Annotated in this window: 50 protein-coding genes and 2 tRNA genes (1 of these 52 cut by a window edge); 22 read left to right on the plus strand and 30 right to left on the minus strand. The window is 35.0% G+C overall.

Annotated features, from left to right (window positions below):
• Nucleotides 1-96 precede the first annotated feature (96 nt).
• On the minus strand, nucleotides 97-573 hold the full coding sequence (gene rnhA, locus J3495_RS04630) for a ribonuclease HI (RefSeq protein ID WP_210665402.1): 477 nt from the start codon (nucleotides 571-573) through the stop codon (nucleotides 97-99).
• Nucleotides 574-661: 88 nt separating this feature from the next.
• The gene (gene purN / locus J3495_RS04635; protein ID WP_210665403.1) at nucleotides 662-1,225 is read right to left on the minus strand and encodes a phosphoribosylglycinamide formyltransferase; all 564 of its coding nucleotides are present in this window, start codon (nucleotides 1,223-1,225) and stop codon (nucleotides 662-664) included.
• 175 nt (nucleotides 1,226-1,400) lie between these two features.
• On the opposite strand from purN, the gene J3495_RS04640 reads away from it, so the two are divergent.
• The 6 genes from J3495_RS04640 (at nucleotide 1,401) to J3495_RS04665 (ending at nucleotide 7,369) form a co-directional block, all read left to right on the plus strand.
• Nucleotides 1,401-1,637: an acyl carrier protein gene (locus J3495_RS04640; protein ID WP_007137004.1), complete on the plus strand. Its 237-nt coding sequence runs from the start codon at nucleotides 1,401-1,403 to the stop codon at nucleotides 1,635-1,637.
• 241 nt (nucleotides 1,638-1,878) lie between these two features.
• Nucleotides 1,879-3,132 (plus strand): beta-ketoacyl-ACP synthase II, encoded by a 1,254-nt coding sequence (gene fabF, locus J3495_RS04645; RefSeq protein ID WP_210665404.1) that lies wholly within the window; start codon nucleotides 1,879-1,881, stop codon nucleotides 3,130-3,132.
• Nucleotides 3,133-3,140: 8 nt separating this feature from the next.
• Entirely contained in the window at nucleotides 3,141-3,881 is a 741-nt protein-coding gene (gene rnc, locus J3495_RS04650) for a ribonuclease III (protein WP_210665405.1), read from the plus strand.
• A 125-nt stretch (nucleotides 3,882-4,006) separates the two neighbouring features.
• The gene (locus tag J3495_RS04655; protein ID WP_210665406.1) at nucleotides 4,007-4,495 is read left to right on the plus strand and encodes an IPExxxVDY family protein; all 489 of its coding nucleotides are present in this window, start codon (nucleotides 4,007-4,009) and stop codon (nucleotides 4,493-4,495) included.
• A 5-nt stretch (nucleotides 4,496-4,500) separates the two neighbouring features.
• Entirely contained in the window at nucleotides 4,501-5,931 is a 1,431-nt protein-coding gene (pyk, locus tag J3495_RS04660) for a pyruvate kinase (protein ID WP_210665407.1), read from the plus strand.
• Between the two features lie 241 nt (nucleotides 5,932-6,172).
• Entirely contained in the window at nucleotides 6,173-7,369 is a 1,197-nt protein-coding gene (locus J3495_RS04665) for a C1 family peptidase (RefSeq protein ID WP_210665408.1), read from the plus strand.
• 264 nt (nucleotides 7,370-7,633) lie between these two features.
• On the opposite strand, the gene J3495_RS04670 is transcribed toward J3495_RS04665, so the two are convergent.
• The 3 genes from J3495_RS04670 to rseP form a co-directional block, all read right to left on the minus strand.
• Nucleotides 7,634-7,707, minus strand: a tRNA-Asn gene (locus J3495_RS04670).
• A gap of 38 nt (nucleotides 7,708-7,745) precedes the next feature.
• Nucleotides 7,746-7,819, minus strand: a tRNA-Asn gene (locus J3495_RS04675).
• A gap of 83 nt (nucleotides 7,820-7,902) precedes the next feature.
• Complete coding sequence (rseP, locus tag J3495_RS04680; protein ID WP_210665409.1) at nucleotides 7,903-9,246, minus strand: RIP metalloprotease RseP; 1,344 nt, start codon at nucleotides 9,244-9,246, stop codon at nucleotides 7,903-7,905.
• Between the two features lie 202 nt (nucleotides 9,247-9,448).
• On the opposite strand from rseP, the gene J3495_RS04685 reads away from it, so the two are divergent.
• The 7 genes from J3495_RS04685 (at nucleotide 9,449) to hflX (ending at nucleotide 19,840) form a co-directional block, all read left to right on the plus strand.
• Nucleotides 9,449-10,519: an NADH:flavin oxidoreductase/NADH oxidase gene (locus J3495_RS04685; RefSeq protein ID WP_210665410.1), complete on the plus strand. Its 1,071-nt coding sequence runs from the start codon at nucleotides 9,449-9,451 to the stop codon at nucleotides 10,517-10,519.
• Between the two features lie 192 nt (nucleotides 10,520-10,711).
• Nucleotides 10,712-11,752, plus strand: a complete 1,041-nt coding sequence (locus tag J3495_RS04690) for a Gfo/Idh/MocA family protein (RefSeq protein ID WP_210665411.1) — start codon at nucleotides 10,712-10,714, stop codon at nucleotides 11,750-11,752.
• A 51-nt stretch (nucleotides 11,753-11,803) separates the two neighbouring features.
• On the plus strand, nucleotides 11,804-13,063 hold the full coding sequence (locus tag J3495_RS04695) for an MFS transporter (protein ID WP_210665412.1): 1,260 nt from the start codon (nucleotides 11,804-11,806) through the stop codon (nucleotides 13,061-13,063).
• Between the two features lie 219 nt (nucleotides 13,064-13,282).
• The gene (locus J3495_RS04700) at nucleotides 13,283-16,120 is read left to right on the plus strand and encodes a carboxypeptidase-like regulatory domain-containing protein (RefSeq protein WP_210665413.1); all 2,838 of its coding nucleotides are present in this window, start codon (nucleotides 13,283-13,285) and stop codon (nucleotides 16,118-16,120) included.
• Between the two features lie 21 nt (nucleotides 16,121-16,141).
• Nucleotides 16,142-17,491 (plus strand): DUF5689 domain-containing protein, encoded by a 1,350-nt coding sequence (locus J3495_RS04705; RefSeq protein ID WP_210665415.1) that lies wholly within the window; start codon nucleotides 16,142-16,144, stop codon nucleotides 17,489-17,491.
• A gap of 108 nt (nucleotides 17,492-17,599) precedes the next feature.
• Nucleotides 17,600-18,463, plus strand: coding sequence for a hypothetical protein (locus tag J3495_RS04710; protein WP_210665416.1), 864 nt, complete (start codon nucleotides 17,600-17,602; stop codon nucleotides 18,461-18,463).
• 147 nt (nucleotides 18,464-18,610) lie between these two features.
• Nucleotides 18,611-19,840: a GTPase HflX gene (hflX, locus tag J3495_RS04715; protein ID WP_210665417.1), complete on the plus strand. Its 1,230-nt coding sequence runs from the start codon at nucleotides 18,611-18,613 to the stop codon at nucleotides 19,838-19,840.
• A gap of 55 nt (nucleotides 19,841-19,895) precedes the next feature.
• On the opposite strand, the gene J3495_RS04720 is transcribed toward hflX, so the two are convergent.
• The 6 genes from J3495_RS04720 to J3495_RS04745 form a co-directional block, all read right to left on the minus strand.
• Nucleotides 19,896-20,846, minus strand: a complete 951-nt coding sequence (locus J3495_RS04720) for a DUF3078 domain-containing protein (protein ID WP_210665419.1) — start codon at nucleotides 20,844-20,846, stop codon at nucleotides 19,896-19,898.
• Between the two features lie 79 nt (nucleotides 20,847-20,925).
• A complete protein-coding gene (locus J3495_RS04725; protein WP_210665420.1) occupies nucleotides 20,926-21,435 on the minus strand; it encodes a DUF2480 family protein in 510 nt (169 codons plus the stop codon).
• A gap of 83 nt (nucleotides 21,436-21,518) precedes the next feature.
• On the minus strand, nucleotides 21,519-21,842 hold the full coding sequence (locus J3495_RS04730; protein WP_035688342.1) for an SUF system Fe-S cluster assembly protein: 324 nt from the start codon (nucleotides 21,840-21,842) through the stop codon (nucleotides 21,519-21,521).
• A gap of 4 nt (nucleotides 21,843-21,846) precedes the next feature.
• Nucleotides 21,847-22,272, minus strand: a complete 426-nt coding sequence (locus J3495_RS04735; RefSeq protein WP_210665478.1) for a SufE family protein — start codon at nucleotides 22,270-22,272, stop codon at nucleotides 21,847-21,849.
• Nucleotides 22,273-22,277: 5 nt separating this feature from the next.
• Nucleotides 22,278-22,703 (minus strand): hypothetical protein, encoded by a 426-nt coding sequence (locus J3495_RS04740; protein ID WP_210665421.1) that lies wholly within the window; start codon nucleotides 22,701-22,703, stop codon nucleotides 22,278-22,280.
• An 11-nt stretch (nucleotides 22,704-22,714) separates the two neighbouring features.
• The gene (locus J3495_RS04745) at nucleotides 22,715-23,929 is read right to left on the minus strand and encodes an aminotransferase class V-fold PLP-dependent enzyme (protein WP_210665422.1); all 1,215 of its coding nucleotides are present in this window, start codon (nucleotides 23,927-23,929) and stop codon (nucleotides 22,715-22,717) included.
• Between the two features lie 221 nt (nucleotides 23,930-24,150).
• Between J3495_RS04745 and J3495_RS04750 the strand changes: the two genes are divergently transcribed.
• Nucleotides 24,151-25,500 carry a serine hydrolase domain-containing protein gene (locus J3495_RS04750; RefSeq protein ID WP_210665423.1) on the plus strand — a complete coding sequence of 450 codons (1,350 nt, stop codon included), beginning with the start codon at nucleotides 24,151-24,153 and terminating at the stop codon, nucleotides 25,498-25,500.
• Between the two features lie 289 nt (nucleotides 25,501-25,789).
• Here the strand turns inward: J3495_RS04750 and sufD are convergent, their stop codons facing one another.
• The 7 genes from sufD to J3495_RS04785 form a co-directional block, all read right to left on the minus strand.
• A complete protein-coding gene (gene sufD / locus J3495_RS04755; protein WP_210665424.1) occupies nucleotides 25,790-27,106 on the minus strand; it encodes a Fe-S cluster assembly protein SufD in 1,317 nt (438 codons plus the stop codon).
• 116 nt (nucleotides 27,107-27,222) lie between these two features.
• Nucleotides 27,223-27,591, minus strand: a complete 369-nt coding sequence (locus J3495_RS04760) for a four helix bundle protein (protein WP_210665425.1) — start codon at nucleotides 27,589-27,591, stop codon at nucleotides 27,223-27,225.
• A gap of 41 nt (nucleotides 27,592-27,632) precedes the next feature.
• Complete coding sequence (gene sufC, locus J3495_RS04765) at nucleotides 27,633-28,379, minus strand: Fe-S cluster assembly ATPase SufC (protein WP_210665426.1); 747 nt, start codon at nucleotides 28,377-28,379, stop codon at nucleotides 27,633-27,635.
• 13 nt (nucleotides 28,380-28,392) lie between these two features.
• Nucleotides 28,393-28,881: a flavodoxin family protein gene (locus J3495_RS04770; protein ID WP_210665427.1), complete on the minus strand. Its 489-nt coding sequence runs from the start codon at nucleotides 28,879-28,881 to the stop codon at nucleotides 28,393-28,395.
• 36 nt (nucleotides 28,882-28,917) lie between these two features.
• Nucleotides 28,918-29,121, minus strand: a complete 204-nt coding sequence (locus J3495_RS04775) for a DUF2683 family protein (RefSeq protein ID WP_210665428.1) — start codon at nucleotides 29,119-29,121, stop codon at nucleotides 28,918-28,920.
• A 75-nt stretch (nucleotides 29,122-29,196) separates the two neighbouring features.
• Nucleotides 29,197-30,645: a Fe-S cluster assembly protein SufB gene (gene sufB / locus J3495_RS04780; protein WP_210665429.1), complete on the minus strand. Its 1,449-nt coding sequence runs from the start codon at nucleotides 30,643-30,645 to the stop codon at nucleotides 29,197-29,199.
• A gap of 92 nt (nucleotides 30,646-30,737) precedes the next feature.
• Entirely contained in the window at nucleotides 30,738-31,067 is a 330-nt protein-coding gene (locus J3495_RS04785) for a HesB/IscA family protein (RefSeq protein WP_210665430.1), read from the minus strand.
• Between the two features lie 419 nt (nucleotides 31,068-31,486).
• Between J3495_RS04785 and J3495_RS04790 the strand changes: the two genes are divergently transcribed.
• The 3 genes from J3495_RS04790 to J3495_RS04800 all read left to right on the plus strand — a co-directional run bounded on the left by J3495_RS04790 (nucleotide 31,487) and on the right by J3495_RS04800 (nucleotide 36,014).
• Nucleotides 31,487-32,344, plus strand: a complete 858-nt coding sequence (locus J3495_RS04790) for an MBL fold metallo-hydrolase (protein ID WP_210665431.1) — start codon at nucleotides 31,487-31,489, stop codon at nucleotides 32,342-32,344.
• Nucleotides 32,345-32,473: 129 nt separating this feature from the next.
• A complete protein-coding gene (locus J3495_RS04795; protein ID WP_210665432.1) occupies nucleotides 32,474-34,105 on the plus strand; it encodes a S8 family peptidase in 1,632 nt (543 codons plus the stop codon).
• A 31-nt stretch (nucleotides 34,106-34,136) separates the two neighbouring features.
• Nucleotides 34,137-36,014, plus strand: a complete 1,878-nt coding sequence (locus J3495_RS04800) for a M1 family metallopeptidase (protein WP_210665433.1) — start codon at nucleotides 34,137-34,139, stop codon at nucleotides 36,012-36,014.
• A 72-nt stretch (nucleotides 36,015-36,086) separates the two neighbouring features.
• On the opposite strand, the gene J3495_RS04805 is transcribed toward J3495_RS04800, so the two are convergent.
• Nucleotides 36,087-37,025 carry an L-threonine 3-dehydrogenase gene (locus tag J3495_RS04805; RefSeq protein ID WP_210665434.1) on the minus strand — a complete coding sequence of 313 codons (939 nt, stop codon included), beginning with the start codon at nucleotides 37,023-37,025 and terminating at the stop codon, nucleotides 36,087-36,089.
• A 315-nt stretch (nucleotides 37,026-37,340) separates the two neighbouring features.
• Between J3495_RS04805 and J3495_RS04810 the strand changes: the two genes are divergently transcribed.
• Complete coding sequence (locus J3495_RS04810; RefSeq protein WP_210665435.1) at nucleotides 37,341-37,946, plus strand: hypothetical protein; 606 nt, start codon at nucleotides 37,341-37,343, stop codon at nucleotides 37,944-37,946.
• On the plus strand, nucleotides 37,939-41,304 hold the full coding sequence (gene mfd, locus J3495_RS04815) for a transcription-repair coupling factor (protein WP_210665436.1): 3,366 nt from the start codon (nucleotides 37,939-37,941) through the stop codon (nucleotides 41,302-41,304). Before J3495_RS04810 ends, mfd begins: the two co-directional genes overlap by 8 nt.
• A gap of 169 nt (nucleotides 41,305-41,473) precedes the next feature.
• Here the strand turns inward: mfd and J3495_RS04820 are convergent, their stop codons facing one another.
• The 10 genes from J3495_RS04820 to J3495_RS04865 all read right to left on the minus strand — a co-directional run bounded on the left by J3495_RS04820 (nucleotide 41,474) and on the right by J3495_RS04865 (nucleotide 52,909).
• Nucleotides 41,474-42,091 carry a hypothetical protein gene (locus J3495_RS04820; protein WP_210665437.1) on the minus strand — a complete coding sequence of 206 codons (618 nt, stop codon included), beginning with the start codon at nucleotides 42,089-42,091 and terminating at the stop codon, nucleotides 41,474-41,476.
• Nucleotides 42,092-42,256: 165 nt separating this feature from the next.
• Nucleotides 42,257-42,820 (minus strand): hypothetical protein, encoded by a 564-nt coding sequence (locus J3495_RS04825; protein ID WP_210665438.1) that lies wholly within the window; start codon nucleotides 42,818-42,820, stop codon nucleotides 42,257-42,259.
• Between the two features lie 213 nt (nucleotides 42,821-43,033).
• Entirely contained in the window at nucleotides 43,034-43,630 is a 597-nt protein-coding gene (locus J3495_RS04830) for a hypothetical protein (protein ID WP_210665439.1), read from the minus strand.
• 475 nt (nucleotides 43,631-44,105) lie between these two features.
• On the minus strand, nucleotides 44,106-45,392 hold the full coding sequence (locus tag J3495_RS04835) for a DUF6602 domain-containing protein (protein WP_210665440.1): 1,287 nt from the start codon (nucleotides 45,390-45,392) through the stop codon (nucleotides 44,106-44,108).
• Nucleotides 45,393-45,581: 189 nt separating this feature from the next.
• Nucleotides 45,582-46,070 (minus strand): hypothetical protein, encoded by a 489-nt coding sequence (locus J3495_RS04840; protein WP_210665441.1) that lies wholly within the window; start codon nucleotides 46,068-46,070, stop codon nucleotides 45,582-45,584.
• Between the two features lie 192 nt (nucleotides 46,071-46,262).
• The gene (locus J3495_RS04845) at nucleotides 46,263-47,156 is read right to left on the minus strand and encodes a PD-(D/E)XK nuclease domain-containing protein (RefSeq protein ID WP_210665442.1); all 894 of its coding nucleotides are present in this window, start codon (nucleotides 47,154-47,156) and stop codon (nucleotides 46,263-46,265) included.
• 934 nt (nucleotides 47,157-48,090) lie between these two features.
• Entirely contained in the window at nucleotides 48,091-50,271 is a 2,181-nt protein-coding gene (locus J3495_RS04850) for a glycoside hydrolase family 97 protein (RefSeq protein ID WP_236025392.1), read from the minus strand.
• Between the two features lie 570 nt (nucleotides 50,272-50,841).
• Nucleotides 50,842-51,498: an aspartate kinase gene (locus tag J3495_RS04855; protein ID WP_089477609.1), complete on the minus strand. Its 657-nt coding sequence runs from the start codon at nucleotides 51,496-51,498 to the stop codon at nucleotides 50,842-50,844.
• Between the two features lie 118 nt (nucleotides 51,499-51,616).
• The gene (locus J3495_RS04860; RefSeq protein WP_210665443.1) at nucleotides 51,617-51,976 is read right to left on the minus strand and encodes a YraN family protein; all 360 of its coding nucleotides are present in this window, start codon (nucleotides 51,974-51,976) and stop codon (nucleotides 51,617-51,619) included.
• 33 nt (nucleotides 51,977-52,009) lie between these two features.
• A complete protein-coding gene (locus J3495_RS04865; RefSeq protein WP_210665480.1) occupies nucleotides 52,010-52,909 on the minus strand; it encodes a S66 peptidase family protein in 900 nt (299 codons plus the stop codon).
• 229 nt (nucleotides 52,910-53,138) lie between these two features.
• Between J3495_RS04865 and J3495_RS04870 the strand changes: the two genes are divergently transcribed.
• Nucleotides 53,139-54,236, plus strand: a complete 1,098-nt coding sequence (locus J3495_RS04870; RefSeq protein WP_210665444.1) for an endonuclease/exonuclease/phosphatase family protein — start codon at nucleotides 53,139-53,141, stop codon at nucleotides 54,234-54,236.
• Between the two features lie 89 nt (nucleotides 54,237-54,325).
• Nucleotides 54,326-54,865: a 3-hydroxyanthranilate 3,4-dioxygenase gene (locus J3495_RS04875; protein ID WP_210665445.1), complete on the plus strand. Its 540-nt coding sequence runs from the start codon at nucleotides 54,326-54,328 to the stop codon at nucleotides 54,863-54,865.
• A 144-nt stretch (nucleotides 54,866-55,009) separates the two neighbouring features.
• Here the strand turns inward: J3495_RS04875 and J3495_RS04880 are convergent, their stop codons facing one another.
• Complete coding sequence (locus J3495_RS04880; RefSeq protein WP_210665446.1) at nucleotides 55,010-55,969, minus strand: MBL fold metallo-hydrolase; 960 nt, start codon at nucleotides 55,967-55,969, stop codon at nucleotides 55,010-55,012.
• Nucleotides 55,970-56,149: 180 nt separating this feature from the next.
• Here J3495_RS04880 and amaB point away from each other — a divergent pair, with 180 nt between their 5' ends.
• Nucleotides 56,150-57,671 carry the 5' portion of an L-piperidine-6-carboxylate dehydrogenase gene (amaB, locus tag J3495_RS04885; protein ID WP_210665447.1) on the plus strand. 32 nt of this gene lie beyond the right edge of the window, so only the first 1,522 of its 1,554 coding nucleotides appear in the window; its start codon is at nucleotides 56,150-56,152; its stop codon lies off the right edge, out of view.

The following is a 57,671-nucleotide window of genomic DNA, read 5'->3' on the forward strand; positions in this document are numbered from 1 at the left end:
TCAAATTAAAATCAGGTAGAAATAGCCAAAAATGTGTTTAAATAGTTTCCGGAAAATGCAATCCCTAAAAATTTAGGAAACCGGCATTGTTGTATTTTATGATTTAGAGCCAATAGTTTCGTAATAAACATCAACAGAAAGCTTTGGTTGCAAAGATGCCATCACTGCCAATTCGTCGCAACGCTCGTTTTGAGGGTGATTATTGTGTCCTTTAATCCATTTAAAATCAACCTGATGTTTGCGATAAACAATCAAAAAACGTTTCCATAGATCGGGATTTTTTTTGCCTGTAAAACCTTTTTTCTCCCAGCCAAAGACCCATTTTTTCAGCACAGAATCGACAACATACTTAGAATCAGAGATGACTAAAACCTTCATATTTAGATTTTTTAGCTTTTCTAAACCCACAATTACCGCCAATAATTCCATTCTATTATTAGTCGTCAGGCGAAAACCTTCATAGAATTCTTTTTTGTGAGGTGTTCCTACCAATTCGATCACGACCCCATAACCGCCGTTTCCGGGGTTTCCTTTTGCGGCACCATCCGTGTATATATGTATTTCGTGATTCATTTTAATTTTTTTTCACATATAAGTGATGTAAGTCCTTTGAATTATTACAACGTAAATATTATTCTTATATGATTTAATTTTTTGCGTCTTATTCTTCTAAAAGTCTTGAAATAATTTCTGGAAAATATTTTTGTTCAAGTTCGTGAATCTTTTCGGCTACTGTTTCTGCAGTATCCGTACTTTCTAAAGCGACACTTTTCTGAAAAATAATAGCACCTTCGTCATAATGTTCGTTTACAAAATGAATAGAAATTCCGGTTTCTTTCTCTTTGTTGTCTACTACTGCCCTGTGTATGTGCATGCCATACATTCCTTTGCCGCCATAATTGGGTAAAAGGGCAGGATGAATATTAATGATTTTGTTGGGATATTTTTCGATAATGTTGTCAGGAAACTTCAATAAAAAGCCAGCTAAGACAATCAAATCCGGGGCGATTTTTTGTATTTTTTGTAATACGTTTCGGTCTAAAAGTTCGTTTTTTGAGAAGATTTCTGTTGGAACTTGATGATTTTTTGCTCTTTCTATGACTTTTGCAGCAGCATTATTGGTAAATACCGAAACCACTTTTGCAATTTTATTTTTTTTAAAGTATTGGATGATATTTTCTGCATTAGTACCTGAACCTGAGGCGAAAACAACAATTTTTTTCATAATCGAATATAATTTTATAATGCAAAAAACGGAATAATAATCGAAAATAAATAGTATTAAAAGGGCTTTCTTGAAATTAATTTTATAAATTAGTATCACATTTATTAACTAAATAGTTGTTTTAAAATAAAGTTTTTTATTTTTGCCAACAAATTAAATTCTAAAATTAAAGATTATGTCAGACATTGCATCAAGAGTAAAAGCGATTATCGTAGACAAATTAGGTGTTGACGAAAACGAAGTTGTAACAGAAGCAAGCTTCACTAATGATTTAGGAGCTGACTCATTAGACACTGTTGAGCTTATTATGGAATTCGAAAAAGAATTTGATATTCAAATTCCGGACGATCAAGCAGAAAACATTGCTACTGTTGGTCAAGCTATTTCTTATATCGAGGAAGCTAAAAAATAATAATACTGCACCCGAAATTTAAAAAAAGATAATTTTTGAAATTCCGAACTCCAATTTTGGAATTTGTTTTTTGAAATTTGTAGTTTTTTAAAATTCGGGTGTTATTATTTTTTTAAAATTTAAATTTCGATTGGTTTACAATCAAAAAGATATATTTATATTGTAATGCCCATGGCTCTTAAGTAACAGAACAGTTAAGAAAGCGTGGGTTTTATTTGTTTAAAGATAGAAAACATATATTATGGCATTAAGGCGAGTTGTTGTAACAGGATTAGGTGCTCTTACTCCTATCGGGAATAATATCCAAGAGTATTGGAATGCACTCGTGAATGGCGTTAGCGGAGCTGCCCCTATCACGTATTATGATACAGAAAAACATAAGACAAAGTTTGCCTGCGAAGTAAAAAACTTCAATATTGAAGATTACATGGATCGTAAAGAATCCAGAAGATTAGACAAATTTGCTCAATATGCTGTGGCTGCAAGTGACGAGGCTATAAAAGATGCAGGACTTACAAACGACAATGTTGATAAACAAAGAGTAGGTGTTATCTGGGGTGCAGGAATTGGCGGACTGGAAACCTTTCAGGAAGAAGTTATGTACTATGCCAAAGGTGACGGAACTCCAAAATTCAATCCTTTCTTTATTCCTAAAATGATTGCCGATATTGCGCCAGCACACATTTCGATGCGTAATGGTTATATGGGACCAAATTATACTACAGTTTCTGCGTGTGCTTCTTCGGCAAATGCCTTAATTGATGCCTTTAATTATATTCGCTTAGGCATGTGCGATGTTATTATTTCTGGAGGTTCAGAGGCTGCTATTACTATTGCTGGTATGGGAGGTTTTAACTCTATGCATGCCTTGTCTACAAGAAACGAAAGTCCAGAAACGGCTTCAAGACCTTTTGATGCAACCCGTGATGGTTTTGTTTTAGGCGAAGGAGCAGGAGCTTTGGTTCTTGAAGATTACGAACACGCAAAAGGTAGAGGAGCAAAAATTTATTGCGAAGTTGGCGGAGGCGGAATGTCATCTGATGCGTACCATTTAACAGCGCCGCACCCCGAAGGTATTGGTGTGATTGCTGTAATGAAAAATACTTTAAGAGACGCTGGAATGAATCCGGAAGATATTGATCACATTAACACACACGGTACTTCTACGCCATTGGGAGATGTTGCCGAACTAAAAGCAATTAGTGCTGTTTTTGGAGATCATGCAAAAAATATCAATATCAATTCTACAAAATCCATGACAGGACATTTACTTGGTGCTGCCGGAGCTATTGAAGCAATTGCTTCAATTTTGGCGATGCAACATGGTATAATTCCTCCAACGATTAATCATACAGTTGTAGATGAAAATATTGATCCATTATTGAATCTTACCTTAAACAAACCACAAAAAAGAGAAGTAAATGTTGCTATGAGTAACACCTTTGGTTTTGGTGGACACAATGCATGTGTATTGTTTAAAAAATTGGCTGATTAATGATGCGTATGAGTATTTTCAAAAAAATATTTACAAAATCCCGTTCTCTAGAAGACGGGATTTTTTTTGATACTATTCAGAAAATACTTGGTTTTGAGCCAATTTCTATCCATTTTTATAAGAAAGCATTTACTCATAGATCTTCAAATAAATTAGACGAAACGGGTCATCCAATTAACTATGAGCGTTTAGAGTTTTTAGGAGATGCTATGCTGAGTGCTGTAATTGCGGCGCATTTATTCAACAAGGCACCCAACGGAGACGAAGGTTACTTAACAAAAATGCGTTCAAAAATTGTGAGTCGTGAGCATTTAAATGAGTTGGGTAAAGATTTAAATTTAGTTCGATTTGTAGAAAGTAAAGTGCCTCTTCAACATTTCGGAGAAAACATTCACGGTAATATCTTCGAGTCGCTTATTGGTGCAATTTATCTGGATCGTGGTTATACTTTTTGCGAAAAATTTATTCAAAAAAGAGTCATTACTCCTTATGTAGATATTGCCAGATTAGAAGGAAAGGTGATCAGCTATAAAAGTTTGGTTATCGAATGGTGTCAGAAAGAAAAGAGAATATTTCATTACGATATTTTTGAAGACAATGGCATCGACGGGCAACGTTTGTTTGGTGTTAAATTAAGTATAGACGACAAAGTAATTGCAAGAGCAAGAGCAACTTCAAAAAAGAAAGCAGAAGAAAAAGCATCTCAAAGAGCTTATTTTGCATTTCAGGAAAAAATAGATAAGAAATAACTACAAAAATACGGTAAGTTTCTTAATGCTATAACGTTTTCGTTTATAAATTAACAAAAACAAGCAATGCTTCACTATTGATGATTCGATAGAAATAGTATATTTACAACTTGATTTTTCATGACATGGCTATTCATAGATTGGATTTAGACGAATTTGACGAAATTGATTACTATTTAATGGCAATTCATACTTCATTAGAAGATTATCGATTGGCTTATTTTGTCAATCAAAAACTTCCGATAAACTTAAGTAAGAGCAAAAACGAGATTCATGCTCAAACGAAGGAAGGCGAAGCAAATTTTTCGAGATTTTATTACTATGATTCCGAGAAAGCTATTTCATGGAATTTAATTCAGAATAAAAATGAAATCATTTCCGTGAGTATAAATGATTTCCAGAATTTGTTTTCAAATGAAACAAGTGAGGTTTCAACAACAATTCATTTACTTCCTGAATTCAAAAAAGTAGATTTTTTCTTGAAAATTGAAAATAGCGATGAGGCTATTGATTTTTCAGAAATCCAGCAAAAGCTAAATACAATTGAGAGTATTGCGGCTATTTATGCTGTGGATACAAACAAAATAAAATCAAAAAACAATTTAATTTTTTAAAAAAAATGCTAACAAACAAAAAGACTAAAATTGTAGCTACACTTGGGCCCGCATGTAGTACGAGAGAGATTATCAAGGATATGATCGAGGCGGGGGTTAATGTGTTTAGGATCAATTTTTCGCATGCAGATTACGAAGGAGTAAAAGAAAAAATCGAGATCATCAGAGGTTTAAATGAAGAGTTTGGATATACCACAGCAATCTTAGGAGATTTGCAGGGGCCAAAACTTAGAGTTGGAGTAATGGAAGAAGGAACTGTGGTGAATGATGGCGATTTGATCACTTTTACAACAGCCGAAGATATTTTAGGAACGGCTCAGAAAGTGTTCATGAAATACCAAAATTTTCCAAATGATGTAAATCCGGGAGAGCGTATTTTGCTTGATGATGGAAAACTGATTTTCGAAATTATTTCTACAGACAAAAAAACAGAAGTAGTTGCCAAAGTGATTCAGGGTGGAGAATTAAAATCTAAAAAAGGAGTTAACCTTCCGAATACTAAGATTTCTTTACCAGCTTTGACAGAAAAAGATATTGCCGATGCCATTTTTGCTATCGAACAAAAAGTAGACTGGATTGCGCTTTCGTTTGTAAAAACACCGCGAGATTTGCAAGATTTACAGGAATTGATCGATAAACATTCTGAATATAAAATTCCGATTGTAGCTAAAATTGAAATGCCGGAAGCACTTGAAAATATTGATAAAATTATCGCTTATTGCGATGGATTGATGGTAGCACGTGGTGATTTAGGAGTAGAACTTCCTGCTCACGAAGTGCCATTGGTACAAAAAGACTTGATTCGTAGAGCTAAAACAGCCAGAATTCCGGTAATTGTGGCAACACAAATGATGGAAACGATGATCACGAGTTTAACACCAACACGTGCAGAAGTAAATGACGTTGCCAACTCGGTAATGGACGGAGCAGATGCTGTGATGTTGTCTGGAGAAACGGCTACAGGAAATTATCCCGTACAGGTTATTCAAAAAATGACTCAAATTTGTGAGGCGGTAGAAGATTCTCCGCTTATCCAGGTGCCGCAAAATACGCCACAGATTAAAACAAAACGTTTTATTACTAAAACAGTTTGTCATCAGGCGGCTTTATTGGCAAATGAAATCAAAGCAAAAGCAATTTGTACCTTGACGAATAGTGGTTATACTGCTTTTCAAATTTCGGCTTGGAGACCATCTGCACATATTTTAGTGTTTACTTCAAACAAAAGAATCTTAACACAATTGAATTTATTGTGGGGAGTAAAATCATATTTCTACGATAAAGACGAAAGTACAGATGATACGGTTACCGATGTAAACGAGATCGCAAGACAAAAAGGATTTGTTGAAAAAGGAGATTACCTGATCAACCTTGCAGCAATGCCAATCAAAGACAAAGGAATGGTAAACACCATGAGAGTATCTGAAATAGAATAGTTTTTCTTTAAATAAGAAGGCAACTCAAAAACCATCAAATTTATTTTTGATGGTTTTTCTTTATAAAATAGTTTTGCTTGAAAGCATTGTAAAGCCACAAACATTTGTTTTTCAACTGTATAAAATATCGCAACAAAAATTTTAACGATTAAATAACTAAGAGATAGTATGTTATTTAATTGATTTGTAACAAAAATTGTTCAAAAGCTACTAATTAACTAACTATTTAAATCATTTTATTATGTATAAAATTACGATAAAATCAGTTTTCGTTGCATCTGCTTTTTTGGTAGGTGTGAGCGGCTGTTTTGCGCAAGACATTTTAGTCAATTCGCTAAAGCTAAATGCGAGTGATAAGAGTAAAGAAAGCTTCAAGTTTACAGAACAAATCAACTTAGGGACCACTTCGGTAAAGGTACAGGGTTCTTCTGGAACGTGCTGGAGTTATGCTTCCAATTCATTTTTAGAGTCAGAAATGATTCGTTTAGGAAAACAACCTGTCGAGTTGTCTCAGATTTACTCTGCCAGAAACGTGTATGTTGAAAAAGGTATCAATTACGTGCGTATGCATGGCGCAGTTACTTTGGGTGATGGAGGAGCGTTGCATGACGTAATTAATATGTACAAAAAATACGGAACTGTTCCGAGAGAAGTCTACACCGGCTTGAACTACGGAACGGACAAAAATAAATTTGGCGAAATGGCAGCGCTTATCGAAGGTGTTTTGACCGCTGTTGTAAAAAACCCAAATGGAGAATTGACGCCAAACTGGCAAAAAGCATATGCAGCTGTTATCGATTCTTATTTAGGAAAAGTGCCAGAAAACTTTACTTACAAAGGAAAAAATTACACACCACAATCTTTTGCTAAAGAAGTAGTCGGAATTAATCCTGACGAGTATATCGAAATGTCTTCGTTTACAACAGCGCCTTACTACCAAAAAACAACGATGATGGTACCTGACAATTGGTCGTTTGATCAGGTGTACAATGTAAAAGTAAATGATATGACAGATGTTATTGACAATGCTTTGAAAAAAGGATATACTGTAGCGTGGGCGACAGACGTGAGCGAAAAAAGCTTTAGCTGGAAAAATGGTGTGGCTTATGTTCCAACAAAAAAATTCGACGACATGTCGGCTGAAGAAAAAGCAGACATGTTTAACGGGCCAAAACCAGAACCTGAAATCACGCCGGAAATGCGTCAGGCCGCGTTTGATAACTATACCACCACAGACGATCACGGAATGCATATTATTGGCTTGGCCAAAGACCAAACTGGAAGAGAATATTACATCGTAAAAAATTCTTGGGGAGAAACAAACGACTACAAAGGCTTCTTGTTTGTGACCAAAAATTTCGTAAAGTACAAAACTACTGCTTTAATGGTAAACAAGGGCGGAATCCCTTCTGAAATCGCTAAGAAGTTAGGGGTTTAAGAGGTTTGTTCTTTTTTAGATTATAGAAAAGCGCTGCAAGTAAGATTGTGAGCGCTTTTTTTTAAGAGTCAGTTTTTAATATTTCCTCAGAACAATATGTGTTGATACCATAACTTAGAGTGTTACCTTTTTTTATAAAAATAACTTGAAAAGTTATCAAATGACAAAATTTGCATTTCTTAATAAATTATCTTGAAGTCCTGATTTTATTGTAGTCTTTAAAAGAGAAAAGACCTTACATTGCTGTAAAGTCTTTTTGTAAAGCTCCCTCTCTTGGGCTCGAACCAAGGACCCTCTGATTAACAGTCAGATGCTCTAACCAACTGAGCTAAGAAGGAATCACCTTAAAGGTAAATATGTTTGCTAAAAAAAGTTGCTCCCCCTCTTGGGCTCGAACCAAGGACCCTCTGATTAACAGTCAGATGCTCTAACCAACTGAGCTAAGGAGGAAGTTGTTGCTCTTTTTAGCGAGTGCAAATATAGTTGATTTTTTAATTTCCCAAAAATATTTTGACTCTTTTTATTAAATATTTTTACTTGCCTACAATTGCCTTGTAAATATCGTTTCCGTTAGCAAATAAAAGCAACGATATAAGTAATACGAAACCAACCATTTGAGCGTTTTCTAAGAACTTATCGCTTGGTTTTCTGCCACTAATTATTTCGTATAATAAAAACATCACATGACCTCCATCAAGGGCAGGAATTGGCAATAAATTCATTACACCCAACATAATTGACAATAAAGCAGTGATATTCCAGAAAGTTTCCCAGCTCCACGTATTCGGGAAAATGTTAAAAATAGCCGCAAAACCACCTACTTGTTTGTACGCTTTTGTTTCTGGATTAAAAATCATTTTCAACTGTTTTCCGTAACCTATTAATTGATCTTTCCCTTTTGTAAGTCCAACCGGAATAGACTCCGCAAAACTATATTCTTTTGTACTTATTTTATAGTATCCTAATTTCTCTAAAGACTCCAAACCTAAACCACCAGCAACAACATCTAAGGTTCCTTTATTAGAAACTTTAACCGTCAATGGTGTTTCTTTTAAATCACGCAATATAACAGCAGGAATCGTTTTTCCTTTATTAGAATTTAAAATTGCTTTTGCCTGATCAAAATAAGTTACTTTTTCGCCATTAAGAGAAAGAATTAGATCTTTAGGTTTTAAATTTTGATTAGCAGATTCTGCTGTAACTTTTCCAATCGCAAAAGGAACACGAATATTGACAAGAAGTCCTTTCTCGTGTTTTGATAATTGATCCACAAAATCATTCGGAATTTTAATGGCCTGTTGTTGACCGTTTCTTTCCACCAAAACTTCTTTAGACATAATGATTTTCATGTTCAAATCATTGTCAAAATTTTCAACTTTTTGTCCGTCAATCGAGATTAATTTGTCTCCGGTTTTAAAACCAGTTTTCAACATCACAGGATTTTCAATCCAAACACCATCCTTCATGTCTGCATTGGCCACATACGTATCACCATAAACAAATGCCATTCCAATATAAATAATAAAAGCTAGGATAAAGTTTACCGTAACACCACCCAACATAATAATCAAACGTTGCCAAGCTGGTTTCGAGCGAAATTCCCACGGTTGTGGAGGCAAAGCCATTTGTTCTTTGTCCATGCTTTCGTCAATCATGCCCGAAATCTTTACATAACCACCCAAAGGCAGCCATCCGATTCCGTATTCTGTTTCGCCGATTTTCTTTTTTAGCAGCGAATATTTCACATCAAAAAATAAATAAAATTTTTCGACTCTGGTTTTAAATAATTTAGCAGGAATAAAATGTCCTAATTCATGCAGAATAATAAGTAATGATAAACTCAATAAAAATTGAGCAAGTTTGATAACTATATCCATTTTGTATTTTTAATTCGTAATTTAACGCACAAAAGTAACGTTTCTATTTTAATTTGATAGTGCAAGATAATACATAAGGTTTTAAATGTTTGTTAATTAATAAACATTTAGATTTCTACTTTTACGAAGAAGCTGTAACTTTACTTTTCTCAAACGCAATCCCTTTCAGTTGGTAGCGTAAAACCATTAAAAGTTACATAATATGGCTTCATTATTATTTTCTCCACTTTCGATAAAAAAAATTACTTTAAAAAACAGAATCGCTATTTCGCCCATGTGTCAATATTCTGCCCTTGACGGATTTGCCAACAATTGGCACTTAGTTCATTTAGGAAGTCGTGCCAGCGGAGGCGCTGGTTTAATTATTCAGGAAGCTACGGCCGTTTCTCCCGAAGCTAGAATTTCTCCTGCCGATCTTGGAATCTGGAAAGATGAACACATTGAGAAACTAAAAACCATCAACGAGTTTATCGTTTCTCAAAATGCTATTCCCGGAATTCAGTTGGCACATGCTGGCCGAAAAGCAAGTGTTTCAGTTCCTTGGGAAGGCAATAAAAAATTAGGTTTCGCTCAAGGCGGATGGCAAACCGTTGCTCCAAGTGCAATTCCGTATCATGATGACGAACCTTTTCTTCCTGAGGCATTGGATAAAAGCGGAATCCAAAAAGTGATTGCCGATTTTAAAGCAGCTACAAAAAGAGCTGTTACAGCTGGTTATCAGGTCATGGAAATTCACGGCGCACACGGTTATTTGTTGCACCAGTTTTTATCTCCTTTAACGAATAAGAGAACCGATGAATACGGTGGAAGTTTCGAAAACCGAATTCGTTTTACTTTAGAAATTCTAGCAGCCGTTCAAACCGAATGGCCTGCAGATTTACCTTTAATGGTTCGAATTTCGGCTACCGATTGGGCAGAAGGAGGTTGGAATCCGGAAGAATCAGTACAACTTTCGAAGATTTTAAAAGAAAAAGGCGTGGATTTAATTGACGTTTCATCAGGAGGATTGGTTTCGCATCAGCAAATTGATTTAGGCCCCAACTATCAGGTTCCGTTTGCTGAGAAAGTAAAAAAAGAAGCTAATATTTTAACGGGCGCAGTTGGTTTAATTACAGAAGCAAAACAAGCCGAAGCTATTTTAGAAAATGGTCAGGCCGATCTGGTTTTGTTTGCCAGAGAGTCGTTAAGAAATCCGAATTTGCCTTTGGATTTTGCCAAAGAATTAAACGATGATATTCAGTGGCCAAAACAATATGAACGAGCTAAAAATTAAATAGCCACAGATTGCACAGATTAAAATGATTTTTTGTTCACCACAAGTTTCACTAATCCATACGAATTTTAATTTAATTTTAAAATTTTGAACGCAATATAATTAGTGAAAATTAGTGAAATTCGTGGCAAACTTTCATTTTTAAAATCATTTCAATCTGTGCAATCTGTGGCAAACCTAAACCCAATACAAATGCAAAAAATAAAAACAGCATTATTATCATACGGAATGTCTGGAAAAGTTTTTCATGCTCCTTTTTTGGCAATTCATCCCGGTTTCGAATTATTAGGTTCTTGGGAAAGAAGTAAAAAACTCATTCAGGCCGATTATCCAAATGTAAAAAGTTATCCTTCCATAGAAGATTTATTGGCCGATGATGTCGATTTAGTCATCGTAAACACGCCTGTTGATACCCATTTTGAGTATGCCAAAAAAGTGCTTTTGGCCGGAAAACATGCTGTTGTAGAGAAAGCCTTTACTACAACCGTTGCACAGGCAGAAGAATTGGCTTCGATTGCCAAAGAAAAAGGATTAAAATTGGTTGTTTTTCAAAACAGACGTTGGGATAGTGATTTTAAAACCGTTCAAAAAATACTTAAAGAAGGAGTTTTAGGAGATTTGGTAGAGGCCGAGTTTCATTTTGACAGATATACTCCTTTGTTAAGTCCAAAAGTACATAAAGAAACCGTGAATGATGGTGCTGGAATCTTAAAAGATTTAGGTCCGCATTTGATCGATCAAGCCCTTTGTCTCTTTGGTTCTCCAAAAGCTGTTTTTGCCGACATTCGTATTACGAGAGAGCATTCTTTGGTAGACGACTGGATCGATCTTTCTTTAATTTACGACGATTTTAGAGTGCGATTGAAAGCTGGTTTTTTTGTTCGCGAAGCCAACCCTGCTTATACACTTCACGGCAAAAAAGGTTCGTTTTTAAAGCCTCGTGGCGATGTGCAGGAAGACGATTTGAAATTGAGTAAAATTCCAAATTTGGATACTTGGGGAGCAGAATCAGAAAGTTTGCAGGGATTGTTGCACACCGAAATTGACGGAAAAATAGTCAAAGAAAAAACACCAACACTTCAGGGTAATTATTATGACTTTTTTGATGGGGTGTATTATGCGATAATAAATAATACAGTTGAGCCAGTCACGGCACAAGACGGTGTAAAAGTAATGAAGATTATTGAGGCCGCCATCGCAAGCCATGCACAGCAGAAAGTCATCAATTTATAAACAATAACGTTATATATTACTGCAAAATACAGGGTTTGATCGTGTCACAAAATGCTTTTTAGTATTTTTGATGTGTCAAACCTAAAATTTATTCCTGTGATCGACTTCAATCCATTATCATTATTCCAGACCAAAGGAAAAATTAAAAAAGTTTATAGAGAAGCTAAGGCATCGTATTTAAAGCGAATTCGTATTGCCGTAGGGATGTTTTATTTTGGTATGGGATTAAGTTTCGCAACTTGGGCAAGCAGAATTCCAGATATCAAAACGGCTTTACACTTAACCGAAGGCGATCTGGGCTCTATACTTTTTGCTCTGCCGGTAGGACAACTGATCATTATGCCTTTTTCGGGAAAAATGGTCACAAAATTTGGCAGCCATCGCGTGCTGATTGTTTCTTTGATCATGTATGTGTTAAGCCTTGTGAGTATTGGTTTGGCCACAACGGTTTTGCAGCTTTCGACAACACTTTTTATTTTTGGAGTATTTGGAAATTTATCCAATATTGCGGTCAATACACAAGGCGTTTATACCGAAGTTCTTTTTAGAAAAAACATTATGTCGTCTTTTCATGGCATGTGGAGTTTTGCAGGATTTACAGGAGCTTTGGTAGGTTTAGGAATGCTCGCTTTGCATTTATCGCCTTACAATCATTTCTTAATTGTTGCAGGAATAGTAGTGTTGATGGTGGTTTTTAATTTTAATTTTTTGGTCAAAGCCAAAGAAAAAATCAAAGCCAAACCACAAGGAAAGAAATTATTTGCCAAACCCGACAGTACACTAATCTGGCTCGGTGTAATCGGTTTTTGTAGTATGGCCAGCGAAGGCGTGATGTTTGACTGGAGTGGTGTTTATTTTAAAGACATCGTAAAAGCACCAGGTCCTTTGGTGATTTTAGGGTACACTTCTTTTATGATTATGATGGCTAGCGGGCGCTTTGTAGGCGACAGGTTTATCAATAAATTTGGTCGTGAGCGCATCATGCAAATCAGTGCTGTGATGATTTCGGTGGGACTTTTTACCGCTGTTTTACTGCCTTACCTTATTCCTTGTACACTTGCTTTTATGTTGGTGGGGCTGGGTGTCGCCACGATTGTTCCTACGGTATATAGTCTTGCAGGAAAAAATCCAACGGTGCCGCCGGGAGAAGCCTTAACAATTGTATCCAGCATAAGTTTCCTCGGATTTTTAATGGGACCTCCAGTAATTGGTCATATTGCGGAGACTTTCGGGCTACAATTTTCATTTGCCTTCATTGGTATTTTTGGTGTTCTTATCACCTTTATGGTCAACAAAGTAAAGACTGTATAATAAATATTATACCTAAACACAAGCTTCTTGTTTTTTTATTTAAAAATTAATTAACAAGAAAAAAATTATTTTTTATTAAGTTTTATTATATTTGAAAAAATAAAAGGTCTTATTCTTTTTCCAAAAAAAACAACTTTTCTCCTTTGAAGGAATATAGTGGTGTTTACTAATCGACTGCTCTATTCACAAATTATTTTTCAAAGTAAATTGGTTGTATTCATGAGAAAAGAATATTGGATCGTACTTATTTTATTTCCTTTCGGAGTTGCTTTTGGGCAACAAGAAACCGTTTTTTATGGAGTGGTTATGGATGCAAAAACGCAAACTCCGTTGGAGTATGTTGTCGTTAGCATTCAAAATTCTACTATCACACAACTTACCAAAAAGGATGGGAAATTCGAATTGCATTCGGCTGTTTCTGGAGTTCAATTGCTTCTAATTCGCAGTCAGGATTATAAAGATTTGCTTCTGAAAATAAATGCTAAACCAGGAGAAATAGTTAATCTCGGAATTTTACAATTAGAAAGTGACTTTTCAGAGAACGCCTCCGCTACTTTAATTACACTGCTAGAAACTGATTTATCAGAGGACAGCAGTTCTTCGTCTATTACTTCGGGACTTCTTCAATCTTCAAGAGATGCTTTTTTGCAGGCTTCGGCTTTCAATTGGGGTCAAGCCCGATTTAGAGTTCGTGGTTTGGATAGCGAAAATGCGACAATGATGCTTAACGGCATGACGATGAACAAAATTTACGATGGACGGCCACAGTGGAGCAATTGGGGAGGACTGAATGATGTACTGAGAAATCAGGAGTTCTCTGTAGGTGCTGCTGCTTCAGATAATACTTTTGGGGGCGTTTTAGGAACACAGGAAATCAGTACAAGAGCATCGATTTATAGAAAAGGCAGCAGAATTTCTTTATCCAGCAGTTCTACAAATTATAATTGGAGAACCATCGGAACGTATGCCTCGGGGATGAATGCTTCTGGTTGGGCTTTTGCGGTGTCAGTAGGAAAACGTTGGGCAAACGAAGGTTATTTTGAAGGGACAAATTTTAAAGCAACTTCCTTTTTTATCAGTATCGAAAAGAAATTAAATGACCATCACGCTTTTAATTTTAATGGATTTTATACACCAAATTCCCGAGGGAAGAACTCGCCTAATACCGATGAGGTCACCCGGCTGACGTCTGAAAAATACAGTTCGTACTGGGGTTTTCAGAATGGAGAAAAGCGCAATTCAAGGATAAAAAATATCGAAGAACCTTTGTTGATGCTCAATCATTATTTTAAATTAAACGAAAAGATAAACCTCAATTCGGGTGTGATGTATCAGTTCGGGAAAGTAGGAAACAGCAATATCGATTATCAAAAAGCAGATAGTCCAGACCCAACATATTACCGAAAGTTGCCGAGTTATTATACTTCGATGTATGCGCCGGATAAGGGAGAATATTCGGGAGATCCTATACCTGATGAAGAAAATGCTAATAAAAGTACGGTACTTTTTTTAGAAAATTCACAACTCAATTGGGATAAAATGTATCGTTCAAATCAGAAGGCAACGACCAATTCTGATGGAGCAATTACAAGCTACGAATCCACACAAAGTCGTTATGTTTTGTATGAAGACAGAACCGATGATAAAACTTTTGCATTCAACAGTAATCTAACTTCACAACTGACGGAAAACATTTCTTTTAATGGCGGTGGCACTTTCAAAAAGTTAAAATCACATAATTTTCAATATCTTTTAGATTTACTCGGGGGGAATTATTTTGAGGATATTGATGCTTTTTATAAAGGAAATCAAGCGCAATCGGATCTGCAAAACCTAAATAGGCAGGTAAAAGTTGGGGATATTTATGGCTATAACTATCATTTTTTGGCCACTACTGTTGATGCTTTTACACAGTTTAAATTCTCTTATAACAAAGTTAATTTTTTTGTGGCTCAATCTTTTTCGACTACAGAATACCAGCGAGAGGGACTGTTTCAAAACGGAATTTATTCAAATAATTCCCTTGGGAAAAGTAAAAAACTTCACTTTGAAAATTTTGGTTTCAAAGGAGGATTGATGTACAAAATTTCAGGTAAACAATGGTTGTTTTGCAATGGTATGCATTTGACAAGAGCGCCTTCGCTGAGAAATTCTTTTGCAAATGCCCGATTAAATAATAAAGTGGTTGAGGGTTTAGAAAACGAAAACATAAGTAGTGCCGAAATTAATTATGTTTTTCGTTCGCCAAAAGTCAAAATGCGTTTTACAGGTTATTATGCATTGATAAAAAACACTACAGAAACTTCTTTTTTTTATGCTGAAGGAATTTTTGATAACGGAGCGGGCTACACAAATACAGATGCTTTTGTGGGTCAGACTTTAACACATCTCAATAAGAAAAATTGGGGTGGCGAATGTAGTTTTGAATATCAAATTTCACCGACACTCAAAAGCACTTTGGCGGTTGCTTATGGCAAATATACCTATGATAGTAACCCAAATGTATCTGTCACAAATGATGCGAATGCTGCGGATGCTAATGTTGTAACGACTTTTGATTTTGGAGAGGCTTATCTCAAAAATTACAAGCAACCTGGCGTGCCTGAGCAAGCGTATTCTATTGGAATAGAATATCGCGATCCAAAATTTTGGTGGGTTGGAGCGAACATTAATTATATTTCTAACACTTATATAGATGTTTCCCCGATCTCGAGAACGGATCGTTTTTATAAAAATCCTGCCAGCGGAGCAAATTTTCCGGAAGCTACAGAGACGCGCGCTGCGGCACTATTACACCAAGAAAAATTTGAGCCTATTTCGTTACTGAATATTATTGGAGGTAAATCCTGGAGGGTACACGGCAAAACAATCGGACTTTTTGTAAGTATCAATAATGTTTTGAATATTTTGTATAAAACGGGAGGTTTTGAGCAGGCTCGAAACGCCAATTTTAGAGCGCTTAATCAAGACTTTTCGAGTGGCACCCCTTCATTTGGAACCAAATATTTTTACGGATATGGCAGGACGTACTTCATTAACATTGCAATCAATTTATAAATTTTATTAAAAGTTTTAAATATGAAAAATCGATTTTTAAACTCAATTTTTATTTTGTTATTACTCTTTTTTTATGGTTGTAATGAGGAAGTTGCTCTTCCGAAATTAGACTGTACACAGGCTAATTTGGCAATAAACCAAACGGTAGAAAAAGTTAGAGAAACTACCACTGCAACTGCGACCAAATATTTGTATGATGATATTATAGAAGCGTATGTAATATCAAGTGATGAGGGCGGAAATTTTTTTAAAACGATCTCTTTACAAACATTCCCCACAGCAACTAGTCCGGCAGTGGGTTTTAGTGTTTCGGTGGATGCCACCAATACTTATATCGATTATCGGGTAGGGAACAAAGTATACATTCGATTAAAAAATCAATTTACTGATTTGTTTTACGGTGGAGTAAGAATGGGAAGTCTTTACGAAAACGGCGCTGGAACTGCTTCAGTGGGAAGAATTTCACAAAATGATTTTAAGAACGTTCTCAATGCTTCTTGCACTAAAGTTAATGAAAATCAATTGGTGCAACAAATGACAATAGAAGAAGCGCTAGATGAAAGTAAAATAAACACGCTGATTGAGTTAATAGACGTTCAGTTTACAGATGCGGCCGTAGGACGTCATTATTTTGAAGAAGCCAACAATATCGGTGGCGCAACCAATTGGAGCTTACGTGATAAAACCGGGAATCAAATTATTTTTAGAACCAGCAGTTTTGCCAGTTTTGCGAATAGTTTTGTTCCAGAAGGCAATGGAAAAGTACGAGGCATTTTGACCAAATTTGGTTCAGATTATCAGTTGATGTCACGATACGAGAGCGATGTGATAATGAAAGGAAGCAGAGCAATTCCAATCTTTTCAGAAGATTTTCAAACAGCGGTTAACAATTCTAATTTGAATTTGGCGGGTTGGGTAAATAGTGTTCAAAAAGGGAGGTTGTTTTGGAAAGGCGCTGTTGCATCAGGGAATGGATATGCACAATATGCAATTTCGGGCACAAAAGTAGCAGTGAATGAAGGTTGGTTGATTACGCCACCTATTAATATGGATGATTATAAAAAGGAGGTTTTGACTTTTAGGAGCGCACAGGATCATCTTGATGTAGACTCACCATTAAATGCTTTGGAAGTTCTGGTGTCATCTGATTTTGATGGATTGAACATACAATCTGCAACATGGACTTCGCTGAAAGCAAAATTTCCAAATCAGTCAACAGCATGGAATGAGTTTGTAGGCAGTGGCGCCATAGATTTATCAGAATACGAGGGGGTGATAAGAATTGCTTTTCGATACAAGGGCTCAGGAACAAATTTGGCTTTAGACGGAGCTTTTCAATTGGATGATATTAAGATTTATGGAGAGAAGTAGGATTTTGGATGTAAGAAAATTAATTTTTGAGTAATTTTTAAGATATAAAGTGTTAAAAATTCATGAAATTTTGTATTTTGGTCAACCCAAATAAAAATAAAATACAAAATGAAGACCTACTTACTTACCATCGCTATGATGGTCTTGTCTTGCACAGTAATGCAAAGTCAAGATGCTCCTGTTAGACTCAAGCAGATTAACATTGTAAAAACCAATTACCAAAATTTTAAAGATGGAGAAATTGTAAATAAAACAGTTTCATTTAAGGACGGGAAAATAGATCTTATTACTACTTCGGATGTTTTTCAACACTTTTTTTACAACAAAAAAGGATTACTCGATATGACTGTTAAGGAAAAAACAGGAAGTGATTGGAAAGAAGTTGTCAATTATGCGTATGACGCTGATAATAACCTTGTAAAGTTTACTAAAAAATATCAGGAAGGGAATGATTATGTTACCAAAGTGGTAATTTTTACCTATGAAGGAGCACGAATAAAAGCGATTACTAAAAAAAGTACCAACCATCAGAATTTGGTTGATGATATCGAATATATTGTAGAAAATGGTATCATAGTGCGACGTACTTCCCGCGATAGAAATAAACAGATTATTGGTAAAATAGAATTTGTGTATACCAATGATAATGTGGTAAGACATAAAGGTTTGGTGGGAGATAAAATATCTAAAAGCTATACTTTTGACGATAAAAAATCGGTTGAATCTTTGATCGTGCAAAATTTATTTGGAGAAAATTACAAATTGATTGTACCCTTGATTTCGTATCACGAAGATGAATTTAGCTTTGAAGCTATTTCGTATAATAACGAAGTAAATTTTAGTCCTACATCTGCGGTATTGGTTGCTGTATCCAGAAAATACAAATACAATAAATTAGACTATCCAATATCTTGCTCTCAGATTGAAGAAAACGGAATTGTTAAAACAGAAAAGACGTTTATTTACGAATAACTTTTTTTAACGTATAGTTTAAAACCATCTGGAAGCAATCTCTGGATGGTTTTATTTTTTTAATTAAAAGGATTTAGTAATTTAAAAATAGAATTCTATAAGAATTAATACCTTGCAAATGATTAAATTTGCAACTTATTCAAAGCTATGTTAGAAAAAGAAGTTATAAATTTTGAGCGAACTGCCATTGTAGGTATTGTTACTCAAAATCAGAGTGAGGAAAAACTTAACGAATATCTTGACGAATTAGAGTTTTTGACCTTTACCGCAGGTGGAGAGGTCATTAAACGTTTTTGGCAAAAAATGGAACGACCGAACCCGAAAACTTTTATGGGTACGGGAAAAATAGAAGAAATCAATCTTTATGTAAAAGAGAATGCTATTTCGACCTTGATTTTTGATGATGAATTATCGCCATCACAACAAAAAAATATCTCTAAAATTATAGATTGTAAAATCTTGGACAGAACCAATTTGATTCTGGATATTTTTGCACAAAGAGCCGAAAGTTCGTATGCAAGAACACAAGTAGAATTGGCACAATGTATCTATTTATTGCCAAGACTTTCTGGTTTATGGACACACCTTGAGCGTCAAAAAGGGGGTATTGGTATGCGTGGTCCTGGTGAAACAGAGATTGAAACCGATAGACGTATCGTACGTGACAGAATTTCGTTATTGAAAGAAAAAATCAAGACGATTGATAAACAAATGGGTGTTCAGCGAAGTAATCGTGGTGCAATGGTGCGCGTTGCTTTGGTGGGATATACCAATGTTGGAAAATCGACTTTGATGAATGCCGTTGGTAAAAGTGATGTTTTTGTTGAAAATAAATTATTTGCAACTTTAGATACGACTGTGCGCAAAGTGGTCATTAAAAACCTACCATTTTTGCTTTCTGATACTGTTGGATTTATCAGAAAGTTGCCTACGCAATTGGTAGATTCGTTCAAAAGTACCCTTGATGAGGTTCGCGAAGCCGATTTATTACTGCATATTGTAGATATTTCGCATCCGGATTTTGAAGATCATATTGCATCCGTAAATCAGACGTTGCAGGATATTAAAGCACATGAAAAACCTGTTATAATGGTTTTTAATAAAATAGATGCTTATCAACATTTGACAATTGATGAAGATGATTTAATGACCGAAAAGACACCAAGACATTACACACTTGAGGAGTGGAAAACGACTTGGATGCATCGTTTGGGCGAAAATAATGCATTGTTTATTTCCGCTGTCAACAAAGAAAATTTTGAAGAATTTAGAGAAAGAGTCTATGAGGCTGTTCGTCAGATTCATATTACCCGATTTCCGTATAATAAATTTTTGTATCCGGATTACAAAGATGCCATTGACAAAGAAGAGGAATAAAAAAAACGGCTTTTGAGCATCTCAAAAGCCGTTTTTTTTATATTTCATGCGTAGATTAAAAACCAAAGTTAACGCCTAAACCAAAAACTTCACGGGTTTGAAATCCTTTAAAAGCATTGTCGTCATAAATTGCCTGAAACGATAGATTAGCCGACAAAAATTTGTTTACTTTCATTATAATATTCAAGGAATAATTAAGGTCAACATTTTGTGGATCTTCTAAATAATTAGAATATAAATTCAACGTGTTTTCGGCAGTTACGTTGGTCATTATCGCAAGTTTGTAATAAACCGAAGTATAGAAACCTAATTCGTATCGCATCGTTTTGTTTGCATCTACCCCAAAATAATCGCCATCAACATAAGGTAAACCGGTTCTTTGGTCGATGCCAGAGGTATAAAGGCCGTCTACAAAGGTAAATTTTGAAGTCAAAGGGGCAAAGTTTATTTTCAAATTATCATCTTTTGTCCAATAAATACCGGGACCTGTAGTAAGATATCCAGGTGACATAAATTTGGTATTTTCGGTTCTGATTTCCTTTCCATTGGCATCCTGACCGTAAAGATAGCCGGTAGAAAATTGGGTTCTAAAATTCAGGAAAAACGAGTAATACCACTGGCCAAAAGCTTTTTTTCCGAGAATAGAATTGAATTCTAAACGGTCATCTGTTTTCTTTTCAAAGTCTGCATTTTTGGTTTGTAAAAGACCGTACGAAGCTAGAATTTTGTTGTCCCAGGTTAGATCGTCTTTTTTATAATTAAAATCGTAATTGATACCCAAGGTTCCAGAAAAACTGTCTTCTCCTCCCGCAATCCAATTGTTGAAACTAGATTGATTGAGTAGGAGCGATACAATTCCTTTTGTTTTCCAGCCTTCACCTTCAATAGTATCGTTGATTTTTTGTACAGCTTTTTCAGTATTTTGAATTAATTCTTTTTCAGTATTTTGAGCGTGTGCCCAAGTGAAATTTGCCAAAATGAACAGTAATAGTGCTGTCTTTCTCATGGTTTTTTATTTTAAAATGTATGAACAAAGATACTAAAAACCATTAAGATGATAAAAATTAGCCAATTATACTTGTAAATTATTTCTTATTTTCTTTATAAAGAGGTACAGCTGAGCAAGCTTCTCCGTACATAATGCTTCTTGCAAAAGGTTGTAAATTGGTGGTCGCAATTATGTAAGCGCGCATCGGAACAGGTTTTTTTGAGCAGCCTTTTACGATAACGGGCTTATTTTTGTACGCAGCATAATCAACTTTGCTTAAGATTTCCTCATACAAACTGGCTTCTAAATCTTCTACAGTTCCGTTGATGACTTTTGTGGCAAAAGGTGCCAATTGTACCGCCACCAGAATGGATGCCCAAGCCGGAACAATCGCATCGGTACTACAGTTGATAGCCACAAATTGATCTTGATATTGTGACCAATTATGATTTTTGAGGTGTTCTCTAAAGTCTTTTTCTTTTAATAAAAAACCTTCTAAAAGCCATTGCGAAATGTCAATTTGTACACGTGCTCCTTCTGGATAATAATCTTCCAGATCAAAAACTTCTAAAGCACTATTGGCAACTTTATTGATTATTTCTTCCATAGTTAAAGTCGTAAAGTTTTAAAGTCAAAAGTGATAAAGTCTTTTAATCTTGAGACTTTATGACTTTTGACTTTATGACTATTTTAAAGCATTCCCAGTTCTAGTTTTGCTTCTTCGCTCATTAAATCTTTGCTCCAAGGTGGGTCAAAAGTAATTTCTACATCTACCTCTTTTATGTTTTCGATTGTTTTTACTTTTTCTTCAACTTCTCGTGGCAAACTTTCTGCAACTGGACAGTTTGGAGAAGTAAGAGTCATCAGGATTTTTACTTCATAATCGGTGTTGACCATGACATCATAAATTAATCCTAATTCGTAAATATCTACAGGAATCTCAGGGTCGTAAATGCTTTTTAAAACTTTTACAATTGATTCTCCTAATTCGTTGGTGTCTATTTCTTGTTCCATTTTTTTAATTTTTATTTTTTGAATCAAATGCTAAAGCATACATTTTGATGTTTTTTATCATCGAAACCAATCCGTTAGCGCGTGTCGCCGATAAATGTTCTTTAAGGCCAATATCATCAATAAAATCAGTATCAGCGGCTAAAATATCGGAAGCTTTTTGGTTGGAGAAAGTACGAATCAAGATGGCAATAATTCCTTTTGTTAAAATAGCATCGCTATCGGCAGTAAAAAGTATTTTATCATCATTTTGCTCGCCTTGTAGCCAAACTTTAGACTGGCAGCCTTTGATCAAATTCTCGTCTGTTTTGTATTCTTCTTGAATCAAGGGAAGACTTTTTCCTAACTCGATGATGTACTCATAACGTTGCATCCAATCATCAAACATAGAGAATTCGTCTATTATTTCGTTTTGTATTTCTTTTATTGTCATCATCATTATTCTTCAGTAAAATCAACTAACAAATTTACAAGTTTTTCTATTTCTTTTGGAGGAAAACCATTGTCGAAACCTTGCGTTTCGTATGTTTTTTGATTTTGAATTATTTTTAAATTTCCAATAGCAGCACCATCATAAAAACGTTTTTCAGTGGGAGCTTTTAAAGTTGCGATTGTTTCTACATTTATTTTTTCAAACTCAGTTACAATTTGGTTCCATTTTGCTAAATCCATTTTACTTTCAACAGCATCTTTGCCTCTTTCATTTTCTACCCAAACAGTTTGGTTTTGAACCGTGATTTTTTTGTAGAAACCTCTTGACATGGCCGAGTATTCTATAGAAGTAGTGGCCATGTCTGGTTTTTTCTGACTTGAACATCCGGTTCCAATCACGATGGTCAAGAGTAACAAAGATACTATTCTCATAAAAATATTTTTTAGCTTAACATTGTTTGGGCTTTTTTAACGGCTTCTACCATCAAATCAATTTCTTCTTTGGTATTGTAAAAAGAAAAAGAAGCACGAATAGTTCCAGGAATACAAAAGAAATTCATAATCGGTTGAGCACAATGATGTCCTGTTCGAACTGCAATTCCTAATTTGTCGATAATTGAACCGATATCGTAAGGATGAATACCATCGATATTAAACGAAATTACAGAAGCTTTATTTTTTCCTGTTCCGTAGATTTTCAATCCTTCAATCTCCAATAAACGCTTTGTAGCGTATTGTAACAATTCTTCCTCATGCGCATGAATAGCTTCAAAACCAATTTCATTCATGTAATCAATAGCGGTTCCAAGAACTATTCCGCCTGCAATATTAGGTGTTCCAGCTTCAAATTTATGAGGCAAATCGGCATAAGTTGTTTTTTCGAAAGTAACTTCCTTGATCATTTCACCACCGCCCTGATAAGGAGGAAGTTTGTTTAGCCACGCTTCTTTTCCGTATAAAATTCCGGTTCCAGTCGGGCCGCACATTTTATGTCCTGAAAAAGCATAAAAATCACAATCCAAATCCTGAACATCCGGTTTTAAATGGGGAACAGCTTGTGCACCATCAATAAGGACCGCAGCACCAACCGCATGTGCTTTATCGATCATATATTTTATAGGATTGATAGTTCCTAAAGCATTCGAAATATGATTTACAGTGACTACTTTTGTGTTTTCTGACAACAAAGTATCATAGGCTTCCATGATCAATTCGCCTTCTTCGTTCATCGGAATCACTTTTAGGGTTGCACCGGTTTTTTCACATAACATTTGCCAAGGCACAATATTACTGTGATGTTCCAATGCAGAGACTAAAATTTCATCGCCAGGTTTTAAAATCGAAGCAAATCCGTTTGTCACCAAATTGATCCCGTGGGTTGTTCCAGAAGTAAAAAGTACTTCGTGAGCAAACTTGGCATTGATATGTTGTTGCACTTTCCCACGAGAAAGCTCGTAAGCATCAGTCGCTAATTGACTTAAAGTATGTACGCCACGGTGAATGTTGGCATTTATTTCTTGGTAATATTTGGCGTCAGCGTCAATTACAATTTGTGGTTTTTGTGAAGTTGCGCCGTTGTCGAAATATACCAAGGGTTTTCCGTTCACTTTTTGTGAAAGTATCGGAAAATCAGCTCTTATTTTTTGAATATCTAGCATAATTTATTTAGAAAAATTCTAAGTACAAAAGTACTAAAACTAAATTGTTTTATGCTTCTATTCTATCATTTCCTTTTATAGCGCTATTAATAGAAAAATTAAAAAGATAATAAAATGGTTTTTTACTCAATTTCTGAATGTTATCAGTTAAAAATCTAAATTCTATCTTAATATCTTGATCATAAATTAATTATATTGCAATAAAAATACTTTTAGCGTTTATGAAAAAAATTCTCAAATTAGTCGCGATTGTTTTAGTACTTGTTTTTCTTTATTTTGGATTCACCACTTATCCAAAACTTGATTTGATTTCTGGCTTTTCTGCCAAAAGTATTGCTTCGGGTCATTTCATGGATAACCGTTCAAAGGAATTAATCGAAAAAACCGATAATGATATTCCGCTATTAAATTTAGCAAGTAATACTATCAATGAAGCTGGCAGATTTGCAACTTCGTCAGTCTATGGTCTGAAAGAAAGAAAGGCAATTTACCGTGAAGGTTTAGGAGCAACGTTGATAAATGACAATTTTGATGTCAATAAACCTTATTTATTGCCAAAAAGAACGCAGTTGGTTACTAATTTGCCTTTCCCTTACGGGAATATAGAGCCAAAAGACACTCTTTTTTCAAATATAGATTATTCAAAATTGAAGAAAGCAGTCGAAAGTGCTTTTGACCAAGCGGGAAGACAAGCCAAAAGAACGCGTGCGGTCGTAGTTTTGTATAAAGATAAATTGATAGCCGAGAAATACGATAAAAACTTTAGTAAAGACAGTAAAATTTTAGGTTGGTCGATGACGAAAAGTATCACTAGTGCTGCTTTTGGAGTACTTGCCAAACAAGGAAAAATTGACATTTATAAACCTGCTCCCATTGTAGAATGGAAAAATGATGAGCGTAAAAAGATCACGATAAACGATTTGCTTCACATGAATTCTGGTTTAGAATGGGAAGAAAATTACAGTACGATTTGCGATGCTACAAAAATGCTTTTTGAGGCTGAAGATATGGGGAAAGTACAAATGGAAAAGCCAGCTCAGTTTGCACCAAACGCTCATTGGAATTACTCTTCTGGAACGACTAATTTGTTGTCTAGAATTTTAAAAAATCAATTCAAAACCCAACAAGAATACCTTGATTTTTGGTACAGCGCCGTAATCGACAAAATCGGAATGAACTCAATGATTGTAGAGCAAGATATGTCGGGAACTTTTGTGGGTTCGTCTTACGGATGGGCAACGCCAAGAGATTGGTCAAAATTTGGATTGCTGTACTTGCATAAAGGAAACTGGAACGGCGAACAAATTCTAGATGAAAGCTGGGTAAAATATACAGCAACCCCAACCCATACCTCTAATGGACAATATGGAGCTCAATTTTGGTTAAATGCTGGTGGGAAATTTCCAGATGTACCTAGAGATATGTTTTATTGCAGCGGTTTTCAAGGACAGATGGTGGCAATTATTCCGTCTTTAGATATGGTGATTGTGAGAATGGGATTGAAGGAAGAAGATCAGGGATTTGATTTTAATGAGTTTTTGAAGGGGATTATTGAGAGTGTTAAGAAGTAAGTTTATAAATGAAAAAGAGAAATTTTCTACTACCTGTTTTTCTGTTATTTTTTGGCTGGATTCTTGGTGGTTTTGGATTTACTACAACAGTAGGACATCCAATAAGTACAATTTGTTTTTGTATTGGATTAGGTCTGTCATTTTTAGGATTTATATTTCTTATTTTTAGATTAAAAAAATAAATTTAACCGCAAAGAATACAAGGTATAAAACTGCAAAGTTCGCAAAGTTTAATAATAAACCTTTGCGAACTCTGCATAAATCTTTGTGAACCTTGCGGTAAAATCATCTACAAATCAAATCCTAAATTCACGCCTAATTTCGTAGCGATGATTTTAGTAATTCTTTGTTTTAATTCTGGTATTTTGATGCTTTCGATAACGGCATTCGAGAATGCGTACATCAATAAAGCTTTGGCTTCTTTTTTAGGGATTCCACGAGATTGCATGTAGAACATTGCCGTTTCGTCTAATTGTCCAACAGTACAACCGTGAGAACATTTTACGTCATCAGCAAAAATTTCTAATTGTGGTTTTGCGTTGATAGTGGCTTTATCACTCAACAAAATATTGTTGCTTTTCTGGAAAGCGTTTGTTTTTTGAGCGTCTTTTTCAACCAAAACTTTTCCGTTGAAAACGCCTGTTGAGCGGTCAGAAAAAATTCCTTTATAATCCTGAAAACTTTCGCAATTTGGCGTTGAGTGATTGACCAAAGTATAATGATCAACGTGTTGTTTGTCGCTTAGAATTGTGATTCCGTTTAGCGTACTTGTCAATCTTTCACCAAAGTGATAAAAATTCAAGTTGTTACGTGTAAGATTACCTCCAAACGAAAAGGTATGTACAGAAGCATGACTTTCTTGCTGTTGCGAAACATACGTATTATCAATTAGATTTGCTTCGCTATTATCGTTTTGAATTTTATAATAGTCAATGATAGCACGTTTTTGAGCAAAAATCTCAGTAACCGAATTGGTTAAAACCGGATTTTCGTTCAAACTTTGATGGCGCTCGATAATTTGAACATGTGAATTTTCGCCTACAATAACCAAATTTCTTGGCTGAACCATTAATGCAGCTTCATTTCCTGTTGAGAAATACATGATTTCAATAGGTTTGTCAGCTACTTTCTTTTTCGGAATATTGATGAAAGCTCCTTCAGAAGCAAAAGCAGTATTTAACGAAGTCAAACTTTCGTCTTTGCTTGCGATTTGATTGAAGTAGGTATCAATAACCATTTTATATTTTGGTTTGGTCAATGCCGATGACATCAGACAAACATCGATTCCGTCGTGTGTGGTAGAAGACAAATGCGAACTAAAAACGCCATCAATAAACACTAATTTATAAGTGTCGATTTCGTGTAAAAAGTATTTTTTTACATGATTAAATTCGATTGCATTTTCTGCCTTTGGAAAAACGGTAAAGTCATTTTTTAAGATGGCGTTTAGCGATGTGTATTTCCAAGCTTCCTCTTTTTTGGTTGGGAAACCTTTATTTTCGAAGTTTTTTAAGGCATTTGTACGTATGTCATGTAAATCTGAATGTACATCAACACGCTCTTCAAAAGCCATAAAAGACGATACTAATTTTTCTTTTAAATCCATTTTCTTTTCTAGTCTTAAAGTCGAAAGTCAAAAGTCAAAAGTCTTAAGATTGTCGACTGTTTTGCCAAAAGGATAAAATTTATAGTTCAAAGTTTAAAACTTTATGACTTTGGACTTTATGGCTTTGGGCTCAAATATTTAATAAAACCACTTAATAGCTTCGATATTTCTGTTACCGATTCTAAAAGTATTTCAAATTCTTCTTTTACAATATAATCTAAATCAAATGCTAAATATAATTGAGATCGAACTTCTCCTGCAGATGCTTTGGCCACGTACAAAAAGTAGATAAATTCTTTGTCTGTATTTCGTTCAAAACCTTCTGCTATATTTGATGAAATAGATAATGATGCTCTTCTGATTTGTCTAACGAAACCAAAGTCTTTTTTGAAACTAGGACTCTCAGTTGCCAAATAAATTCTTTTGTTGAAAACTCTAGATTTTTGCCAAGAATTAATTTCTTCGAAAGAATTAAATTTACCCATAGTTCCTTTAGACTTTGCGACTTTAGACTTTACAGACTGTTTTAATTCTCCGCTTTAATCCAGTCGTATCCTTTTTCTTCCAGTTCGTAGGCCAGTTCTTTCCCGCCAGATTTTACAATTTTTCCGTTGTAAAGAACATGAACGAAATCCGGAACGATATAATCTAATAAACGCTGGTAGTGTGTGATTACGATAATAGCATTTTTCTCGCTTTTCAATTTGTTAACTCCGTTTGCTACAATTCTTAGTGCATCAATGTCAAGACCAGAATCGGTTTCGTCAAGGATCGCTAATTTTGGCTCTAACATTGCCATTTGAAAAATTTCGTTTCTCTTTTTCTCTCCTCCAGAAAAACCTTCGTTTAGAGAACGTGATAAAAATTTACGATCGATTTCTAATAATTCAGATTTCTCACGAATAACTTTTAGCATTTCGTTTGCTGGCATTTCGGCTTGACCGTTGGCTTTACGAGTTTCGTTGATAGCTGTTTTCATAAAGTTGGTAACGCTCACACCCGGAATTTCTACAGGATATTGAAAGGATAGAAAAACACCTTTGTGCGCTCTTTCTTCAGGAGCCAAATCTGCAAGATCTTCTCCGTCAAGAAAAACAGCACCATCTGTAACTTCGTAGTTTTCGTTTCCGGCAATTACGGCAGAAAGGGTACTTTTTCCAGAACCGTTTGGTCCCATGATAGCGTGTACTTCTCCGGCTTTAACTTCTATATTTATTCCTTTCAGGATTTCTTTATCACCAATTGAGGCGTGAAGGTTTTGTATTGATAACATTGTTTTTTTTATTTTATATAAATGTCAATTCTATTTTTGTTGTTTGGTTGAGGATATTGGCATTAAAATGTGCGTGTCCTAAATATTCCATGCCTAAATAATCGGCTGATTTTTTGAATGGAATGTAAAAACTATCTTCAATTTCATTTTCATGGGAATTGGATATCACACCAATTTTTTTTCCTCTGAGTTTCCTTCCTGTTTCTTTTTCAATTCGAATTAAATCAGAAAAACGATCAAAGAAAACCTTCATGATGCCGCTCATATTATACCAATATACTGGCGTTGCAAAGATTAAAGTGTCGTAATTTTCGATAATTCCTTTTATCAAAGGAAAAAAATCATCCTCTCTATTTTTGCTTTCGTAATCGTAATAAGAAATATTAAAATCACTTAAATTAATTACTTCTATTCCGTGTTCTTTAGAGATTTCGTCTACAATTTTTGTTGTGTTTCCGTTTTTTCTTGAAGAACCTAAAATGATGATTTTTTTATTTTCCATTAATACTTATTCGTAATGTCCTTTTAATGAAAATGATTATTTCCACAAATTGTCTATATCTTCAATATTCATTTTTATACCTCTGCCTTCCTTTATATCTTTTTGTCCTTGTAAAATCTCTTTCACAAATTCAGTATTATATGGCTTTTCTTGCACTTCAATCTCAAAATAAAGACGTTTTGCTAATGCTTTTAGAAGAGGCAAATCTTTTTTCTTTACATTTTTCAGTATTAAATCCATATTGTCTTTTTTTGGTTTAAAATTTTCTTTTTTGTTTAAATCAACAAATTGAAACTTTAAACTTGAAACAAATTTTTACCCTACAGATCCTTCTAAAGAAATTTCTAATAATTTTTGAGCTTCAACAGCAAATTCCATCGGAAGCTTGTTCAATACATCTTTACTAAAACCATTTACAATTAAGGCAATCGCTTTTTCAGTCGGGATACCTCTTTGGTTGCAATAAAAAACCTGATCTTCTCCAATTTTACTTGTCGTTGCTTCGTGTTCTATTTTTGCTGATGGATTTTTGCTTTCGATATAAGGAAAAGTATGTGCGCCGCAATTATTACCCATTAGAAGCGAATCACATTGCGAAAAATTCCTTGCATTTTCTGCTCTGGCACTAATTTGAACCAATCCACGGTAACTGTTTTGCGATTTTCCAGCAGAAATACCTTTAGAAATAATAGTCGATTTAGTGTTTTTTCCTAAATGAATCATTTTTGTTCCCGTATCAGCTTGCTGGTGATTATTGGTAACGGCAATAGAATAGAATTCTCCCACCGAATTGTCTCCTTTTAATACACATGAAGGATATTTCCAAGTTACAGCAGAACCGGTTTCTACCTGTGTCCATGAAATTTTGGCATTGGTTTCGCAAATACCTCTTTTGGTTACGAAGTTATAAACACCACCTTTTCCTTCTTTGTTTCCTGGAAACCAGTTTTGAACGGTAGAATATTTAATTTCGGCATCATCCAAAGCAATTAGTTCAACCACAGCAGCGTGTAATTGATTTTCGTCACGACTAGGGGCTGTACAGCCTTCAAGGTAAGAGACATAACTGCCTGCATCGGCAATAACCAAGGTTCTTTCAAATTGTCCTGTACCTGCCTGATTGATTCTGAAATAAGTAGAAAGTTCCATCGGGCAACGAACGCCTTTAGGAATATAACAGAAACTTCCATCAGAGAAAACCGCTGAATTTAATGCGGCATAGAAGTTGTCTTTTTGAGGAACAACCGTACCTAAATACTTTTTTACTAATTCGGGATGTTCTTTTATTGCTTCAGAAATAGGACAGAAAATAATTCCTTTTTCTCCCAATGTTTTTTTGAAAGTAGTAGCTACAGAAACAGAATCGACTACAATATCCATAGCGACATTGTTCATCATTTTTTGTTCGTCAACAGAGATTCCTAACTTTTTGTACATTTCTAGAAGTTCCGGATCTACATCGTCTAAAGTTTTGTTTGGGTCAACTTGCTTTGGAGCAGAATAGTAAGAAATCGCTTGAAAATCTGGTTTTACGTAATGGACATTTGCCCATTCTGGCTCAACCATTTCTTTCCAGGCACGAAAAGCTTCAATACGCCAATCGGTCATCCATTGAGGTTCTTCTTTTTTAAGAGAAATGGCTCTTACGATATCTTCATTTAAGCCAATAGGAAACGTCTCAGATTCTATATCTGTATAAAATCCGTATTCATATTCTTTAGTTTCGAGTTCGATTTTTAAATCGTCTTCTGTATATTTTGACATTTTTTATGTATTGAAAGATTTAAAAATTTAAATAGTAAAAAATACTTCCGTAATCTTTAAAATCTTTAAATTTTGCTATCGTTTAATTATTTTTAAAGAGAAAAAGATTCGCCGCAACCACAAGTTCTGCTTGCATTTGGGTTATTAAATACAAATCCTTTACCGTTTAATCCGCCCGAAAACTCCAGAGTTGTTCCAGCTAGGTATAGAAATGATTTTTTTTCAACTGCAATTGTTATATCGTTGTCTACAAATATTTTATCGTCGTCGCCTTTGGCTTTGTCAAATTTTAAATCATAAGACAAACCAGAGCATCCACCACTTTTTACGCCTACTCTCACGTAGTCGTGTGCCGCATCAAAACCATCATCTTTCATCAAGTCGATAATTTTCTTTTTGGCAGTATCAGAAACTTTTATCATGTGTTTGTATTGTTTGTTTTTATAAAACTGTGATTTACCCGTATTTAAATTGCAGTCAAAGGATTACAATTTTAAAAATATATGCACGGTAACGGATAAATTATCTGCAAAGATAGTATTTAAAAACCTTTTTCCATAACAGTTCACATTATTATAACAAATGTTAAAATAGATAAAAGTTATTTGCACAATTAAAGCCACAACCGCTTTTGCTTATCGTTTTCTCCAGTCAATCAAATTAGGGGAAAAAACAAGTCAACAGTTATTTATTTTAATGGTTACTGAGAATTCATTAAAAAAAATACATACGGAGAGGCAAATCTTTTATTCTCTTAAAATAAAATTGTAATTTTTAAATTGAATTTTTAGCAGGAGGAGTTTGGATTTGCTAGTTTTGTTTTCATCTTAGCAATTTATTTATGAAACTTTACCCTATAGAATCCGGAAATTTTAAATTAGACGGAGGAGCAATGTTTGGAGTAGTGCCCAAAACTATTTGGAACAAAACCAATCCTGCAGATGCCAATAACTTGATTGATATTGCGGCGCGTTGCTTATTAATTGAAGATAATAATCGACTCATTTTGATTGATACCGGAATGGGAGACAAACAATCAGAGAAGTTTTTCGGGTATTATTCTCTTTGGGGTTCACATTCTCTTGATGCATCTTTGGCAAAATATGGTTTTTATCGCGATGATATTACAGATGTTTTTATGACGCATTTGCACTTTGACCACTGTGGTGGAAGTGTAAAATGGAATGCAGATAAAACGGGTTATGAGCCTGCATTTAAAAATGCTAAATTTTGGACAAATGAAAATCATTGGCAGTGGGCAACACAACCTAATGCGCGAGAAAAGGCATCTTTTTTGTCTGAAAATATTTTACCAATGCAAGAAAGCGGTCAATTAAATTTCATTCAAAGGTCAGAATCAGATTATAGTTATTCGGAAGAATTAAACTTCGGAATTTATTATGTCGATGGACATACCGAAAAACAAATGATTCCACACATTCAATATAAGGAGAAAATGATTGTTTTTTGTGCCGATTTATTGGCGACAGCCGGACATATTCCGCTACCGTATGTAATGGGTTACGACACCAGACCACTTTTGACGATGCCCGAAAAGGCTAAATTTTTGAATGCGGCCGCAGATAACAACCATTATTTATTTCTGGAACACGATGCGCACAATCAAATTATAACGGTAGAACATACCGAAAAGGGTGTTCGATTGAAAGACGTTTTTACTTGTGAGGATGTTTTTTAAGGCTTCTTTTGTTTTTCAGAAAACCTTTATATTTTAACGAAATTTTCATAACGAGGTGTTAATCTCTGCTTTTTTGTACCAAAAAATTATAATTTATTCCAATATTTCAACTTTTATTAAAATTTATATATGATTCATATAAAATCTCTTACATTATCTGCTTGCGCATTATTTCTTTTAGCTTCAGGTGCAACTTTACAAGCACAAGTTGCTACTTCCCAAATAACAACAAATTCTCCATTAGTTGTTGTAAAAAAAGCACCGCTTTCTGAAAATGAATTAAAAAGATGGAGCCATCTTGATTTGGTTAAAGATACCATTCCCGGAATGAGTGTTGATAAGGCTTACGCCGAATTATTACAAGGAAAAAAAGGTATAAAAGTTATCGTAGGTATTGTAGATTCTGGTGTTGATATTGAGCATGAAGATTTAAAAGGAATGATTTGGACCAATCCAAAAGAAATTCCTGGAAACGGAATTGATGATGATAAAAATGGTTTTATAGACGATATTCATGGATGGAATTTTCTTGGTGATGTTGTTGCCGAAAATTTAGAAATGACCCGTATTGTAAAAAAAGGAGATGATGGTTCTGCTGAGTACAAAAATGCTTTAGCACAATACGAAGAAAAATATAAAAAAGCACTTGAAGACAAACAACAAGTAGATTTTTTATTGGATGTACACAGCACTATTAAAAAAGAACTGAATAAAACTACTTATAAAATAGAGGATTTAAGTACGATCACCTCTACAGATTCTAAAGTGGCTAGAAGCAAGATGGTGATGACTCAGATTTTTACCAATGCAGGGCCAACTTTTGATCCTGAAGCAGAATTGGAAGATTACAGAGCACATGTTTATGACGAGTTAAATTATAACTTAAATAAAGATTTTAATGGTCGAAAAGCTTTAGGAGATAATCCTGAAGACATCAAAGACAATCATTATGGCAATAATATTGTTTTTGGTCCGGATAAAGAAAAAGCGCTTCACGGTACACATGTAGCGGGTATTATTGCGCAAATTCGTAATAATAATTTAGGCGCAGACGGAGTGGCTGCAAATGCAGAAATTCTAACAGTAAGAGCTGTTCCGGATGGTGATGAGTATGATAAAGACATTGCCTTGGCTATTCGTTATGCGGTAGACAATGGAGCAAAAGTAATCAACGGAAGTTTTGGAAAAAGTTTTTCTCCGCATAAAAAATGGGTGTACGATGCTATAAAATATGCTGCTAAAAAAGATGTTTTAATTGTACATGCAGCAGGTAACGATGGATACAATATTGATGAAACAAAAAACATTAACTATCCAAATGATTCTGAAGATAACATTAAAGAATTTGCTGATAACGTAATTACTATTGGCGCTATCAATAACGTGTATGGAGAAAATGTGGTGGCTGGATTTTCTAATTTCGGAAAAATAAATGTGGATGTTTTTGCTCCGGGCGAAGAAATTTACGCAACTGTTCCGAATAACAAATACAAATATTTACAAGGGACTTCAATGGCTTCGCCTAATGCAGCTGGAGTTGCGACTCTAATTCGCTCGTATTATCCAAAATTGAAAGCAGCACAAGTAAAAAAGATTTTAATGGATTCTGGAGTATTGCTTCCAACGATGGTAGTTTTGGGCGAAAACCCAAATCCAAATGAAAAACCTGAGCCGGTTGCTGCAACAGAATCGTCCAGAACGGCAAAAATGGTAAATGCTTATAATGCATTACTTTTGGCAGAAAAAATGTCTAAAAAATAATTGTTTTATTTAAATACCAGTTTAAATTTCGATGAAAAAAATTATCCTACTATCATTTTTGAGTTTTGGCTTAAACTCAGTTTTCGCTCAAAATACTCCCTATTGGCAACAACATGTTGACTACAAGATGGAGGTTTCGATGGATGTAAAAACCTATCAGTATAAAGGAAAACAAGAATTGGTGTATACCAATAATTCTTCAGATACCTTAAAAAAAGTGTATTACCATTTGTTTTTTAATGCTTTTCAGCCAGGAAGCGAAATGGATGCTCGTTTACATTCGATAAAAGATCCTGACGGAAGAATGGTAAACAAAGTCAAAGGCGCAGACGGAAAAGAGACCAAACAAAGCCGAATTGAAACCTTGAAACCTAATGAAATAGGATTTTTAAAAATTACTAATTTCAAACAAGATGGTGTAACGGCTCAAACCAAGACTTCTGGGACTATTCTAGAAGTGACTTTAGCTCAACCAATTTTACCAAATTCTAAAACGACTTTTACATTAGATTTTGACGGACAAGTTCCTGTTCAGATTCGTCGTTCTGGAAGAAATAATTCCGAAGGAATAGAATTGTCTATGTCGCAATGGTATCCAAAATTGGCCGAATTTGATTTCGAAGGCTGGCATGCCGACCCTTATATTGCAAGAGAGTTTCATGGTGTTTGGGGTAATTTTGATGTAAAAATCACATTAGATTCAGCCTATACAATTGGTGGTTCTGGCTATTTGCAAAACAAAAACGAAATCGGTCACGGATATCAGGATGCAGGTGTTACGGTTACTTATCCTAAAAAAACAAAAACGTTAACATGGCATTTTATTGCGCCAAATGTTCACGATTTTACTTGGGCAGCAGACAAAGAGTATGCGCATGATATTGTAAAAGGACCCAATGATGTTGATTTGCATTTCTTTTACAAAAACAATCCAAAAGTGGCAGAAAATTGGAAAAAACTGGAGCCAATGATGGTAAAAGTGATGGATTTTTATAATAAAACAGTGGGTGCTTATCCATACAAACAGTATTCTTTTATTCAAGGTGGTGATGGTGGAATGGAGTATGCCATGTGTACATTGATGTTAGGAAACGGAACTTTTGAAGGAATTTTAGGTACCGCAACGCACGAATTAGGACATTCTTGGTTTCAGCATATTTTAGCTTCAAACGAATCAAAACACCCTTGGATGGATGAAGGTTTTACCACTTACATCGAAGACAGAGTGTTGAATGAATTGGCAGCTAAAAAAGAGGTAAATCCTTTTAAAGGAAATTACGCAGCCTATTATCAATTGGTGCAATCGGGAAAAGAGCAGCCACAAACTACACACGGCGATCGTTACGACGAAAACAGACCTTACAGCATCTCATCGTATGTAAAAGGGAGTATCTTTTTGTCGCAATTGGCCTATGTAATCGGACAAGATAATCTAGATGCTACCTTAAAAAGATATTACAACGATTTTAAATTCAAACACCCAACTCCTAATGATATTAAAAGATCTGCAGAAAGAGTTTCGGGAGCTGAGCTGGATTGGTATTTGATAGATTGGGCGGAAACGGCAAATACAATAGATTACGGAATTAAAGACGTAGCTGATAATGCAGGAAAAACTACCATTACTCTTGAGAGAATAGGAAGAATGCCAATGCCAATAGATTTGACGGTTGAGTACACAGATGGTACTTCAGAGAGCTTTTACATTCCGTTAAAAATGATGAATTTTATGAAGCCAAACCCAAACCCAAATGTAAAAAGAACTGTTTTGGATGACTGGGCTTGGGCACAATCAAATTATAATTTTACAATTGATAAAAATAAAACAGCGATCAAAAAAATCACCATTGATCCAAGCGGATTAATGGCCGATGTAAAAGCTGCAAACAATGTTTTTGAAGTGAAATAATTAAAAAAAGACTTTATAAAAAAGGCCCTTAAATTTTTTTTAAGGGCCTTTCTGTTTTTTAGTATTGAGAGTTTACCCCAAATGTTCCAACATGTCTTTGGTCATCGATTCCAAATCAAAAGTATGTTTCCAGCCCCAATCTTTTCTGGCTTCTGTATCATCAATACTTGCAGGCCAGCTATCGGCAATTTTCTGACGGAAATCAGGATTATACGTGATTTCAAATTCAGGAATATGTTTTTGAATCTCAGCAGCAATTTCTGTTGGTGTAAAACTCATTGCAGCCAAATTATAAGAAGAATGTATTTTGATTTCTTCGGCCGGTGCTTTCATAATACTAATCGTTGCTTCAATCGCATCATCCATATACATCATCGGCATTTTGGTTTCTGAAGATAAAAAGCATTCGTATTTTTTATCGGCAATCGCTTTGTAAAAAATATCGACAGCATAATCTGTCGTTCCGCCGCCCGGAGGTGTTGACCAGCTGATCAAGCCCGGATAGCGAATGCTGCGCACATCAACTCCATAGATATTATGGTAGTATTCGCACCATCTTTCGCCGGCTTGTTTACTAATTCCGTACACTGTCGAAGGCTCCATTATGGTATATTGAGGCGTATTTTCTTTCGGAGTTGTGGGTCCAAAAACGGCAATACTGGAAGGCCAGAATATTTTTTTTATTTTTTTCGCTTTCGCTAAATTCAAGACGTGGAAAAGAGAATTCATATTCAGATCCCAAGCAAAAGCAGGATTTTTTTCGGCTGTAGCTGATAAAAGAGCCGCCATCAAATAAATATCTGTAATTTGATGCAATTCGACAAGATGCTCAATTTGATTAAAGTCCAAAGCATTAACCACTTCAAACGGACCAGAATTGACAACTTCAGTGTTTAATTTTCGGATATCAGAAGCAATTACATTTTCTGTTCCGTACAACTTGCGTAGCTTTTGTGTCAGTTCTGTACCAATTTGACCGCAAGCACCAATTATCAATATTTTTGGATTCATTTTGAGAGGGTTTTAATACTGCAAATATAACGGTTTCGTAAATAATTTTACTTTTTAGGGACTAAATTTATAAAATTAACAATAATGAACTTTGTTTTTTGGATTATTAGCTGGCTTTAAAATTATTTTAAAAAAAGTTGAGTCGCAGATGTTAAAGGTCAAAATGATTTTTAATGTCTTGTCTGTAAAAATAATTACTATTAATTCTTTTCATCTATGGCAAAAAAACAATCTTGATTTATAGAATCTTTGGCAAAAAACAGCATTCGTAATTGTAAATTTACTTTGTAACTTTGTAGCTTAATGTTTTGTCTAATGAAATATAAAATATCTCTTTTGCTGCTTTTTGTTTTTGCACTGAATTCATGTCAGAATGAAAATGCAAAACGTCTTGCCGAAAACGAAAAAGAAGCCAAAAAAAAGGAAGTCATTTTTAATAACATCAATAAAGGCTGGGTTTTTATTGACGAACCGATCAATGAAGTTTCGGAGCAAAAAGTAAAAACCTGGAATGAATGGCGTGAATTTTTAAAAGAACTTGATGATAAACCAAGAAAAACAATTGGTGCTTTTCAGAAAAAATCGACTGCGATTGCCAAAAAAGCAATTGCATTAAACGAGAATATTCCTCCCGAGTTTAATATTCCTCAGATAAAAAGCAGGATTTCGATTTTGATTACCAAAGTCAAAATGATGGATTTGTTTCTTCATTTAGACAGAATTCCAGACGAAAAAGTAACTTTTTTAATTGGTGAAATCAACAAAGAATTGGTTTCTTTAGAAAGACAAATGGACAAAATTGTCGAGAAAAGTAAAATTCCTAAAGAAGAAGGAGAAGCTGATTTCTTGAGAATGTTAGACACAACCCGCGCAATTCCGAATACACCTGCACCTTTAGATAAAAATTTACAAGTTGAGTAAAAACGCCTTATATTCCATGTATGATAATTTGCCTAAAACACAGCAAATTGCCACACAATTACTAGAAGAAAGTTCTGTAAAAATGCATCTTAACGGTTTGTTGGGATCTGCATTTTCATTTATAATTCGTGCGGTTTTTAAGAAAGCCGAATTGCCTTTTTTGGTCGTTTTAGACAATAAAGAAGAAGCTGCTTATTATTTGAACGATTTGGAACAAATGATAGGAGAACAGGATGTTTTGTTTTATCCGGGCTCGTTTCGTCGTCCTTACGAAATAGAAGAAACAGATAACGCTAATGTTTTGCTTCGTGCTGAGGTTTTAAATCGAATAAATTCGCGTAAAAAACCAGCGATTATTGTCACGTATCCCGAAGCCCTTTTTGAAAAAGTCGTTACCCGTCAGCAATTGGACAAAAACACTTTAAAAGTGGCGCTGAATGACAAGATTTCGATCGATTTTATTAATGAAGTTTTGTTTGAATATGAATTTAAAAGAGTCGATTTTATTACAGAACCTGGCGAATTTTCGGTTCGTGGAGGAATTGTCGATGTTTTCTCTTTTTCGAATGATCATCCGTACCGAATTGAATTCTTCGGAAATGAAGTAGACAGTATCAGAAGTTTTGATGTTGAGACGCAATTGTCTGTCGAAACACATAAAAAAATTACGATTATCCCCAATGTCGAAAACAAAATATTTCAGGAAAACCGCGAAAGTTTCTTAGATTATATTTCTGAGAAAACAGTTATTTTTATTCAAAATACCGACGGTCTTTTTAGTCAGTTAGACAAACAATTTGCAAGAGCCGAAGAAGCTTTTGCGAAACTATCTGGAGAAATAAAACACGCGACACCAGAACAATTGTTTTTAAATCAAACGTCGTTTATCAAACGTGCTTTAGATTTTTCTATTGTCGAACTGGCGTCTAAACCCATCTTTAGAATAACCAAAAAATTTGATTTTCACATTCAGCCCCAACCTTCGTTTAATAAACAATTTGATTTGTTACTGAATAATCTGAGCGAGAATCATTTTAACGGTTTTAAAAATTATTTATTTTGTTCGAATGAAGCACAGGCAAAGCGTTTTCATGATATTTTCGAGACTTTAGACGAAGCCAATTCAGAGAACATCCGAAAACAATATCACACCGTTGTATTGCCTTTGTACCAAGGCTTTGTTGATGAAGAAAATCAAATTACGGCCTACACCGATCATCAGATTTTTGAGCGGTACCATAAATTTAATATAAAGAACGGCTATTCAAAAAAGCACAATATCACGCTAAAAGAGCTTACTTCGCTTTCGGTTGGAGATTATGTAACACACATTGATCACGGAATCGGGAAGTTTGGCGGCTTGCAAAAAATTCAGGTAGAAGGCAAAACGCAGGAAGCCATCAAATTGGTGTATGCCGATAATGATATTGTGTACGTAAGCATTCATTCGCTTCATAAAATTTCAAAATACAACGGAAAAGACGGAACGCCGCCTAAAATTTACAAATTAGGTTCGAATGCCTGGAAAATTTTAAAACAAAAAACCAAAGCGCGCGTCAAACACATTGCCTTCAATTTGATTCAGTTGTATGCAAAACGACGTTTAGAAAAAGGTTTCCAATTTGCGCCAGATAGTTATTTGCAAAACGAGCTAGAAAGTTCTTTTATTTACGAAGACACACCAGATCAGACCAAATCTACGCAAGAAGTAAAAGCCGACATGGAAAGCGATCGCCCAATGGATCGTTTGGTTTGTGGCGACGTAGGTTTCGGGAAAACAGAGGTTGCTATTCGTGCTGCTTTTAAAGCGGTTGACAATAGTAAACAAGTCGCTATTTTGGTTCCGACTACTATTTTGGCCTACCAACATTATAGAACTTTCACCGAAAGGTTAAAAGATATGCCGGTTTCGATAGGTTATTTAAACCGATTTAGAACTGCCAAACAAAAAGCGCAAACCTTAAAAGATTTAGCCGAAGGAAAACTCGATATTGTCATCGGAACGCATCAATTGGTCAACAAAAATGTCGTTTTTAAAGACCTTGGTTTGTTGATTGTGGATGAAGAACAAAAGTTTGGAGTTAACGTAAAAGACAAACTTAAAACCATTGCGGCAAATGTAGATACACTAACGTTGACGGCAACGCCAATCCCGAGAACGCTTCAGTTTTCTTTGATGGCAGCGCGCGATTTGTCTGTAATTACAACGCCTCCGCCCAATCGTTATCCTATCGAAACCAATGTGGTTAGTTTTAATGAAGAAGTAATTCGTGATGCGATTTCGTATGAAATTCAGCGTAACGGACAGGTTTTCTTTATCAATAACCGTATCGAAAACATAAAAGAAGTGGCAGGAATGATTCAGCGTTTGGTGCCCAATGCGAGAGTCGGAATTGGTCACGGACAAATGGAAGGCGCCAAACTCGAAGAATTGATGTTGGGCTTTATGAATGGTGATTTTGATGTTTTGGTAGCCACCACGATTATCGAAAGTGGTTTGGATGTACCCAATGCCAACACGATTTTTATCAACAATGCCAACAATTTCGGATTGTCAGATTTGCATCAAATGCGCGGGCGAGTGGGTCGAAGCAATAAAAAAGCGTTCTGTTATTTTATTTGCCCGCCGTATTCTTCCATGACGGAAGATGCCCGAAAACGAATTCAGGCTTTGGAACAATTTAGTGAATTGGGCAGTGGTTTCAACATTGCGATGAAGGATTTGGAAATTCGTGGAGCAGGAGATTTATTAGGCGGAGAACAAAGCGGATTTATTAACGAGATTGGCTTTGATACCTACCAAAAAATCATGAACGAAGCCATCGAAGAATTAAAAGAAAACGAATTTAAAGATTTATATCCCGAAGAAAATAATATTGAAACAAAGGAATACGTAAAAGATTTACAAATTGATACCGATTTTGAGTTGTTGTTTTCTGATGAATACATCAATAATGTCACCGAACGTTTGAGTTTGTACAACGAGTTAGGTTCTGTAAAAAACGAAGCCGAATTGGTGATTTTCCAAAACAAATTAATCGATCGTTTTGGGCCAATGCCTCCGCGCGCCAATGCGTTGATGAACAGCATTCGTATCAAATGGATTGCGACCAACATCGGAATTGAGAAACTGGTCATGAAAAAAGGTAAAATGATTGGCTATTTTGTATCCGATCAGCAATCTGATTATTACCAATCTTCGAAGTTTAGAAAGGTCTTGCAATTTGTACAAAAACAAAGCAGTCTTTGTACCATGAAAGAAAAACAAACACCAAATGGTTTGCGACTTTTATTGACGTTTGACAATGTAAAATCGACCAAAAGAGCGTTAGAATTGATGGAGATGTTGGGGGAGTAAATTGTTTTTTTAGCAGCAGAACAATTGGGTTTCAAAAGGCGATCAGTCCTGATATCTCTTTTACCCGAGCGATAGCGAACAGGCGAAGCAAATCATCCCAAATACAAAACCAATTTGCGAATAAGCGAATTGCCCAAATCCGTTGTAATAGCTGTTAGCTGATAACTTTTTATTCATTCTTTTGTTCAATATGTAGATATGTCCAATCAAAATAATCCTTCCCTAAGTCGTTTGTCCAACCTTCTGATTTGTAATATTTATAAATAAAGTCATGGTCAATTAAACTACTATCTTTCCCAAGTTTTGTGTTTTTAAGAGTTAAAATACTTGAATTTAGAACCCCGAAATTATCTGCCACGTAGATTCTGTCAATTGGTGGAGAGTCGTCTCCGTGAAATTTGAAGTTAAAATATCTTTCATAAAACGATAACTCTAATTGTCCATTTTTGAATTTTGCAAGTCTGGCTTCTCCGCTTGTCGATTGGTAATACCCCAATAAAATTTCAGTGTCCAGTGATTTAGAAATACGTCTTAAAATTTCATCATAAAAATACAAGTTACCTCCAAAATCAAATTCAATTTCTATCCAATCTTTGCTTTGGTTTTTAGTCAGTATAATTGTTGAGTTTTTTTCAATAGACGAGTTCTCATCGTGTTGTAAATTATAAAACCATTCTTTCCTTTTATCAAACAATAATTCTCTCCCGATTGAAAGATGTTTTTTTAATTCTGTTAGAACAGTTTCAATGTTTTTACATTTGATATTTGTCTGTGAAAATGTTCCCATTACAGTTTATTTTTAAGTTATCAGCTAACGTTCCCGCGCTACAAGCAGGCTGGGATTAAAAATACGTAATCTTTCGGTTAAAACTAATTTGTCAGATATAAAACCAATTTCAAATTAATCCTAATACCCAAATTGCTTGTAGCGTGTCTTGGCACTAGTTTTTATTTATTCTGCGTCATAATATTGTCCAAACCATTTGTCAAACGCTTCTTTGTGTTTTTCTTGTGCAGAACTAATGACAGCAGAAGGTTCTTGAATTTGGTCTAACCCATAATCTCCTTTTAACCACTTTAAGAATTCATCCAAATCTTCGCTTTCTTCATAATCATCTTCGTCTTTATAAAAATAGATTTCTTCAAAATCAACTGAAATCTCTGTGTCAAATGTTATTAAATGCAGAAGTTGCAAAATATTTTCGGCTACAATATGTACACCGCCTTCGTCACCAAATACAACAATTGGCATTTCGTTCATTGGTTTAGTCGTTTCGTCATTCCAGATTGCATAAAAAGAACCCGAACCATTTGCTTGCGCAAAAGGAAATAATTTGTCTATAAATAGTGATTCTTTGCTCCAACTTTTAAGTCCTGTTTTGTCGTCAATTAATACTCCAAAACCTTGTGAGTAATTTTCAAAAGAAGAGATATTTGTTTGAAAGTAAATTAGTTTCTCTAATTCGGTTGGAATTGCGGTAAACCCCCAATTTTCTTTAAATTCGTTAATGTCCATATCTTGTTGTTTTAGTTCTGTGGTCGTTCTGTAAAATTACTGCTAACGTCCCGCCGCTACTGCAGCGGGTTTGGTACTAAATTAAGTCTTATTTTCAGATTTGCCACTCGAGCGATAGCGAACAGACGAAGCAAATTATTACAAATACAAAAACATTTCCAAATTAAGTCTATTGCCCAAATCCGTTGGAGCTGTTACCAGTAGTTTTTTTAGTTACCAAAATTTCCACCACTTTTTTGTGAGTTTAGTTTCAATTTGGTTTTCGTGTCCAAAAAAATATCCGTTAATAAATGTACTGTATTCACTAAGATTATAATTAGGATGTCTTTTCAAATTATTAAGTTCATTTAAAATTGTTTTGTATTTTTCATTTAGTTCTGGTTTTTCATTTAATTGAAGTTTGACAAAACTAATAACATTATCTATCGGTTGATTTAAATACATCATTTCGCTGTCCAACATTGTTCCGACGTCCATATTTTTCGAATTGAATTTGGCGTCATAAATTAAAAAAACATCTTCTAATTCTCCAATTTTAAACAAATAGAAACATAATTGATATAAATTATCGTGACGACGAGTGGATAATTCACATTTTAATTCTTCATCAAAAATTTTTCTAATCAATTCCACGTCTATTGATGAGAAATCATTTAGCAATTCTTCTACTATTTCTGTTCTAAATGTTAGATTGTTATCAGCAACTTGACTATCTATATTTTCAGAATAAGCAAACATTGAAACTAATTCAGTTACAACTATTTTGCTTTCACTTTTTCTGAATTTTTCTATTAATTCTTTGGCTTTCATAAAATTACTGGTAGCGTGTGTGCTTGTTGCACAACTGTTCAAATATAACAAAAAGCAAACATTGACAAGAGTACTTTTTTGTAAATTAAAGCATGCAAGGAAGAAAAGATTTTCCCCCTGCTAGCGCGAGCGTCCCGCTCGTGAAAGTTCTCAATATCAATTAATATCAATTTATAAAACAGTTTGGTTATTGTCTCTATAATTTCTTACCGTACTATATTTCTAGTCTAGACGATTAGTAATGCCTTTGAGTTGCTATTTTTATACTTTGTGTTCACGAGCGGGACGCTCGCGCCAGCTGGGAAAACCAAGCAGAAACTACTTCAAAAAAAAAGAGGCACTATAGCCTCTTGAAATTCTTATAACTCATTTATCGAAAAACCCATAGTTGCGCAATGGTAGCGGTTCCGTTCAACACGGGTTTCATTGTTGGCTCTACGAGCCCAACGAAACCCTAGCTGTTAGTGGCTGGCTCTTATTTAGTTTCTAGATTAAAATAGGTTGACATTTCAAGATTTTTATTTTCTCCAAAATAAACTTTACCATCTTTAGCAACTAAAAGAGGCTCATCAATTAAAAATCTCAACTTATTTTCTTCAATATATACTAATTTGGTGTCTTCTAATTCTTTAAGAAATTTAGGTAAGTTTATATTTTTTAGTTCAATGAATTTTTTAAACATTTTGTCATTAATAATATCTATTTCGTTCTGCTTAAGTAAAACATTAATTATACTACATTTAATATCATCTATCTCTACTGGTTGCCAAGGAATTGCGGTCAAAGGAGTCAATAGTTCTGCTTTTGATAATGGATGATACCAATAATCCCAACCTAAACAATCTTCACTAATTTTTTGTTCTTTACCATATAGAAATGAATGGATTAGCTCACTGTCAAAATTATCTCCAAAAATTTTAGAACTTATGCTAAATTTATATGAAAGTCTTGTCCAAATCATTTCTAAAAGATGAAGCATTGGTTTTCCGTTTGATGAAAATAAAACAGGAAAATAGTATTCGTCATTTGTTAATGGCATTCCCATTGGCATTCCATTATTTTTTATTATTGTGCTATTACCACAAATATATAAATTTGGAAAACTTTCTGGAAAATAACCTTTGACTTTTCCTTTTTGAGTTAAATTTTCTAATATTTCTACGAAACCTTTACGTAGTCCATATTCGGTTTTATATCCATTAAATCCAATTACAATTCTTATTGGGTTAACAGTCTCCGAAATTAAATAATTAAATATTGTGTTTTGCCTTTCAGTAAATCTTTTTTTTATTTCTGGAGTAGGAATATCTTTAGAATGTAAACATTTATATGCATCTCTAAATATCGTTTTTTCATATACGTTTAATTGCCTTTGTTCTGTAAGTTTTATAACAGAAAACAAGTTATTATGTGCTTCTTCAATATCTTTTCGGAAAAGATTTTTTTTTACTTGAAAAACTGCAATTACGTCATTAATGTGATATTTAAAACTGTTTGTAAAAGAAATATTTATTCCTTCACCAATAACTAACATACAATCTATTTCATCGCTTAATTCTTTATCATTATTGTAGATAAAACTATTATTTACAATTTTTAAGTTTAATCCTTTAAAAATTGCCTTGTCTAATATATTTGCCGTTAAACCCTCAAATATGTTACCAATCGTTGGTGTATGGGTTATATCTTTTTCTTCTTGGTCAATTTTTGATAAAGCATTTTTCTTAAATTCTTCTAAAAAATCTGAAATTGTTGAAATCATATTTTGTAAGACTATTTTCTTCGGTTTTTTGGAGCTTGCCACTAACGTCTTGGTACTACAGCGGGTTTGGGACTAAATTAATCCCTATTTTTGGTTTTACCAAATCATCCCAAATACAAAATCAACTTCCCATTAAGCCAATTGCCCAAATCCGTTGTAGTAGCTGTTATGCGTTCGTTTTTTTATTATTTATGCAATGAAGATTGGATATTTAAAATCATAAAAATCCTCCAACTCTTTAAATTTCCAACCACCATCTTTAAAGCCAAAATACCATTCATTGGTTTGAATTAAATTTTCTTTATTTTCAGAGTAGGATTCATCAATTTTTTTCCCAAAATACGAATTTCGATTTATCCAAAAAGGAATGAAATCACTATAAAAACCTTCGCAATGAAATTGAGCTTTTTCAAAATCAATGTTTCTAAGAATATTTTCAATTTTTAGTATAAACTTATTTATTTCATCTAACTCTAAACCGAATTCTTTATATGTTGCTGCAAAACTTAAAATCATGTTACCGTAATAATATGGTATTTCATAATCACCAATACTGAACATATTTGAATTGATAAATGGATATGATTCATCTTTTCCAAGCTTCTTTATATAATCAATTGAGTTTTCATAATCTTGATTGATTATTATATAACCATGTACTAATTCATTTCCACTCATATATTTTAATGTTTTTAGATATTGGTTTTCTACATCGTTTAGCTAAAATGACGCATAACGTTTCGCGAGCAGGCCTTCGTTGCGGCGAAGCGAACTGCGAAGTCTCCGCTAAGATAATGTTTTTCGTGGAAAACAAACCTCCGGCAACTGAAAACCAGCAATGAGGCTTGCTCGCTGTTATGCACCGTTTTTTTACAATGCTATTAAAGTCCAATTTTCGGGAAATTTTTTCTCGACAACTGCTTGTTTAAATCCTGCTGGATTTATTTCGGATTTATCTTCAAAATAAACGACAGCATAGAAGAATTTATATTCAGGATCTCCTTCATAACTGTCAGCATCTGTTTTGATTTGATCAAGATATGTGCCGATTCCTGCTCCTTTTCTAATATATTTATATTCCACCGCAGAACTAATTTCAGGAATTAATATATCAGGATGATAGGTAGTGAATTTTTTTATAAATCTAGCTTTGCCTAAACTTCTCATAGTTGGATAAACAATTTCTACAAACCATTTAATAGGTGTATATATGGAAGTTTCATTAGTTACTTTCGATTTTGTTTTTGCCAATATTGAATTAGTATTCTCTAAAATTTGTTTAAGCTTATTTACTTCAAGTTTTTCAAAATAGTCAGTATTAAATTCTTGGAATGAACGTAAAAATTCTCTAAATTCATCGTGAATTATCATTGATGGCTCATCATCTGCATATAATGGTCCTCGACTTTCACATACTTTTTTTTCATCATTTATTATTGGTTGAAATTTGTCGATAAACATTTTATAATAAAGTGAAACATTTTTCAATTCAAGAAAAAGGCAGATTTTATAAAATAGTGCTCGAGTTCCATAAAATAGCCAAGTTATTTTATCTTCTCTTTCATAATTAAAATGTAATTGTCCATTTCCATCTTCATAATATTCTTCGTCATTTCCAGGATAGACATAAACTTCCCAAAATGTTACTTCTAACTTGTGTAATTGGGTGGATATCTCTTTAGATAAAACTTGTATTTCTTCTTTTCTGTCTGTCAATGTAGTTTGTTTTTTTAAAATGGTGCATAACTTATTTATACCAGCCATAAAATGGCTCCAATCTACCCTAATTAAGGTGTATATAGGAAGTTTTGTTCCGTTTTATAGTATGTTTCCGTTTTAATAATAAAGCATTATAAATGCCTCATTCATTATAAAACAAATATAACAATTCCAGCATCATCATCTCTGAGTGAAACCGTAATGAGAGATTATTTATTTTCAGACAAGTATACCATTAAATAAATGTTCGTGAGCAGGTATTTATACCTGTTTTGGTGGAGTGATGTGGTTTTGTCACAAAGTGTTTGAGTCTTTTCACCAAGTTTTTAGGTTACATTATGAAGTGTTTGGGTTGTTTACCTAAACGTTTAGGTGCAGCACCCAAAACTTTAGGTCGGGAACCTAAAACTTTGCCCTCGGCACCTAAAAACTTCATGACGGAACCTAAACGTTTAGGTCTACAACCTAAACTTTGGGGTTCGGAACCCCTCGGTTGGGGTTCTGAGGTGCTCGGTTGGGGTTCCGAACCCCAAATTTGACGTTCGGAACGTCAAATTTGACCCCCAAGGACGTCAAATTTGACGTCTGCAACGCCATTTTTGACGTTCGGAACCCCATTGATGGGGCTCGACACCCCAAATTTGGGGTTCAGGACGCCATCGATGGAGCTTAGAACCCCAAACGAGCTGTTTTTTGAGCCATTACTTTAGAAAAAAGCCTTTTGAGAATCAGATTTCAAAAGGGTTTTTAAGTTGGTTAGTACTCTTTATAGTGTTCTGAATGGATTGATTTTGTTCTACAATAGAATAAATTCTTGATGGAACATTTGGGTTATCCGAAAGAAAATGCTCCCGCACTTAATATTGATACCATTCTAGAAAAAATCAAATGGTAATGAGTATGTATTGATGATGGTCGTTTCTTAAAACAAATGGCGTATGAAAATTTTCATACGCCATTTGTTTTTTGAGTAAAGAATTTATAATTTTTTCAATCCTTTGAGTTCTGCAGCAGTTCCTTCTTTAATGCTAATGGCAACACCGCCACCGGAAGCTAAATATTGTTTTAAAACAGTTTTAGAAGTGATAACCACTTTGGTAACCGTATATTTTTGAGGATTTTGGTTCCAATTAGCCTCTTTTGCATCGGCATAAAGAGTAGCGATAAATTTCTTTCCCGCAGGAAGATAATCAAAAGTAATGTTGGCCGTTCTTGCGTTTTCGTCGGTAATTCCGCCCACAAACCAAGCGTCTTTTCCTTTGGCTTTACGGGCAATTGTGATGTAATCTCCCGGCTCAGCTTCTAGAATATAACTGTTATCCCAATCGACAGCTACATCTTTTATAAATTGAAAAGCATCTGGAAAACGCTCGTAATTACCCGGAATATCGGCTGCCATCTGCAATGGGCTGTACATGGTCACGTAGTAGGCCAGCTGTTTTACCAAAGTAGTATTGACACGTTGTGTGCTTCCGGTTCCGTAATACGATAGGTCTGTCTGGAAAATTCCCGGAGTATAATCCATTGGGCCGCCCATAAGACGTGTAAATGGCAGAATAGTGGTATGATCTGGTGATAATCCTCCCATAGATTCAAACTCGGTTCCGCGAGCAGATTCTTGCGCAATCCAGTTAGGAAAAGTGCGGTGCAAACCTGTTGGACGAACGGCTTCGTGACTGTCGATCATAATTTTGTAATCGGCAGCTCGTTTGGCCACATTAATGTAGTGATTGACCATCCACTGCCCATCATGGTGCTCGCCACGCGGAATAATTTTGCCCACATAACCCGTTTTTACAGCATCGTAACCATTGTCATTCATAAATTGAAAAGCACGGTCTAAACGACGCTCATAATTGGTCGCAGATCCCGAAGTTTCGTGGTGCATGATAATTTTTACACCTTTAGAAGCGGCATAGTCATGAACCGCTTTTACATCAAAATCTGGGTAAGCCGTTACGTAGTCAAAAACCTCTTCTTTCCAGTTGCCAATCCAGTCTTCCCAGCCAATGTTCCATCCTTCGATAAGAATGGCATCAAAACCATTTTTAGAAGCAAAATCAATGTATTCTTTGGCTCTTTCGGTCGTTGCGCCGTGTTTTCCGTTTGGTGTTAACTTCGAGAAATCATCGGTCAATTTTACATTGTTTTCTTTCCCGAATGCCCAAGTACTTTTTCCGGCCACAAAATATTCCCACCAGATTCCGATGTATTTTACAGGTTTGATCCATGAAACATCTTTGTAACTTGTGGGTTCATTTAGGTTCAGAATTAATTTTGAAGCCAAAATATCGGTTGCTTTATCACTTACAACGATCGTTCTCCAGGGAGATTGTGCATCGGTTTGCATATAACCTTTTGCTCCAACAGCATCTGGCGCCAAATGACTAATCATTTTATGGTTGGCAGCATCTACTTCAAGGTACATTGCAGGATAATTAATCAAACCAGCTTCGTGAATGTTAATATACAAACCATCGTCAGACTTCATCATTGTTGGTGTTTGCACCGATAATTCTTTGATGGGCCATTGCGAATTGATTTCGATAGTTGCTTTTTTCATCAACGAAGGAATCTCAGAAATCTTCGAGGTTGTGTAGGCGTATTCGTTGGTGTCATAATCTCCGGGAATCCAGAAAATTTTGTGGTTTCCAGCCAAATTAAATTCAGAGCGCTCTTCTTTAATTACAAAATAATTCAAATCATTCTGCTTCGGGAATTCGTATCTAAAACCCAATCCGTCATTAAATAATCTAAAACGAATACGAATATATCTGTTGTTGTTTTTTGCTTGCGCTAAAGTGACAACCAATTCGTTGTAGTTGTTGCGAATTGTTTTTTCTTCGCCAAGAACAGGATTCCAAGATTCATTTACCGAGGATTGTGCCGTATTTGTTACCGTAAAACCCTCCATAAACGAAGGCAGGTCTTTTAGTTCTAATCCTAATGAACTTGGTGCGATAACGGATTTTTGCTTGTATGATAATTGGTAAGATGGTATTCCGCCCTCTTTTAACTCAAATTTTAAAGAAAGATTTTTATTCGGCGAAGTTATTTCTTGTGCATGAATCCATAAAGAGTTGGCACATAAAAAAAGGAATAGTGCTATTTTTTTGCTCAAACGAATAGTAAGCAGGTTTTTTTCAGGTTGAAAATTCATATTTATCTAGTTTTTTGCAAAGCTAATTTATTAAAGACTTTATTACAGCAATTTTGCGATTAAATATTGGCGAGACATTGTTTTTTCTGGCATTCAAACTCTTTAAAAGAAAAAAAACCACCCGATAAAGGTGGTTTTTAATGGTTGATAGTGTAGTTTAATTATATTATTTAGTTTGTTGTGAATTTGTAGTTCCCCAACTTTAAGCTTTTTCTTTTTTTATCGTTCGTTTTCTATATTTTTTTGGCAGTAATAATTTAAACTGTATTAAATTATCATACTGTCAAAACGAGTGCGCTAATAGAGTATCGTATTAGCAAATATATAAAAATATTATTCGCAATAAGCGTTCTCGAAAAAACATAAAGCTGTTTTTTTGTGAAATTTTATAAGGTGATTTACAGCAGGTTTTTAAAGGTCGTTTTTAGGTATTCGATTATTTTTAATTTTTTAAATGTTTCGTAATAACACAGAAAATCATTTAGGTTATTGGCATAAAAAAATCCTTTAATCTTTTCTGAGAAAAAGAAAAAAGGATTATATACGGAATGCTAGTTTATGAATATTCGCCTAGTTTTTCAGGTCTTTAATTACTTTAAAAGCAACATCTACCTGATCTTCTCCAACCAAAATAGTAAATTCGTTAGAAGTAGAAATTACCTCGTTGATGATGATTCCTTCCCACGCCAAACGCTGAAAAATAAAATAATAAATTCCGGGCACCACGATGTTTTCTTTGGGTAATTTTACCGTAATTGAAGCCAGATTGTCTAATTTTTGAATCAGTTTTTCGCGTACAAAATGTTTTTCAACCAAATGATTGACGCTGCTGCTCACCACGATATTGGTTTCGTTTACGCCACGGGACGAAGTGTAAAAAATATCAGATAATGCATTAATATCAGAGATCAAATCGGCTTGTTTGTTTAAAACCGTTTCTGAAGCGGCAAAAGTGTAGTCGGTCAATTCAGAGCGAACGGTGATCTCGCCAATATTCTTAATAACCTTATTGATTTTATGATTTAATTTAAAGTCTAATTCTTCAGTAAGTCGTTTGAGCGACATTACAACAGCACCTTGTTTTACTTCTTTACCAAATTCACTTTCTAATTCGGTCATGATGTTTCTGGAAAGCGATGTCAGATTGATAATTCCAAGTGATAAAGCATTCAATAAAAAGGGCTTTGTTTTGATGTAATTTTCTACAATTGAAGAAACAGTTTTCATAATTCTTTTTTTTTGGTTGTAATGTAATTGGTTTAATGTAGTTAATTGCGATGTTATAAATCTGCGCAAATATAAATAAAAAAACAATTTGTTACAATTATAACAATAAAAATTTATGTTAAAAGTGATAAAAAGCGTCTGTAAGGTGTTCTATTGCAAATGTTTCGTTGTTTTTATGTATCGAAATGATATCAAATCGTACTTCAAAATCCATTTCCCTATCGTTTATGTAGGCATTTATAGCTTTTACAAGTAGCTGAATCTTTTTTGGTTTTACAAAATCTTGTGGGAGTCCGAAATCTAAACTAGATCGTGTTTTGACTTCAATGACAGCCAAAATAGTTTCTTTTTGGGCAATGATATCTATTTCTGCTTTTTGGTACGTCCAGTTTCGATCCAGAATTTCATAACCATTTTGCTGTAAATAGGCTACGGCAAGATCTTCTCCTTTTTTTCCGAGTTCGTTGTGTTCTGCCATAACAATTAATATTTAGTATCGTTTTTGTTCGTGTTACGGCTGGAAAGAAAGCGTGCTTCCGGTGGTATTTACTTCCATATTAACCGTGCTTCCCATAATAAGAGAGCGATTGTCCCTGATATGTCCTGCAGGGAAATTAAAAATAATCGGGATTTTGTAGGTTTTGGTGATGTCTTCAATGATTTCTAATGCATTTTTGCCCCAGGGAATATCATTATCTTTCATGCCAGACATGGCTCCAATTACAATTCCTTTCAAGTTTTCGATACAGCCATTACGTTTCAAATTCATCATCATACGATCGATGTGATAGAGGTATTCATCGAGATCTTCGATAAATAAAATTTTGTCTTTGCAGTCAAAGGCAGATGGAGAACCTATTAAACTGTAAACAATTGATAAATTTCCGCCTACGATTTCGCCAGTGGCTGTCCCAAACCGATTCTTAGGATCGGGAGGAAGGGTATACGAAAGTGGCTCCCCGAACAAACTTGCTTTTAATGTTGCAATCGCTTCGGGAGTTGCACGCGGAATACTTATGGGCATCGTGCCATGTATCGATTTGTAACCCATTGTATTCAAATGTTCGTGCAAAACGGTAACATCGCTAAAACCAACAATCCATTTTGGGTGTTGTTTAAACTGAGTGTAATCAATTAAATCTACCATTCTCACGGTCCCGTAACCACCGCGAACACACCAAATAGCTTTAATGTTCGGATTGTCCAGCTGTTGCTGAAAATCGGCTGCACGCTGCTCATCGGTTCCGGCTAATTGGTTAATATCAAGCCCAATAGTACTGCCAATTTTAACTTCCAATCCCCAACTGTGAAGCAGATCAATGGCTGGTTTTAAGTTGTCGGTAATGTTTTTGCGTGCCGTAGACAGAAAAGCGACGGTGTCTCCTTTTTGTAGATAAGGAGGTGTGATCATCTTTTGCTGTGCGGAACAGTTTACTGAAAATAAAACAAAAAAGACAACGACTAAAGAGGCAAAAGCGACTTGTTTGTTGAGTTTTATCAATAGAGTGGTATTCATGTTTAATCGAAATTATTTTAATTAAAAACAAATATAGAAATTTAAAGGCACAATTTATTTAGATTTTTCTTACAAATGTAAATTAATTCACTTAAATTGAACTTTTTTTAAATATTGAAAGTTTATGTATTTTATTAAATATAGAATTAGTCTCCTTTTGTTGGTGCTTTTTTCTTCGGCGCAAGCCCAACCCAGGAAATACGCCATTCATACGGTTGCTTTTTACAATTTCGAAAATCTTTTTGATACCATAAACGATCCCACAACGCATGATGACGAGTGGACGCCCAAAGGCGCACAGCACTGGACAATTGAAAAATATGTCCAAAAACTGCAAAATCTGTCAAAAGTTTTATCCGAAATCGGAACACCGGAAAATCCTAATGCACCTACTTTTATAGGAGGTTCAGAAATAGAAAACAGGGGCGTTCTGGAAGATTTGATAAAAGAACCCAAACTCCTCGATTATGATTACGGAATCATTCATTTTGATTCGCCGGACAAACGCGGAATCGATGTGGCGCTGCTGTTTCAGAAGAAATATTTTAAACCTACTTCTTTTTCAAACATTCCTCTGTATGTGTATAAAACCGAAATGCTTGCGGAAGAAGAAAAATCAAACGAAGCAGAAGAGGCAGCCATAGAAACCGATAAAAAAAGCAATCGGGTTTTTACGCGTGACCAACTTTTGGTGTCTGGTTTTCTGGATGGAGAAGAAGTTCATATTATCATCAACCACTGGCCTTCACGCTCGGGAGGTGAGAAAGCGACCAGTAGATTTCGAGAAGCTGCCGGTCTTCTTAATCGAAAAATCATCGATTCTTTGCAACAAATAAACCCTCAGGCCAAAGTGATTACTATGGGAGACTTAAACGATGGTCCTTACAACAAGAGTGTAAAAGTAGCTTTGGGTGCAAAACCAAAAAAGGCTGAGGTGCCAGAATTGGGTACTTTTAACCCGTTTGAAGAGATGGCAAAACGTGGTTTAGGCACCATTGCTTTCAGGGATTCTTGGGATATTTTCGACCAGATCATCGTGACAGCATCACTTATAAAACCCGATTTTACATCGTTTAGGTTCTGGAAAGCCGGAATTTTCAATAAATCGTACCTCATTCAAGCTTCGGGTCAATTCAAAGGATATCCTTTGCGGCATAGCCAGACCGAAGTTGGTTTTAGCGATCATTTTCCCGTTTACATTTATCTGATAAAACAAATGTAAAACATAGAGATGCACAGCAGTGCGTCTCTACAAAAACTTTTTATTAACTTAGCCTCTCACAAACTTAGGAACTTAGTATCTTTAAAAAAATGGCTATAGCACCACCTTTCAACCTAAATAAATGGATTGACGAAAACCGTCATTTACTCAAGCCGCCAGTCGGAAACAAAAATCTTTATGTAGATTCCGGCGATTATATTGTCATGATTGTTGCGGGTCCAAACGCTCGAAAAGACTATCATTACAACGAAACCGAGGAGCTTTTTTACCAACTTGAAGGCAGTATAAAAGTCATTATTCAGGAAGAAGGAGTGCGCAAAGAAATGGAGCTTCACGCCGGCGACATGTACTTGCATCCTGCAAAAGTGCCGCATTCTCCCGTACGTTCCGAAGGCTCGATTGGTCTGGTGATCGAACGAAAACGTGCCGGAAAAGGATACACAGACGGCTTGCTTTGGCATTGCGACAACTGCAATCATAAATTGTACGAACTCTATTTTGAGTTGCACAATATCGAAAAAGATTTTCTACCGCATTTCGAGCATTTCTACAATTCAGAAGCGTTAAGAACTTGTGATAATTGTGGGACTATTATGGAGTCTGACCCGAGATTTGTTGCCAAAAAGTAGTTTAATTAGAAGCTAATCCCGCTATCATTCCAATCTTTTGTACCGAACCCCGGCACAAAAGGATTTTCCCTTCTATCGGGGCTAGGGCACTTTTTTTTCAGAAGAAATATATCTTTTAATTAGTACAATCAGTTTTCAAGAATACTACAATTCAAATTTTTTCCCTTGTTCAGGATAAATAAGTTGTACGCCCAGATCGTTTACTTGTTTAAGTTGCGCCTTAATTTTAATGATATTTGTAGTAGGTGGTTTCAAATGGGTAACGATAATTTTAAAGCCTTTCAAACTGTCTTTTCCAGTCAATTCCTCAAGGGCGTGCAATTCTTTCATCAAATAATTAGGAGTCAAATGTCCGAACAAAAACTTGTCCGGTTGCTCATTCGGAAACGAGACTTCAATAAAAATACCTTTCAATTGTTTGTTTTGAATGAGTGGTGCAATCGCCGTCCAAAGTGTGCGCAAATGGTCACTTTTCTCCACAACATCAGGTCCCGTGTCGCCCAGATACAAAGCATAATTGTCTCCGTTTTTAATCAGAAAAGCGGTGCTTTCGTACGGATTTACATGACTCAGTGCAAATGCTTTTACAGTCATAGTAGTATTTGTGATGGGCGTTTCTTCGGTTAGGGTTAAAGTCTGAAAATGGTATTTTTTCAACGGAAAACCAACTCCTGTATCTCCAAAATTGGCCCAGGTCTGATCATTAAAATAATGATTTTCCATCATTTCCATGCATTTATTTGTTGCATAAACTGTTTTGGAGGAATCTGCAGGCGAGTTGATAATCAAACCCGAAACATGATCCAGATGGGCATGCGAAATCAAATATCCTTTGATGTATTTTCGTAAAACTTCGCTTGTCGAAATTTTGAAAACCTTATTCTCAACCGCTTTTTCAATTCCTGCGTGCACCGTTCCTGCGTCCAAACAAATAAAATCTTTCGTATTGGAAGGGGCCAATAAATAGGCAGAAAGATTCTTTTCATCAATGCCGCCTTTTATGCCCAAAGGCACGACCTGAAAAGCTGATTTTGGCGCTTTTTGAGCTATGCACGAAAAAGAGAGAAAAAGAAAACCAATCAGAAAACGATTAAAAAGGGTCATAGAAGTATATTTATAAACGCAAATTTCATTAATTAAACCGAATAAATTGCCGATAATTCGTGAAAATACTATTAATTAACCCTAATTTTACTTTGATTTTAACAAAGCGAATCGATTAAAATTCAACTGGAACTCTTATCTTTACGAAATAATATAACAATTTTAACTAAAAAAGTTACAATGATAACAATAGCATCACAATTTGGAATGAATGAAGCTCTGGAAAAATTGGGCATCAAAGCGATCAATGAAGGAACATCTACAGGTTTAGAAAGTTTTTCTTCTGGAGAAATTTTAGAGAGTTATTCTCCAGTTGATGGAAAACTAATCGCCTCTGTCAAAATGACGACGCCTCAAGATTACGAAAAAGTAATGCAGTCAGCTACAACAGCTTTCAAAGCTTTTCGATTGATTCCTGCTCCGCAAAGGGGAGAAATTGTACGTCAATTTGGAGAGAAATTAAGAAAAAATAAAGAAGCTTTAGGTAAATTGGTTTCTTATGAAATGGGGAAATCATTGCAGGAAGGATACGGTGAAGTACAGGAAATGATTGATATTTGTGATTTTGCAGTAGGTTTATCACGCCAATTACACGGTTTGACGATGCATTCTGAGCGTCCTGGACACCGTATGTACGAGCAATATCATTCATTAGGAGTGGTTGGGATCATTTCGGCATTTAATTTTCCAGTCGCAGTTTGGGCTTGGAACACCGCTTTAGCATGGATTTCTGGAGATGTTTGTGTTTGGAAACCTTCTGAAAAAACACCTCTTTGTGGTGTGGCTTGTCAAAACATTATGGCAGAAGTCATCAGAGAAAATAATTTACCGGAAGGTATTTCATGTTTGATCAATGGCGATTATAAAATAGGCGAATTGATGACTGCTGATACTCGAATTCCTTTGATTTCTGCAACAGGTTCTACCCGTATGGGAAAAATCGTTGCACAAGCAGTAGCGGGTCGTTTAGGAAAATCATTATTAGAATTAGGTGGAAACAATGCTATAATTGTTACGCCAGATGCCGACATAAAAATGACCGTGATCGGAGCTGTTTTTGGGGCAGTCGGTACGGCGGGACAGCGTTGTACATCAACACGTCGATTGATTATTCACGAAAGTATTTACGAAAAAGTAAAAGACGCTTTGGTTGCGGCTTACAAACAATTACGCATCGGAAATCCGCTGGACGAAAACAATCATGTTGGACCGCTTATCGACACGCATGCAGTAGAAATGTATGCTAAAGCACTGAATAAAGTGGTGGCTGAAGGAGGTAAAATTTTAGTAGAAGGAGGCGTACTTTCTGGTGAAGGTTACGAAAGCGGTTGTTATGTAAAACCTGCGATTGCAGAAGCACATAATTCATTCGAAATTGTACAGCATGAAACTTTTGCTCCAGTTTTATATTTGATTAAATATTCTGGAGACGTAGAAGACGCTATTGAGGTTCAAAATGGCGTAGCACAAGGATTATCGTCAGCAATTATGACGAATAATTTGCGTGAAGCCGAAAGATTTTTGTCGGTTACAGGTTCAGATTGCGGAATTGCAAACGTAAACATCGGAACATCCGGAGCCGAAATTGGAGGTGCTTTTGGAGGAGAAAAAGAAACAGGAGGCGGTCGCGAATCGGGTTCTGATGCTTGGAAAATTTACATGCGTCGCCAAACCAATACGATCAATTATACAACAAGTTTGC

It is taken from the genome of Flavobacterium geliluteum, from assembly GCF_017948595.1.
Lineage (GTDB): Bacteria > Bacteroidota > Bacteroidia > Flavobacteriales > Flavobacteriaceae > Flavobacterium > Flavobacterium flavipigmentatum.

Bases quoted from the DNA above. Each gene is read 5' to 3' on its own strand.
- rnhA (WP_210665402.1), bottom strand. From the start codon at position 573: ATGAATCACGAAATACATATATACACGGATGGTGCCGCAAAAGGAAAC.
- purN (WP_210665403.1), bottom strand. From the start codon at position 1,225: ATGAAAAAAATTGTTGTTTTCGCCTCAGGTTCAGGTACTAATGCAGAA.
- J3495_RS04640 (WP_007137004.1), top strand. From the start codon at position 1,401: ATGTCAGACATTGCATCAAGAGTAAAAGCGATTATCGTAGACAAATTA.
- fabF (WP_210665404.1), top strand. From the start codon at position 1,879: ATGGCATTAAGGCGAGTTGTTGTAACAGGATTAGGTGCTCTTACTCCT.
- rnc (WP_210665405.1), top strand. From the start codon at position 3,141: ATGAGTATTTTCAAAAAAATATTTACAAAATCCCGTTCTCTAGAAGAC.
- J3495_RS04655 (WP_210665406.1), top strand. From the start codon at position 4,007: ATGGCTATTCATAGATTGGATTTAGACGAATTTGACGAAATTGATTAC.
- pyk (WP_210665407.1), top strand. From the start codon at position 4,501: ATGCTAACAAACAAAAAGACTAAAATTGTAGCTACACTTGGGCCCGCA.
- J3495_RS04665 (WP_210665408.1), top strand. From the start codon at position 6,173: ATGTATAAAATTACGATAAAATCAGTTTTCGTTGCATCTGCTTTTTTG.
- rseP (WP_210665409.1), bottom strand. From the start codon at position 9,246: ATGGATATAGTTATCAAACTTGCTCAATTTTTATTGAGTTTATCATTA.
- J3495_RS04685 (WP_210665410.1), top strand. From the start codon at position 9,449: ATGGCTTCATTATTATTTTCTCCACTTTCGATAAAAAAAATTACTTTA.
- J3495_RS04690 (WP_210665411.1), top strand. From the start codon at position 10,712: ATGCAAAAAATAAAAACAGCATTATTATCATACGGAATGTCTGGAAAA.
- J3495_RS04695 (WP_210665412.1), top strand. From the start codon at position 11,804: ATGCTTTTTAGTATTTTTGATGTGTCAAACCTAAAATTTATTCCTGTG.
- J3495_RS04700 (WP_210665413.1), top strand. From the start codon at position 13,283: ATGAGAAAAGAATATTGGATCGTACTTATTTTATTTCCTTTCGGAGTT.
- J3495_RS04705 (WP_210665415.1), top strand. From the start codon at position 16,142: ATGAAAAATCGATTTTTAAACTCAATTTTTATTTTGTTATTACTCTTT.
- J3495_RS04710 (WP_210665416.1), top strand. From the start codon at position 17,600: ATGAAGACCTACTTACTTACCATCGCTATGATGGTCTTGTCTTGCACA.
- hflX (WP_210665417.1), top strand. From the start codon at position 18,611: ATGTTAGAAAAAGAAGTTATAAATTTTGAGCGAACTGCCATTGTAGGT.
- J3495_RS04720 (WP_210665419.1), bottom strand. From the start codon at position 20,846: ATGAGAAAGACAGCACTATTACTGTTCATTTTGGCAAATTTCACTTGG.
- J3495_RS04725 (WP_210665420.1), bottom strand. From the start codon at position 21,435: ATGGAAGAAATAATCAATAAAGTTGCCAATAGTGCTTTAGAAGTTTTT.
- J3495_RS04730 (WP_035688342.1), bottom strand. From the start codon at position 21,842: ATGGAACAAGAAATAGACACCAACGAATTAGGAGAATCAATTGTAAAA.
- J3495_RS04735 (WP_210665478.1), bottom strand. From the start codon at position 22,272: ATGACAATAAAAGAAATACAAAACGAAATAATAGACGAATTCTCTATG.
- J3495_RS04740 (WP_210665421.1), bottom strand. From the start codon at position 22,703: ATGAGAATAGTATCTTTGTTACTCTTGACCATCGTGATTGGAACCGGA.
- J3495_RS04745 (WP_210665422.1), bottom strand. From the start codon at position 23,929: ATGCTAGATATTCAAAAAATAAGAGCTGATTTTCCGATACTTTCACAA.
- J3495_RS04750 (WP_210665423.1), top strand. From the start codon at position 24,151: ATGAAAAAAATTCTCAAATTAGTCGCGATTGTTTTAGTACTTGTTTTT.
- sufD (WP_210665424.1), bottom strand. From the start codon at position 27,106: ATGGATTTAAAAGAAAAATTAGTATCGTCTTTTATGGCTTTTGAAGAG.
- J3495_RS04760 (WP_210665425.1), bottom strand. From the start codon at position 27,591: ATGGGTAAATTTAATTCTTTCGAAGAAATTAATTCTTGGCAAAAATCT.
- sufC (WP_210665426.1), bottom strand. From the start codon at position 28,379: ATGTTATCAATACAAAACCTTCACGCCTCAATTGGTGATAAAGAAATC.
- J3495_RS04770 (WP_210665427.1), bottom strand. From the start codon at position 28,881: ATGGAAAATAAAAAAATCATCATTTTAGGTTCTTCAAGAAAAAACGGA.
- J3495_RS04775 (WP_210665428.1), bottom strand. From the start codon at position 29,121: ATGGATTTAATACTGAAAAATGTAAAGAAAAAAGATTTGCCTCTTCTA.
- sufB (WP_210665429.1), bottom strand. From the start codon at position 30,645: ATGTCAAAATATACAGAAGACGATTTAAAAATCGAACTCGAAACTAAA.
- J3495_RS04785 (WP_210665430.1), bottom strand. From the start codon at position 31,067: ATGATAAAAGTTTCTGATACTGCCAAAAAGAAAATTATCGACTTGATG.
- J3495_RS04790 (WP_210665431.1), top strand. From the start codon at position 31,487: ATGAAACTTTACCCTATAGAATCCGGAAATTTTAAATTAGACGGAGGA.
- J3495_RS04795 (WP_210665432.1), top strand. From the start codon at position 32,474: ATGATTCATATAAAATCTCTTACATTATCTGCTTGCGCATTATTTCTT.
- J3495_RS04800 (WP_210665433.1), top strand. From the start codon at position 34,137: ATGAAAAAAATTATCCTACTATCATTTTTGAGTTTTGGCTTAAACTCA.
- J3495_RS04805 (WP_210665434.1), bottom strand. From the start codon at position 37,025: ATGAATCCAAAAATATTGATAATTGGTGCTTGCGGTCAAATTGGTACA.
- J3495_RS04810 (WP_210665435.1), top strand. From the start codon at position 37,341: ATGAAATATAAAATATCTCTTTTGCTGCTTTTTGTTTTTGCACTGAAT.
- J3495_RS04820 (WP_210665437.1), bottom strand. From the start codon at position 42,091: ATGGGAACATTTTCACAGACAAATATCAAATGTAAAAACATTGAAACT.
- J3495_RS04825 (WP_210665438.1), bottom strand. From the start codon at position 42,820: ATGGACATTAACGAATTTAAAGAAAATTGGGGGTTTACCGCAATTCCA.
- J3495_RS04830 (WP_210665439.1), bottom strand. From the start codon at position 43,630: ATGAAAGCCAAAGAATTAATAGAAAAATTCAGAAAAAGTGAAAGCAAA.
- J3495_RS04835 (WP_210665440.1), bottom strand. From the start codon at position 45,392: ATGATTTCAACAATTTCAGATTTTTTAGAAGAATTTAAGAAAAATGCT.
- J3495_RS04840 (WP_210665441.1), bottom strand. From the start codon at position 46,070: ATGAGTGGAAATGAATTAGTACATGGTTATATAATAATCAATCAAGAT.
- J3495_RS04845 (WP_210665442.1), bottom strand. From the start codon at position 47,156: ATGGCTGGTATAAATAAGTTATGCACCATTTTAAAAAAACAAACTACA.
- J3495_RS04850 (WP_236025392.1), bottom strand. From the start codon at position 50,271: ATGAATTTTCAACCTGAAAAAAACCTGCTTACTATTCGTTTGAGCAAA.
- J3495_RS04855 (WP_089477609.1), bottom strand. From the start codon at position 51,498: ATGAAAACTGTTTCTTCAATTGTAGAAAATTACATCAAAACAAAGCCC.
- J3495_RS04860 (WP_210665443.1), bottom strand. From the start codon at position 51,976: ATGGCAGAACACAACGAACTCGGAAAAAAAGGAGAAGATCTTGCCGTA.
- J3495_RS04865 (WP_210665480.1), bottom strand. From the start codon at position 52,909: ATGATCACACCTCCTTATCTACAAAAAGGAGACACCGTCGCTTTTCTG.
- J3495_RS04870 (WP_210665444.1), top strand. From the start codon at position 53,139: ATGTATTTTATTAAATATAGAATTAGTCTCCTTTTGTTGGTGCTTTTT.
- J3495_RS04875 (WP_210665445.1), top strand. From the start codon at position 54,326: ATGGCTATAGCACCACCTTTCAACCTAAATAAATGGATTGACGAAAAC.
- J3495_RS04880 (WP_210665446.1), bottom strand. From the start codon at position 55,969: ATGACCCTTTTTAATCGTTTTCTGATTGGTTTTCTTTTTCTCTCTTTT.